General features: G+C 68.6%; 54 protein-coding genes, 1 tRNA gene and 1 other RNA gene (1 of these 56 running past the window's edge). 19 read left to right on the forward strand and 37 right to left on the reverse strand.

The features are described 5' to 3' along the window. From recR to J2852_RS22245, 5 genes are all read right to left on the reverse strand, one after another. A protein-coding gene (gene recR / locus J2852_RS22225; RefSeq protein ID WP_209879890.1) for a recombination mediator RecR crosses the window boundary here: on the reverse strand, positions 1–13 show its start. Its footprint begins 581 nt before the window's first position; only the first 13 of its 594 coding nucleotides appear in the window; its start codon is at positions 11–13; its stop codon lies beyond the left edge, outside the window. Between the two features lie 147 nt (positions 14–160). After that, positions 161–484: a YbaB/EbfC family nucleoid-associated protein gene (locus tag J2852_RS22230; protein WP_209879893.1), complete on the reverse strand. Its 324-nt coding sequence runs from the start codon at positions 482–484 to the stop codon at positions 161–163. A 3-nt stretch (positions 485–487) separates the two neighbouring features. Continuing rightward, the gene (locus tag J2852_RS22235; RefSeq protein ID WP_209879896.1) at positions 488–2,335 is read right to left on the reverse strand and encodes a DNA polymerase III subunit gamma/tau; all 1,848 of its coding nucleotides are present in this window, start codon (positions 2,333–2,335) and stop codon (positions 488–490) included. A 112-nt stretch (positions 2,336–2,447) separates the two neighbouring features. Beyond that, an RNA gene (gene ffs / locus J2852_RS22240) (signal recognition particle sRNA small type) lies at positions 2,448–2,545 on the reverse strand. A 56-nt stretch (positions 2,546–2,601) separates the two neighbouring features. Next, positions 2,602–3,411: an AraC family transcriptional regulator gene (locus J2852_RS22245; RefSeq protein ID WP_209879899.1), complete on the reverse strand. Its 810-nt coding sequence runs from the start codon at positions 3,409–3,411 to the stop codon at positions 2,602–2,604. Positions 3,412–3,512: 101 nt separating this feature from the next. Between J2852_RS22245 and J2852_RS22250 the strand changes: the two genes are divergently transcribed. Further along, on the forward strand, positions 3,513–4,718 hold the full coding sequence (locus J2852_RS22250; RefSeq protein ID WP_209879902.1) for an MFS transporter: 1,206 nt from the start codon (positions 3,513–3,515) through the stop codon (positions 4,716–4,718). Positions 4,719–4,723: 5 nt separating this feature from the next. Here J2852_RS22250 and J2852_RS22255 read toward each other — a convergent pair whose 3' ends face one another. Both J2852_RS22255 and J2852_RS22260 read right to left on the reverse strand, forming a co-directional pair. Continuing rightward, positions 4,724–7,213 (reverse strand): ATP-binding protein, encoded by a 2,490-nt coding sequence (locus J2852_RS22255; protein ID WP_209879905.1) that lies wholly within the window; start codon positions 7,211–7,213, stop codon positions 4,724–4,726. 170 nt (positions 7,214–7,383) lie between these two features. Continuing rightward, the gene (locus J2852_RS22260) at positions 7,384–8,577 is read right to left on the reverse strand and encodes a phosphoglycerate kinase (protein WP_209879908.1); all 1,194 of its coding nucleotides are present in this window, start codon (positions 8,575–8,577) and stop codon (positions 7,384–7,386) included. Positions 8,578–8,722: 145 nt separating this feature from the next. Between J2852_RS22260 and J2852_RS22265 the strand changes: the two genes are divergently transcribed. The 3 genes from J2852_RS22265 to J2852_RS22275 all read left to right on the forward strand — a co-directional run bounded on the left by J2852_RS22265 (position 8,723) and on the right by J2852_RS22275 (position 12,213). Continuing rightward, on the forward strand, positions 8,723–9,859 hold the full coding sequence (locus tag J2852_RS22265) for a class I SAM-dependent methyltransferase (RefSeq protein WP_343206800.1): 1,137 nt from the start codon (positions 8,723–8,725) through the stop codon (positions 9,857–9,859). 114 nt (positions 9,860–9,973) lie between these two features. Continuing rightward, positions 9,974–11,578, forward strand: a complete 1,605-nt coding sequence (locus J2852_RS22270; RefSeq protein WP_209879911.1) for a CYTH and CHAD domain-containing protein — start codon at positions 9,974–9,976, stop codon at positions 11,576–11,578. An 11-nt stretch (positions 11,579–11,589) separates the two neighbouring features. Next, positions 11,590–12,213 carry a ParA family protein gene (locus tag J2852_RS22275; protein ID WP_209879914.1) on the forward strand — a complete coding sequence of 208 codons (624 nt, stop codon included), beginning with the start codon at positions 11,590–11,592 and terminating at the stop codon, positions 12,211–12,213. Positions 12,214–12,263: 50 nt separating this feature from the next. On the opposite strand, the gene J2852_RS22280 is transcribed toward J2852_RS22275, so the two are convergent. From J2852_RS22280 to J2852_RS22300, 5 genes are all read right to left on the reverse strand, one after another. Beyond that, positions 12,264–13,028: a methyltransferase domain-containing protein gene (locus J2852_RS22280; RefSeq protein ID WP_209879917.1), complete on the reverse strand. Its 765-nt coding sequence runs from the start codon at positions 13,026–13,028 to the stop codon at positions 12,264–12,266. A 29-nt stretch (positions 13,029–13,057) separates the two neighbouring features. Then, positions 13,058–13,285 (reverse strand): respiratory nitrate reductase subunit gamma, encoded by a 228-nt coding sequence (locus tag J2852_RS22285; protein WP_246499913.1) that lies wholly within the window; start codon positions 13,283–13,285, stop codon positions 13,058–13,060. Between the two features lie 84 nt (positions 13,286–13,369). Then, a complete protein-coding gene (locus J2852_RS22290) occupies positions 13,370–14,755 on the reverse strand; it encodes a sensor histidine kinase (RefSeq protein ID WP_209879920.1) in 1,386 nt (461 codons plus the stop codon). A gap of 55 nt (positions 14,756–14,810) precedes the next feature. Next, a complete protein-coding gene (locus J2852_RS22295) occupies positions 14,811–16,181 on the reverse strand; it encodes a dihydrolipoyl dehydrogenase family protein (protein ID WP_209879923.1) in 1,371 nt (456 codons plus the stop codon). Further along, a complete protein-coding gene (locus J2852_RS22300) occupies positions 16,178–16,879 on the reverse strand; it encodes a TVP38/TMEM64 family protein (protein ID WP_209879926.1) in 702 nt (233 codons plus the stop codon). The genes J2852_RS22295 and J2852_RS22300 overlap by 4 nt, the downstream gene beginning before the upstream one ends. 141 nt (positions 16,880–17,020) lie before the next feature. On the opposite strand from J2852_RS22300, the gene rfaE1 reads away from it, so the two are divergent. After that, entirely contained in the window at positions 17,021–18,466 is a 1,446-nt protein-coding gene (gene rfaE1 / locus J2852_RS22305; RefSeq protein WP_209879929.1) for a D-glycero-beta-D-manno-heptose-7-phosphate kinase, read from the forward strand. A 66-nt stretch (positions 18,467–18,532) separates the two neighbouring features. Here the strand turns inward: rfaE1 and J2852_RS22310 are convergent, their stop codons facing one another. Further along, a complete protein-coding gene (locus J2852_RS22310; protein ID WP_209879932.1) occupies positions 18,533–18,691 on the reverse strand; it encodes an entericidin A/B family lipoprotein in 159 nt (52 codons plus the stop codon). Between the two features lie 137 nt (positions 18,692–18,828). On the opposite strand from J2852_RS22310, the gene J2852_RS22315 reads away from it, so the two are divergent. Next, positions 18,829–19,707 (forward strand): alpha/beta fold hydrolase, encoded by an 879-nt coding sequence (locus tag J2852_RS22315; protein ID WP_209879935.1) that lies wholly within the window; start codon positions 18,829–18,831, stop codon positions 19,705–19,707. A 175-nt stretch (positions 19,708–19,882) separates the two neighbouring features. Beyond that, on the forward strand, positions 19,883–21,283 hold the full coding sequence (gene lpdA, locus J2852_RS22320; RefSeq protein ID WP_209879938.1) for a dihydrolipoyl dehydrogenase: 1,401 nt from the start codon (positions 19,883–19,885) through the stop codon (positions 21,281–21,283). A gap of 429 nt (positions 21,284–21,712) precedes the next feature. Here the strand turns inward: lpdA and J2852_RS22325 are convergent, their stop codons facing one another. From J2852_RS22325 to fsa, 3 genes are all read right to left on the reverse strand, one after another. After that, positions 21,713–22,672, reverse strand: a complete 960-nt coding sequence (locus J2852_RS22325; protein ID WP_209879942.1) for a tyrosine recombinase XerC — start codon at positions 22,670–22,672, stop codon at positions 21,713–21,715. Positions 22,673–22,682: 10 nt separating this feature from the next. Next, positions 22,683–23,366 (reverse strand): DUF484 family protein, encoded by a 684-nt coding sequence (locus tag J2852_RS22330; RefSeq protein WP_246499914.1) that lies wholly within the window; start codon positions 23,364–23,366, stop codon positions 22,683–22,685. Positions 23,367–23,446: 80 nt separating this feature from the next. Beyond that, entirely contained in the window at positions 23,447–24,103 is a 657-nt protein-coding gene (gene fsa, locus J2852_RS22335; protein ID WP_209879948.1) for a fructose-6-phosphate aldolase, read from the reverse strand. A gap of 103 nt (positions 24,104–24,206) precedes the next feature. Here fsa and J2852_RS22340 point away from each other — a divergent pair, with 103 nt between their 5' ends. After that, positions 24,207–26,432, forward strand: a complete 2,226-nt coding sequence (locus J2852_RS22340; RefSeq protein WP_211112305.1) for a primosomal protein N' — start codon at positions 24,207–24,209, stop codon at positions 26,430–26,432. A 120-nt stretch (positions 26,433–26,552) separates the two neighbouring features. After that, positions 26,553–27,056 (forward strand): cache domain-containing protein, encoded by a 504-nt coding sequence (locus tag J2852_RS22345; protein WP_209879951.1) that lies wholly within the window; start codon positions 26,553–26,555, stop codon positions 27,054–27,056. 55 nt (positions 27,057–27,111) lie between these two features. On the opposite strand, the gene J2852_RS22350 is transcribed toward J2852_RS22345, so the two are convergent. Beyond that, on the reverse strand, positions 27,112–27,435 hold the full coding sequence (locus J2852_RS22350; RefSeq protein ID WP_209879954.1) for a hypothetical protein: 324 nt from the start codon (positions 27,433–27,435) through the stop codon (positions 27,112–27,114). 412 nt (positions 27,436–27,847) lie between these two features. Here J2852_RS22350 and J2852_RS22355 point away from each other — a divergent pair, with 412 nt between their 5' ends. The 6 genes from J2852_RS22355 to J2852_RS22380 all read left to right on the forward strand — a co-directional run bounded on the left by J2852_RS22355 (position 27,848) and on the right by J2852_RS22380 (position 33,953). Further along, positions 27,848–28,417 (forward strand): F0F1 ATP synthase subunit delta, encoded by a 570-nt coding sequence (locus tag J2852_RS22355; protein ID WP_209879957.1) that lies wholly within the window; start codon positions 27,848–27,850, stop codon positions 28,415–28,417. Then, positions 28,417–29,946: a F0F1 ATP synthase subunit alpha gene (gene atpA, locus J2852_RS22360; protein ID WP_209879960.1), complete on the forward strand. Its 1,530-nt coding sequence runs from the start codon at positions 28,417–28,419 to the stop codon at positions 29,944–29,946. The genes J2852_RS22355 and atpA overlap by 1 nt, the downstream gene beginning before the upstream one ends. 72 nt (positions 29,947–30,018) lie before the next feature. Beyond that, a complete protein-coding gene (locus J2852_RS22365) occupies positions 30,019–30,906 on the forward strand; it encodes a F0F1 ATP synthase subunit gamma (protein ID WP_209879963.1) in 888 nt (295 codons plus the stop codon). Positions 30,907–30,979: 73 nt separating this feature from the next. After that, positions 30,980–32,419 carry a F0F1 ATP synthase subunit beta gene (atpD, locus tag J2852_RS22370; RefSeq protein ID WP_209879966.1) on the forward strand — a complete coding sequence of 480 codons (1,440 nt, stop codon included), beginning with the start codon at positions 30,980–30,982 and terminating at the stop codon, positions 32,417–32,419. A gap of 87 nt (positions 32,420–32,506) precedes the next feature. Further along, complete coding sequence (locus J2852_RS22375; protein WP_209879968.1) at positions 32,507–32,926, forward strand: F0F1 ATP synthase subunit epsilon; 420 nt, start codon at positions 32,507–32,509, stop codon at positions 32,924–32,926. Positions 32,927–33,125: 199 nt separating this feature from the next. Then, on the forward strand, positions 33,126–33,953 hold the full coding sequence (locus tag J2852_RS22380) for an acyl-ACP desaturase (RefSeq protein ID WP_209879971.1): 828 nt from the start codon (positions 33,126–33,128) through the stop codon (positions 33,951–33,953). Here the strand turns inward: J2852_RS22380 and J2852_RS22385 are convergent. The 9 genes from J2852_RS22385 to J2852_RS22425 form a co-directional block, all read right to left on the reverse strand. Then, on the reverse strand, positions 33,950–34,444 hold the full coding sequence (locus J2852_RS22385; protein ID WP_209879973.1) for an RNA pyrophosphohydrolase: 495 nt from the start codon (positions 34,442–34,444) through the stop codon (positions 33,950–33,952). The two genes, J2852_RS22380 and J2852_RS22385, sit on opposite strands and share 4 nt — an antisense overlap. Positions 34,445–34,480: 36 nt before the next feature. Next, positions 34,481–35,758, reverse strand: coding sequence for a divergent polysaccharide deacetylase family protein (locus J2852_RS22390; RefSeq protein ID WP_209879975.1), 1,278 nt, complete (start codon positions 35,756–35,758; stop codon positions 34,481–34,483). Between the two features lie 15 nt (positions 35,759–35,773). Then, the gene (locus tag J2852_RS22395) at positions 35,774–37,207 is read right to left on the reverse strand and encodes a S41 family peptidase (RefSeq protein WP_209879977.1); all 1,434 of its coding nucleotides are present in this window, start codon (positions 37,205–37,207) and stop codon (positions 35,774–35,776) included. Further along, complete coding sequence (locus J2852_RS22400) at positions 37,208–38,698, reverse strand: murein hydrolase activator EnvC family protein (RefSeq protein WP_209879979.1); 1,491 nt, start codon at positions 38,696–38,698, stop codon at positions 37,208–37,210. 3 nt (positions 38,699–38,701) lie between these two features. Beyond that, positions 38,702–40,267: a 2,3-bisphosphoglycerate-independent phosphoglycerate mutase gene (gpmI, locus tag J2852_RS22405; RefSeq protein ID WP_209879981.1), complete on the reverse strand. Its 1,566-nt coding sequence runs from the start codon at positions 40,265–40,267 to the stop codon at positions 38,702–38,704. 69 nt (positions 40,268–40,336) lie between these two features. Then, positions 40,337–40,795, reverse strand: a complete 459-nt coding sequence (rlmH, locus tag J2852_RS22410) for a 23S rRNA (pseudouridine(1915)-N(3))-methyltransferase RlmH (protein ID WP_209879983.1) — start codon at positions 40,793–40,795, stop codon at positions 40,337–40,339. 40 nt (positions 40,796–40,835) lie between these two features. Continuing rightward, positions 40,836–41,270 (reverse strand): ribosome silencing factor, encoded by a 435-nt coding sequence (rsfS, locus tag J2852_RS22415; RefSeq protein ID WP_209879986.1) that lies wholly within the window; start codon positions 41,268–41,270, stop codon positions 40,836–40,838. Then, on the reverse strand, positions 41,267–41,884 hold the full coding sequence (locus J2852_RS22420; protein ID WP_209879988.1) for a nicotinate-nucleotide adenylyltransferase: 618 nt from the start codon (positions 41,882–41,884) through the stop codon (positions 41,267–41,269). The genes rsfS and J2852_RS22420 overlap by 4 nt, the downstream gene beginning before the upstream one ends. A gap of 106 nt (positions 41,885–41,990) precedes the next feature. Next, positions 41,991–43,271, reverse strand: a complete 1,281-nt coding sequence (locus tag J2852_RS22425) for a glutamate-5-semialdehyde dehydrogenase (protein ID WP_209879991.1) — start codon at positions 43,269–43,271, stop codon at positions 41,991–41,993. Positions 43,272–43,451: 180 nt separating this feature from the next. On the opposite strand from J2852_RS22425, the gene J2852_RS22430 reads away from it, so the two are divergent. Further along, positions 43,452–44,195 carry a sulfite exporter TauE/SafE family protein gene (locus J2852_RS22430; RefSeq protein WP_209879994.1) on the forward strand — a complete coding sequence of 248 codons (744 nt, stop codon included), beginning with the start codon at positions 43,452–43,454 and terminating at the stop codon, positions 44,193–44,195. 6 nt (positions 44,196–44,201) lie between these two features. Here the strand turns inward: J2852_RS22430 and J2852_RS22435 are convergent, their stop codons facing one another. The 6 genes from J2852_RS22435 to rplU all read right to left on the reverse strand — a co-directional run bounded on the left by J2852_RS22435 (position 44,202) and on the right by rplU (position 49,055). Further along, positions 44,202–45,302, reverse strand: a complete 1,101-nt coding sequence (locus J2852_RS22435) for a GAF domain-containing protein (protein ID WP_209879997.1) — start codon at positions 45,300–45,302, stop codon at positions 44,202–44,204. A 65-nt stretch (positions 45,303–45,367) separates the two neighbouring features. Next, positions 45,368–46,051, reverse strand: a complete 684-nt coding sequence (locus J2852_RS22440; RefSeq protein WP_209880000.1) for an HAD family hydrolase — start codon at positions 46,049–46,051, stop codon at positions 45,368–45,370. Beyond that, entirely contained in the window at positions 46,048–47,208 is a 1,161-nt protein-coding gene (proB, locus tag J2852_RS22445; RefSeq protein WP_209880003.1) for a glutamate 5-kinase, read from the reverse strand. The genes J2852_RS22440 and proB overlap by 4 nt, the downstream gene beginning before the upstream one ends. Then, positions 47,177–48,340: a GTPase ObgE gene (obgE, locus tag J2852_RS22450; protein WP_209880006.1), complete on the reverse strand. Its 1,164-nt coding sequence runs from the start codon at positions 48,338–48,340 to the stop codon at positions 47,177–47,179. Before obgE ends, proB begins: the two co-directional genes overlap by 32 nt. A gap of 78 nt (positions 48,341–48,418) precedes the next feature. After that, positions 48,419–48,703, reverse strand: coding sequence for a 50S ribosomal protein L27 (gene rpmA, locus J2852_RS22455; protein WP_209880008.1), 285 nt, complete (start codon positions 48,701–48,703; stop codon positions 48,419–48,421). Positions 48,704–48,737: 34 nt separating this feature from the next. Continuing rightward, entirely contained in the window at positions 48,738–49,055 is a 318-nt protein-coding gene (gene rplU / locus J2852_RS22460) for a 50S ribosomal protein L21 (protein WP_209880103.1), read from the reverse strand. Between the two features lie 209 nt (positions 49,056–49,264). Between rplU and J2852_RS22465 the strand changes: the two genes are divergently transcribed. Continuing rightward, positions 49,265–49,354, forward strand: a tRNA-Ser gene (locus tag J2852_RS22465). Positions 49,355–49,423: 69 nt separating this feature from the next. Here J2852_RS22465 and J2852_RS22470 read toward each other — a convergent pair. The 5 genes from J2852_RS22470 to J2852_RS22490 all read right to left on the reverse strand — a co-directional run bounded on the left by J2852_RS22470 (position 49,424) and on the right by J2852_RS22490 (position 53,183). Further along, on the reverse strand, positions 49,424–50,266 hold the full coding sequence (locus J2852_RS22470) for an alpha/beta hydrolase (protein WP_209880010.1): 843 nt from the start codon (positions 50,264–50,266) through the stop codon (positions 49,424–49,426). Further along, the gene (locus J2852_RS22475) at positions 50,256–50,957 is read right to left on the reverse strand and encodes an ABC transporter ATP-binding protein (protein WP_209880012.1); all 702 of its coding nucleotides are present in this window, start codon (positions 50,955–50,957) and stop codon (positions 50,256–50,258) included. The genes J2852_RS22470 and J2852_RS22475 overlap by 11 nt, the downstream gene beginning before the upstream one ends. Next, complete coding sequence (locus J2852_RS22480; protein ID WP_209880014.1) at positions 50,957–51,712, reverse strand: ABC transporter ATP-binding protein; 756 nt, start codon at positions 51,710–51,712, stop codon at positions 50,957–50,959. Before J2852_RS22480 ends, J2852_RS22475 begins: the two co-directional genes overlap by 1 nt. Further along, positions 51,709–52,704, reverse strand: a complete 996-nt coding sequence (locus J2852_RS22485; RefSeq protein ID WP_209880016.1) for a branched-chain amino acid ABC transporter permease — start codon at positions 52,702–52,704, stop codon at positions 51,709–51,711. Before J2852_RS22485 ends, J2852_RS22480 begins: the two co-directional genes overlap by 4 nt. A 92-nt stretch (positions 52,705–52,796) precedes the next feature. Then, complete coding sequence (locus J2852_RS22490) at positions 52,797–53,183, reverse strand: GxxExxY protein (RefSeq protein ID WP_209880019.1); 387 nt, start codon at positions 53,181–53,183, stop codon at positions 52,797–52,799. Between the two features lie 77 nt (positions 53,184–53,260). Here J2852_RS22490 and queC point away from each other — a divergent pair, with 77 nt between their 5' ends. Together queC and J2852_RS22500 are read left to right on the forward strand one after the other, a co-directional pair. Beyond that, a complete protein-coding gene (gene queC / locus J2852_RS22495; protein WP_209880022.1) occupies positions 53,261–53,956 on the forward strand; it encodes a 7-cyano-7-deazaguanine synthase QueC in 696 nt (231 codons plus the stop codon). 140 nt (positions 53,957–54,096) lie between these two features. Further along, a complete protein-coding gene (locus J2852_RS22500; RefSeq protein ID WP_209880025.1) occupies positions 54,097–54,708 on the forward strand; it encodes a hypothetical protein in 612 nt (203 codons plus the stop codon). The last annotated feature ends 8 nt before the right edge of the window (positions 54,709–54,716 follow it).

Genomic DNA, 54,716 nt, shown 5'->3' on the forward strand with positions numbered 1-54,716 from the left:
CAGGTCCGATCATGGAAAAACAACGGAGTTCATCGGTGTCTATCTGTGTTCATCTGTGTCTAAATTCCCAATTCACAAGGAGGGATTTGACACAGATGGACACAGATGAACACAGATTGGACCGTCCGCGTTCATCCGTGTCCTGGCGGCTGAGTAAGGATCAGAACGGCAGCTTCATGCCCGGCGGCAGCTTCAGGCCGCCCATCATCTTCTGGGTCTCTTCGGCGACGAGCTGCTCGGCCTTGGTCTTGGCGTCGTTGAAGGCGGCGACGATCAGGTCTTCCAGCATCTCCGTGTCGTTCGGATCGACGATGGACTTGTCGAGCTTGACCTTCTTCATCTCGCTCTTGCCGTTGATGGTGACCTGGACCATGCCGGCGCCCGACTGGCCGGTCACCTCGACCTCGCCCAGGCGGTTCTGCATCTCCGCCATCTTCGTCTGCATCTGCTGGGCCTGCTTCATCATCTGGCCGAGGTTCTTCATGGGTCAGAAATCTCCTTCATCGTCGAGCGGGTAATAAACCCCGTCTTCCTGCTGCATGACCATAAGGTCGGGAGTCTCGCCGTCATCCGCAACCGGGGGCTCGGCTTCAACCGTGGCCGCGAGGTCGCGGACCTCGGCGATCTTGGCGCCGGGAAAGGCGTCCAGAACGGCGCGCACCACCGGGTTGGCCTCCGCCTCCGCGAAGGCGCGCTGAATCGCCGCCTGCTCCTGCTCGGCCAGCGTCGGTTCGCCCGGAGCGTCCGACACGATCACCACCCAGCGATGCCCGGTCCATTCCGTCAACAGTTGGCCGACGCGATTCGGCAGGGTGGGCGGTGCGACCGACTTCAGCCGCAGCTCCAGCCGCCCCGGCTCCATGCGCACGAGGTGCGCGCTACCGGTCAGGTGGCCGTAGAGCGCGCCCTCGCGCTGGTCGGCGAACAGCTGGACGAGGGCCTTGAAGTCGCGCGGCATCGGCAGGCGCTCTTCCGCCGCGACCGCCACGGCCTCCACCGGCTGCGGCGCGGCCTGTGCCTCCACTGGCCGGGCCACGGCGCGCACGCTGGTTCCGGCGACGGCCACCGGCCCGCCACCCGGACCGCGCGGCGCGGGACCGCCGCCGGCACTCCCGTTCCCACCGTTGTTCGCGTTCTGGAATTGGCGGATCAACTCGCCCGGCGTCGGCAGGTCGGCAGCGTAGGACAGCCGCACGATGACCATCTCCAGCGCCTGCTGCGGCACCGGTGCCGCCTGCACCTCGCCCAGCCCCTTCAGAAGCAGCTGCCACGCTCGCGTCAGCGCCGGCATGCCGAGCCGCCCGGACAGCGCCGCGCCGCGCGTCCGCTCCGCCTCGGGCAGCGACAGGTCGTTGGCCGTCTCCGGCACCACCTTCAGGCGGGTCAGGTTGTGCACGAGGTCCAGCAGGTCCTGGAGGATCACCACCGGATCGGCGCCGACGCGGTGCAGGTCGGCCAGGATGTCCATGGCCTCCGCCGGCTTGGCGGTGACGGCGGCCTCGAACAGGTCGATGACCTTCGACCGGTCGGCGAGGCCCAGCATGTCGCGCACCTGCTGCGCGGTCACGGTCCCGGCGGCCAGCGCGATGGCTTGATCCAGCAGCGACAGCCCGTCGCGCACCGACCCGTCGGCGGCGCGCGCGATCAGCGACGCGGCGTCCGGCTCGATGCTGGAACCCTCCAGCCCCGTCACGCGGGTGAAATGCTCCTTCAGCACCTGCGCATCGACGCGCCGCAGGTCGAAGCGCTGGCAGCGCGACAGCACCGTGACCGGAACCTTGCGGATTTCGGTGGTGGCGAAGACGAACTTCACATGGGCCGGCGGTTCCTCCAGCGTCTTCAGGAGCGCGTTGAACGCGCTCTTGGAGAGCATGTGGACCTCGTCGATGATGTACAGCTTGTAGCGCGCCGAGACGGGGGAATAGCGCACGCCCTCGATGATTTCGCGGATGTCGTCCACGCCGGTGTGGCTGGCGGCGTCCATTTCCATCACATCGACGTGCCGGTCCTCCGCGATGGCGCGGCAGTTGTCGCAGACGCCGCAGGGGGTGACCGTCGGCCCGCCGGTGCCGTCCGGGCCGGTGCAGTTCAGCGCGCGGGCGATGATGCGGGCGGTGGTCGTCTTGCCCACGCCGCGCACGCCGGTCAGCATGAAGGCCTGGGCGATGCGGCCGGAGTTGATGGCGTTGGTCAGCGTGCGGACCAGCGCGTCCTGCCCGATCAGCTCGGCGAAGGTCTTCGGCCGGTACTTGCGCGCCAGCACTCGGTAGGCGAGCCCGGTCGCGGGAGTCCCAGCGGTTTCGGCGGAATTTTCGGCAACAGTGGTATCGGTCACGCGGCTGGCCCGGAAATCGGCTTCACGACGGAGCGCAGAATAGCGTCACGGCGCAAGGCTGTCGCCGTTTCAATTCGCTACCACGATGTTGAGGGGGGGTTGAGGGTAGAAGGTGGGAGACTGGACAAACGACCCGAGCCGAAACTCGTTGCGGCTGCTTCCTTCCGGACCTGACCGGGTTGGCGAGGGACTCGTCCGCCGCCAGCCTCCCGCGCCTTATATCGGCGATGGGGCCGTCATATGCAAGGTGATTCCGACATGGTGCGTTACGACACGGCGCGCCCCGGCGACGAGCTCGGCCGCGCAGCCCCCGCGTCGAAATACTGGCTCGGCGTGGCGCCCAGGGCGCGGCGGAACATGGCGGTGAAGGCGCTGGCGCTGCCGTAGCCGGCGGCGCGGGCCACCTCCGCGACCGACCGCCCCAGCGCCAGCCCCGCCATTGCTTCGGCCAGCCGCGCCTGCTGACGCCACGCCCCGAAGGTCAGACCGGTTTCGCGCAGGAACAGCCGGGCCAGGGTGCGGGCGCTGGCCCCGGCGCGCTCCGCCCAGGCCTCCAGCGTGTCGTCCTGGGTGGGATCGTCCAGAAGGGCGCGGCAGAGCGCGGCCAGACGCGGGTCGCGCGGCAGGGGAAGGCGCAGCGGCACCTCGGCGGCGCGTTCCAGCTCGTTCAGGATCAGCCCGCCGATCATCTCCGCCCGCGCGCCGTCCTCCGCCTCCTCCACCGCCGCGAGGATCAGGGCGCGCAGCAGGCCGGACACCTCGATCACCCGGCAGGAGCCGTCCGGCATGAAGGGCGCCGCCGACGGCGTGATGAACAGGGTGCGCATGGACAGGGCGCCGGTCATCTGCAACGCGTGCTCCATCCCCGGCGGAATCCAGACCGCCCGCAGCGGCGGCACGATCCATGCGCTGTCGGCGGTGGTTACCCGCATTGTGCCGGAGGTCGCGAACAGAAGCTGGGCGCGCCCGTGCCGGTGCGGAGCGACTCGGGCACCGTGCGGATACTCCTTCGCCATCGCCAGGATCGGCTGCGGCCGGTGCTCGTGAGCCCAGGGGTTGGTGCAGGGGACGCGCATGCTTGTCCGTTTCGCGACGAAATCTGGCCGGACGCAGTATGGCGGACGCCTTTATCCTCGCCAATGCCCTAATGCAACGGAGAAAGAGGAGTGCCCCCGCCATGCCGCCCCACGCCCGGCGCGTGATCGCGTTCGTCAACGTCGGCCATTTCATGGACCATCTGCTGATGCTGGTCTTCCCGACCGCCGTGCTCGGCATGGGGGAGAGCTTCGGGATGTCCTATGGGGAGCTTCTGCCCCTGTCGCTCGGCGGCTTCATCGCGTTCGGCGCCGGATCGCTTCCGGCGGGCTGGCTCGGCGACACGTGGAGCCGGCGGAACATGATGGCGGTGTTCTTCCTGGGTATGGGGGGCGCCGCCGTCCTCACCGGGCTGGCGTCCACGCCGATGGCGCTGGCGGTGGGGCTGACCGGCATCGGCCTGTTCGGCGCCATCTATCACCCGGTTGGCACGGCGCTGCTGACGGCGCACGCGCAGCGCATGGGCCGCGACATCGGGATCAACGGCGTTTACGGCAACCTCGGCATCGCTTTCGCCGCCCTGGCGACCGGCGGCCTGACGCAGTGGTTCGGCTGGCGGTGGGCCTTCGTCGTGCCGGGCGTTCTGTCGATGCTGGCGGGCGTCGCCCTGCTGGCGATGCTGCCCGACCTGCCCGCCGTCCGGAAGGCGGCGGCGCGGCAGGCGGCCCGGCTGCCGCGCGCCGTGGTCGTCCGCGCCTTCGCGGTGCTGGCGGTGACCACCGTGGCCGGCGGCGTGGTGTTCAACGCGGCGGTCATCGCCATGCCCAAGCTGTTCGACGAGCGGATGGCGGCGCTCGGCGCGACGCCCGTCGGCATCGGCGCCCTGGTGTTCGGCGTCTACGTCATCGGCGCCACGTCGCAGCTGATCGTCGGCCGTCTGGTGGACCGGCACACGCTGCGCCGGATCTTCGTCCCGCTGTCGGTGTTGCAGGCGCCCTGCCTGATGCTGGCCGCGACCTCCTCGGGCTGGACCCTGGTCGCCGTGGCGGTGGTGATGATGTTCGCGATCTTCGGGCAGGTGACCATCAACGACACCATGGTGGCGAAATACACCGACGAGGGATGGCGGGCGCGGGCCTACGCCGTCCGCTATCTGGTCTCCTTCGCGGCGAGCGCGGCGGCGGTGCCGCTGGTCGCGGTCCTGTACGAACGGTCGGGGGGCTTCGACGTCCTGTTCCCCGTGCTGGCGGCGGGCGGCGCGGCGATCTTCCTGTCCGCGCTGTTCTTCCCCGACCGCCCCGGCGAGGTGGAGGCGCGTCCGGCGCCCGCTCCCGCGACGGCCGGGTAAGGCGGCTACACCGCCGTGTCCTCCGTCGGCGCCGTCGCCCGCACGTATCGGGCGACGGTGTCGAGCAGCAGGGCCTTGTCCACCGGCTTGGTGATGGAGCCCTCCATGCCGGCGGCGCGGTAGCCGGCGACCTCGTCGGGCAAGGCGCTGGCGGTCAGCGCCAGGATCGGCGTGCGGGCCGCCGGGCCGGGCAGGGCACGGATGGCACGGGTCGCTTCCAGCCCGTCCATCACCGGCATGTGCACGTCCATCAGCACGAGGTCGAAGCGCTCGCGCCGCATCGCCTCCACCGCCTGGGCGCCGTCCTCCGCGCACACCACCGCGTGCCCGGCCAGGGTGAGCAGGCGGGTCACCAGCTCCCGGTTCATCGCCAGATCCTCGACGACGAGGATGCGTCCCGTTCCGGTGGCCGAAGCCGCGCGGGGCGCCTCGGCGGCCTCGTTCCCGGCTGGCGGTTCGCGCAGCGGCAGCGTGAACCAGAAGGTGCTGCCGACCCCGGTGCGGCTCGTCACGCCGATGCCGCCGCCCATGATCTCCGCCAACTGCCGGCTGATGGCGAGCCCAAGGCCGGTGCCCCCGTGGGAGCGGTCGATCTGCCCGAACTTCTGGAACAGCAGCGGCTGCTTGTCCTCCGGAATGCCGGGGCCGGTGTCGGTCACGGACAGGACGACGCGCGGTTCGGCCCCGCGCTCCGCCTGCCGGGTGACGCGGACGGTGACGCTGCCGGCCTCCGTGAACTTCACCGCGTTGCCCAGCAGATTCAGCAGGATCTGGCGGATGCGGTCGGGGTCGCCCAGCAACCGTTCCGGCACGTCGTCGGCCACGTCCAGATGCAGAGCCAGCCCCTTCTCTTCCGCCGCGAGACGGACGATGGCGCCGCAGCTTTCGACCAGCGGCCGGGGGGCGAAGGGCGCCTCGCGCAACTCCAGCCGTCCGGCCTCCAGCCGCGAGAAGTCCAGGATGTCGTTGATGACGGTCATCAAGGACCGGCCGGCGTCGCGCACGTGGGTGGCGAAGCGCTCCTGCTCCGGCGACAGCGGCGTTTCCAGCAGCAGGTTGGCGAAGCCGACGACGCCGTTCATCGGCGTGCGGATCTCGTGGCTCATGGTCGCCAGGAAGTCCGACTTGACGCGCGCCGCCTGTTCGGCCTGCCGTTTGGCCTCCAGCAGTTCGGTCTCGATGCCTTTGCGCTCGCTGACGTCGCGCAGGGCCGCGATCCATTCCTTCTGGCCGCTGGGCGGATCGACGATCAGGGACACCGCCGTCTCCGTCCAGATGACCCGGCCGTCCTTGCGCACCGCGCGGAAGGGCAGGACCACGCGGCCCGATACGGCAAGGCGGCTGTGCAGGGTGTGGAAGACCTCCTCGCGCTCGTCGGGGTGGATGAATTCGATGCGCGGCGTGCGCATCAGCTCCTCCGGCGTGTAGCCCAGCACCGCCGTCACCGAGGGTGAAACGTAGAGGCGCGTGCCGTCCAGCCGGGTGCGGAAGATGGCGTCCGACGCGTTGTCGGCGATCAGGCGGTAGCGTTCCTCGCTCTCCGCCAGGGCGTGCAGCGCCCGCGCCCGCTCCATCCCGTGCCGCAGCGCCACCGCCGCCAGGGCGCCCAGCCCGGCGACGCACAGCAGCCATACGACCGCCTGCCGGCGCGCGTCGATCCACCAGTCGCCCAGCGTGTCCTGCACCGCCGAGCCGATCACCACGACCAGCGGCAGCCCCTCCACCCGGCGGTAGGAGTAGGTGCGCTCCACCCCGTCCGTGGAGGCGATCTGCCGGAACCGTCCGACCGGCGCCTCGGGCAGATGCTTCCGGAACAGGGGGATGTCCGCGTAGCTGCGGCTCAGCATCTCCTCCTCGAACGGCTCGTTGACGATCAGGGCGCCGTCGAGGCGCAGCAGCGTCACCGCGCCCCGTTCGCCCGGATGCAGCGCCTTGTAGAAGGCGCGGAACCGCTGCGGCTCGACGATGGCGACCAGAACGCCGTCGAAGCGCCCGTCGACGGTGGTCAGACGGCGGCTGGCGCCGATGAACCACGCGCTGTTGTTGCGGCTGATCGCGGGCGCGCCGATGAACAGGCCGGCGTCCTGCTCCACCTGCGCCTTGAAGAAGTCGCGGTCGGCCAGATTGACGGGCGCCGGGTCCGGCCGCCCCGCGTGGTGGCGCACCCTGCCGTCCGGGCCGAGGATGGCCAACTGCCGGGCGTGCGTCATGGTCGCCAGATTGGCCTTCAGGATGCCGTGCGCCAGCGCGTCCGCATCCTGCCCCGTCTCGCGCAGGGAGCGCAGATGCGCGATGGTCGTCCGCAAGGTGCCGTCGATGGCCTGGAAACTGTGTTGGGTGTGCTCCTCCAGCGCGCGGGCCAGCTTGTCCGTCAACTCCTGCGAATCCGCCATGCGCTGCCGATGGCTCTGGTACAGGCCATGGCCGAACATCACCGTCAGCAGGCACAGCGCCGCGAGGCCGAAGACGAGGGACGGTGTGCGAACCGGCTTCATGGAGGCAAGACCCTGGAGGATGTCCTCGATCCTAACCGTGTCGCCGCCGTGCCGCCTGTGAAAAAAGCAAAGTTCCGACCCGTCGAACGCGCGGGGCTGAAAGAAAAACGGCGGAAGAGCCCTTCGACCCTTCCGCCGCGCAACATTCCAACGGACGGTGTGTCCGTTTGTTACTTCTTCAGCGCCGCGACGCCCGGCAGGTCCTTGCCTTCCAGCCATTCCAGGAAGGCGCCGCCGGCGGCGGAGATGTAGGTGAACTTGTCCTCGACCCCGGCGTGGGCCAGCGCCGCGACGGTGTCGCCGCCGCCGGCCACCGACAGCAGGCCGCCCTTTTCGGTGCGCGCTGCCACCAGACCGGCGACCGCGTTGGTGCCCGCGTCGAAGGGCTGGATCTCGAAGGCGCCCAGCGGGCCGTTCCACACGATGGTCTTGGCGCCCTGGAGCTTCAGGCCCAGGAACTCGACCGTCGCCGGGCCGACGTCCAGCGCCATCTCGTCCGCGCCGATGGCGTTCGCCTCGACGACGCGGTTGGCGGCGCCCGCCTTGAACTCCTTGGCGACGACGAAGTCCTTGGGCAGCAGGATTTCGCAGCCCGAGGCCTTGGCCGTCTCCATGATGGCGCGGGCCTGGTCGGCCATGTCCTTCTCGCACAGCGAGGCGCCGACATCGACACCCTGCGCGAACAGGAAGGTGTTGGCCATGCCGCCGCCCAGCGCCAGCATGTCGACCTTGCGGACCATGTTGCCGAGCAGGTCGAGCTTGGTGGAGATCTTGGCGCCGCCGACCACGGCGGCGACCGGACGCTCCGGCTTCTCCAGCGCCAGCGTCAGGGCCTTCAGCTCGGCCTCCATCAGGCGGCCGGCGGCCGACGGCAGCAGGCGGGCGACGCCCTCGGTCGAGGCGTGGGCGCGGTGCGCGGCGGAGAAGGCATCGTTGACGTAGAGGTCGCCCAGCTCGGCGATCTGCTTGGCGAAAGCCGGATCGTTCTTTTCTTCCTCAGCGTGGAAGCGGGTGTTCTCCAGCAGGACGATGGCGCCGGGGTGGACGGCGGCGATGGCGGCCTTGGCCTTCTCGCCGACGCAATCCTCGGCGAAGGCGACCTTCTGGCCGACCGCGCGGCTCAACTCCTCCAGCACCTGACGCAGCGAGTTCTTGGTGTCCGGACCACCCTTCGGCCGGCCGAAGTGCGACAGGACGACGACCTTGGCACCCTTCTGCGACAGCTCGGTCAGGGTCGGCGCCAGACGGTCGATGCGGGTGGTGTCGGAGACCTTGCCGTCCTGCACCGGGACGTTCAGGTCGGCGCGCACCAGCACCGTCTTCCCGTTCACGTCGAGGTCGTCGATGGTGTTGAACTCGGTCATGGCCGCTGTTTCCCCAAGCTGAAAATTTTGGGGCGCACCCAAGCACAGCCCCGCTTTCTTTGCAACGCCCCGCGTGGTCATCCCCCCGTGGCGAAATGGTGTGCGGCGAAAAGGCATGCGGTGAAAAGGCGTGCGGTGAAAAGGCGTGCGGCGAAAGGGGGCGGTGCTGGGCGCCCGCCCGAACCGTTCCATCTTCATTCCCATGAGCACCCAACCGTCTCCCCACACCGGCCCCCGTCCTGGCCCCCAGATCGCCCAGCGCCTCGCCTACGCGGCGAGCCAGTCGGCCCGCGTCGCGTGGTTCTTCGGGCAATACATGCTGGCCGCCCGTTTGAACGGCAGGACGCGCCTCCAGCGCCCGCCCGAAGGGCCGGTTCCCGACACCCGCGCCATTCTTGAGGAACTCCGCGCGCTGCTCGCCCGCGACCTCGCCAACATCGAGGCGGGCTACTACCGGCTGCCCCACGACCTCGTGCCCGATCCGCGCCGGATCCTGGCCGATGCCGCCGCCTTCTTCCGCGACGTGCCGGAGGTGCAGCGCCGCCGCCGCGACCGCATCGCGACGGAGGTGCGCGCCAACCCGCCGCCGGGCTCGGAAAGCCTGCCCGCCTACTACCGCCAGAACTTCCACTTCCAGACCGGCGGCTACCTGACGGAAGAAAGCGCCCGCCTCTACGACCATCAGGTGGAGGTGCTGTTCGGCGGCGGCGCCGACGCCATGCGCCGCCAGACTCTGGTTCCGATCTTCGAGCATCTGAAGACCCGCCGCGTCGCCGACTGCCGCCTGCTGGACGTGGCGGCCGGGACCGGGCGCTACCTGACCTTCGTGAAGGACAACCACCCGCGCCTGCCGGTCACCGCGCTCGACCTCTCCGCCGCCTATCTTCGCGAGGCGCGGCGCAACCTCGCCCCCTGGGCGCGCACGTCCTTCGCGGTCCAGGCGGCGGCGGAGGCCATGCCGCTGGCCGACGATTCACAGGACATCGTCACCTGCATCTACCTGTTCCACGAACTGCCGGCCAAAATCCGCGTCCAGGCCGCCCGCGAGATGGCCCGCGTGCTGAAGCCCGGCGGCATCCTGGTCTTCATGGACAGCCTGCAATACGGCGACAACCCGGCGATGGACGGGTTGCTCGACCTGTTCCCGCAGGCCTTCCACGAACCCTACTACGCCCATTACGCCCGCGACGACCTGGACGCGCTGTTCGCCGATGCGGGCTTCCGACCGCGAACCACATCGCTCGCCTACATGTCGAAGCTGCTGGTTCTGGAGAAGCCGTAACAAAAAGTTCACAAGTTTGGCGTTGCCGCAGCCGCCCGGACCGTATTCGTTCTGTAACTTGACCAGGGCAGTGGCCTGTGCAACACGGGTTTTACGGTCATAGACGGGGTGAATATGGTCGAGGCGGAGTCCAACCGGGAAACGGAACTGAAGCTGGCCGTCCGGCCTGAGGACATGGCGAAGCTCCGTTCGGCCCCGGCCATCGCATCCCGCGCCAGGGGGAAGGCGGCCAGCAAGACGCTGGAAAGTACCTATTTCGACACCGCCGATTTGCGGCTGGCGAGCCGTCTGGTGACGCTGCGCGTGCGCAAGGCGGGCGACCAGTACCTCCAGACCGTCAAGGGCGCCGCCGGCCCGGACGGGCTGGGCCGCGCCGAATGGGAATGCCCGGTTGCCGGTCCGGAGCCCGACCTGTCCCTGATCACCGCGCCGGATGCGCTCGACCTGCTCGGCCCGATCAGCGCGGCGGAACTGCGCCCCCTCTTCACCAGCCACATCCAGCGGACCATCCGCAACGTGACGGTCGGCGAGGGCGAGTCCGCCAGCAGCATCGAGGTGGCCTTCGACAGCGGCGACATCCGTACGCCGGAGGGCGCCTCCGTCGCGGTTTCCGAGGTCGAGCTGGAATTGAAGCAGGGCTCCCCCGCCGCCCTCTACGACCTTGCCCTGGAACTGGCCCAAACGGCCCCCCTGCGCCTCGACACCCGCACCAAGGCCCATCGCGGCTACGCCCTGGCGGAGGGCCGTGGCGACGCGGTGGTCAAGGCCGGCAAGCTGGAACTCACCCCCGACACCACCGTCGAGGGCGCGCTCGCCCGCATCGTGCGCGCTTGCGTCACCCACCTCGCCGCCAACGAGGCCGTGTCGGTCGAGGGCAAGGACCCGGAGGGCATCCACCAGATGCGCGTGGCGCTGCGCCGCCTGCGTTCGGCGCTCGCCCTGTTCCGCCCCTTCGTCCCGGCCGACCAGTACGGCTGGGCGGTGGGGGAGGTGAAGTGGCTGGCCGGCAACCTCGGCCCGGCGCGCGACTGGGACGTCTTCATCACCGAACTGCTGGAGCCGGTGCGCGAGGCCTTCCACCGCGCCGACGGGCACGGCAAGCCCTTGCAGGACGACCTTGACGCGCTGGCCGCCGCCGCCGGGGCCAAGCGCGACCGCGCCTACGACTCGGCCCGCGCCGCCATCCTGTCGGACCGCTACACCACCTTCCTGCTGCGCCTGGGATCCTGGGTGGAGGGGCGCGGCTGGCGCGCCCAGCCGGTCAGCGAGCATTCCGCCCGCCTGTTCGAGCCGGTGGAGGATCTCGCCGACCACCTGCTGTCACGCCGCCACAAGAAATCGCGCCGCGCCGGCCAGGGCTTTGCCGACCTCTCCGTCACCGAACGGCACGAGTTGCGCATCACCCTGAAGAAGCTGCGCTACGCGGCGGAGTTCTTCCGCAGCCTCTACGACGATAAGCCGGCGCGCCGCTATATCCAGCAGCTGTCCGCCTTCCAGGACGCGCTGGGCCACCTGAACGACGTGGCGACGGCGACGCGCCTGCTGCACGAACTGCACGACGACGGCAGCCGCCCCGAACCCGGCGAGCCGCGCGCCGCTGGCATCGTCATCGGCTGGCACGCGCGCGGTGTGATCGACGCCGAATCGACGCTGGTCGGCCTGTGGGAGGGCTTTGCCGGCGCGAAACCCTTCTGGTCAAAGCCCGAACGGTTGGCGTAGACTCGTCCGTCATGCGCACGATCCTGGTTGCCAACATCAAGGGTGGCTGCGGCAAGACCACCATCGCCACCCACCTGGCCGCCGCTTACGCCGGGGCGGGGCACAGCACCGTTCTGGCCGACGTGGACCGCCAGCGCTCCTCCCTCGGCTGGATCGACCGCCGCCCGGCCAGCGCGCCGACGCTGCTCGGCCTCGACTGGGCCAAGGACTTCACCGACACCCCGAAGGGCACCCGGCGCCTCGTCATCGACGCACCAGCCGCGCTGAAGACCAAGCAAATCGAGGAGCTGGTGAAGATGGCCGACCTCGTCGTCCTGCCGGTCCTCCCCGGCGCCTTCGACGAACAGGCGACCCAGCGCTTCCTCGACAAGCTCGACGAGCTGAAGTCCATCGCCCGGAACAAGAAGTCGGTCGCGGTGGTCGGCAACCGTCTGCGCGCCCGCACCAAGGCCGCCGACCGCCTGGACCAGTTTCTTGGCGGAGTGGGCCATCGCGTGGTGGCCCGTCTGCGCGACAGCCAGATCTACGCGGACGCCGCCGCGTCGGGCCTCAGCCTCTTCGACCTGACGGGGAAGCGGGCTGCGGACCACCGCGCCGATTGGGACCCGCTGCTGGCCTACATCGACGAAGCGTAAAGCGAAGGGCTCACATCCAACCGGCCTTCGCCGATGATCGGCCGGGCGGATTACACCCGCGCCACGATGAACAGCCGCTTGAAGGGGAACAGCGTGTTGCCGTCCGGGTGCTGCGGGTAGGCGGCCTCCAGTTTCCCCCGGTACGCGGCGAGGAAGGCGTCCAGTTCCTCGCCGGCCAGGGTCTCCAGCACCGGGACCAGCGTCGTGCCGCGCGTCCATTGCAGGACCGGCACGTCGCCGTTCAGCACTTGCAGATACTCGGTTTCCCAGATGTCCACGCGCTTGGCCAGCGGGCTCAGCCAGTCATAATAGTCCTGCGGCGCGTGCACCGGCTTGTGGCGCAGCGCCTTGTCCAGCTTTGCCGCCCACGGCCCCTCCGCCGCCGTCTCGTACAGCAGCGTGTGCGACGGCGCGTCGAAGTTGCGGGGCATCTGCACGGCCAGCACGCCGCCGGGGGCCAGCGTCTCCAGCAGTTCGGGGAACAGCCGCTCGTGGTCGTCCAGCCAGTGCAGGGCGGCGTTGGAGATCAGCAGGTCCACCGGCCAGTGCGGGCGCCACGTGCGCAGGTCGGCGCGCTGCCAACGCACACGGGATGCCGTTCCCTCCGCCCATTTCAGCATGGCGGGGGAGTTGTCCACGCCCAGCACGTCGGCGTTCGGCCAGCGCTCGGCCAGCAGGCGGGCGAGGTGCCCGCCGCCGCAGCCGAGGTCCACCACCGTTTTAGGATCCAGGGAGGGCAGCGCCGCCGCGAGGTCGTGGGCCGGGCGGCGGCGCCAGACGTCGAACAGCTCGTATTGTTCGGGATCCCATGGCATGTCCGACCCTCCCCCTTCCGATCAGGCGATCAGTGCACCCGGTGCCCGTCGGCGTGGCCGCGCCGGCGCGCGATCTCCGCGTCCATCCGGTCGTAATGCTTGGTCACCATGGTGAAGATCGCCACCACGCAGCCGACGGCCAGGATGATGCCGCCCCAGTAGAACGCCTCGTCCGCCGCGCGCGACGACGCCAGCAGCCCGATGAAAGCCATCAGGCCCAGGGCGCCCCCGGTGATCCACTTGCCCGTACCTTCCACGTCCCGTCCCTCTTCTTGGTTCGTTGCCTGTGGGCCGAATTCTGGGCAACCCCCGTCCGGAAATCAATGCGGCATGGATAAACCTCAGCCGGGAATCTCCAGCGCGAAGCGCGTCCCCTCGGCCGTGCTCTCCACCAGCCGCAGGTCGCCGCCGTGCGCCCGCAGCACTTCGCGCGCGATGGCGAGGCCGAGGCCGATCCCGCCCGCCCTTGCCGAGCCGGCGAAGGGCTGGAACAGGTTGTCCCGCGCCCGTGGCGGCAGGCCGGGCCCGTCGTCCGCCACCGTCACGACCACGGCATCCCCCCGCCGTTCCGCCGTGACGGTCACCGCGTCGGCGCCGGCCTGGACGGCGTTGCGCCCCAGATTGACCAGCGCCCGCGCCAGCTGCGCCGCGTCCGCCCGCACGGTCAGCCCCTCCGGCACCCGGTTGTCCCACCGCGCCTCCACCCGCGAACCATCTGGGCGCAGGCCTGCCAGAACCGCCGCCCCGGCCTCTTCGACGAGAGCTTGCAAATCCACCTCCGTCCGCTCCAGCGCCAGCACGCCGTCGCGGGTGTAGGCCAGGGTCTGGCCGCACAGCTCCACCGCCCGGTCGATGGAGGCCAGCAGCCGGGGCGTCACCCGCCGCGCCTCCGGATCGGCGCTTTCGCCCAGCCGCTCTGACAGCAGCGCGGCGGTGGACAGGATGGCGCGCAGGTCGTGGTTGATCTTGGCGACGGCGGTGCCCAGTGCGGCCAGCCGCTCCCGCTGGCGCAGCGCGGTGCGCACGGTGTCCTGCATGTCGGCCAGTTCGCGTTCCGCGATGCCGATCTCGTCGTTGCGGCGGCTCGGCTCGATGGGCGGCGTGGTGTCGGGGGCGCGGCGGAAGGCCACCATGCTCGCGGTCAGCCGCCGCATCGGCCGCACCAGCAGCCCGGTCAGCGCCAGGAACACGAGCCCCGCCGTGATGAAGGAAATCACGATGGACAGCGCCAGGATGCGGCCGGAGAAGTCCACCATCGCCAGGACCATCGGCCGCTCGTCCATCACCAGCTCGACCCGGTAGGCGGGGTCCTTGGGCGAATGGCCGATCACTTTGATGACGCGCCGGCCGCCCGCCGCCAGGGCGTCGAACGCGTCGATAATCAGCGTCATCGCGGTCGCGTCGCGCAGGTCGAAGGTGGCGTCCACCTCCGGCGGCATGGAGCGCGCCAGCATGTAGACGCGCGTGTCCGGCTGGACCAAATCGACGATGTGCGCGCCGACCAGGGCCAGCAGCTTTTCCTGAAGCTCCATCGCCACCCTAAGGTCTGGCGTCGCCTCCACCGAGAGTGCCGCGAGGTGGGCGGCGGCCAGCCGTTCCTCCAGATAGGTCAGGCGGAACCGTGCGACCGAGGGCGTGTAGATCAGCACCTCGGCCAGCATGACGAACAGCACCGTCAGCACCAGCAGCTTGGCCGACAGGCTTCTCGTCACGGGCGGGAGCGGCATTGCGGGAAACATCCAGAGAAAGGCCCGCGTATGCTAGGCCAAGTTCGTGCTGCCGTCACCCGAACCAGCGCAGGAACCGCACCAGCCGCCGCGTCCGTTCCCCAAACAAGGTCGGCGTGTAGAAGCTTCCCGCCGCGCGCTTGCCGGCCTCGGACAGGGTGGGGTAGGGCAGGGGCAGTCCCGCCACGTCCCCGACCGACATCCGCTTCGCCACCACGAGGCACCACAGCGCGATCTGCTCGCCCGCGTTCGCGCCGACGATCCCCGCCCCCAGCACCCGCCCGCGCCGCCCGACGACCAGCTTCACCAGCCCCTCGGTCTCGCCCTCCGTCCGGGCCCGGTCGTTTTCGGCGAAGGGCGCGCGCAGCACGCGCACCGCATCTCCGAACCGCTCCCGCGCCGCCGCCTCCGTCATCCCGACCTGCGCCAGTTCCGGGTCGGTGTAGGTCACCCAGGGCAAGGCGCCGTAATCCACTTTGGCCGGCAGCCGGAACAGCGCGTTCCGGATGACCACCGAGGCGTGCTGCCCCGCCACATGGGTGAAGGCCGGCCCGCCCGTCACGTCGCCCACGGCGAAGACGCGCCGGTTCGTGGTGCGCAGCCGCGCGTCCACCTCCACGCCCCGGTTTCCGAAGGCGATCCCCGCCGCCTCCAGCCCCATCCCCTCGACGTTCGGCACCCGCCCCGCCGCGACCAGCAGGTCGGAGCCCTCGACCCGCCGCCCGTCCTCCACCGCCACCGCCACGCCATCCCCGGCCCGCTCCACCCGAGCGACGCCCACCCCCTCGACGATGTCCACCCCCTCGGCCTCCAGCCGCCGCCGCACGACCTCGACCAGTTCCGGGTCGTCCTTGGGCAGCAGAGCGGCCTTCTCCACCACCGTCACCCGTGCCCCCAGCCGCCGGAACGCCTGCGCCATCTCCACCCCGATGGGGCCGCCGCCCAGCACCAGCAGATGCGCCGGCAACGCCGTCTGTTCGAACAGAGTCTCGTTGGTCAGGAACGGCACCGCGTCCAACCCCGGCACCGGCGGCACGGCGGCTCGCGATCCGGTCGCCAGCACGAAGCGCCGCGCCCGCACCAACACCCCCCCGGCCTCCACCGCATCCGGCCCGACGAAGCGCGCATTCTCCCGAAGGACCCTGGCGCCCAGCCCCTCGAACCGCTCCTGGCTGTCGTGCGGGGCAATGGCCGCGATGACCCCATGCACCCGCGCGTGCACCTCGGCAAAGTCCGACACCGGCCCGCGCTTCGCCGCTGCCAGCAACGTCTTCGACGGCACGCAGCCGGTGTTCAGGCAGTCGCCGCCCATGGCCCCTCGCTCGATCAGCACGGTGTCGGCGCCCATCTGCGCGGCCCCTGCCGCAACGGACAGACCGCCCGACCCGGCCCCGATCACGCACAGATCGCAGCGGATCTCCCTCATCGTTCCCGCCCATGATTTTTAAAGCGCCGAACGACCACTGGCAGCAGCGCCAGCACGCCCAGCCCCACCAGCGGCAGAAGCACCTCCGGCGCGAAGATCAGCCCCAGATCGGGCCGTCCCCCCGTGTCCAGCACCGCGCCCAGCCCGTTCCCCACCGACGCGTAGACCAGCGCCCCCGGCACGATGCCGATGAGGGTCGCCAGCGCATACACCCCCAGCGGCACGCCCAGCACCGCCGGCACCAGATTGACCAGCCAGAACGGGAACAGCGGCACCAGCCGCAGGAACAGCGTGTAGCTGAAGGCGTGCTCCCGGAACCCGCCCTCCAGCTTCGCGACCCACGGCCCGGCCTTGTCCCGCAGCACGCCCCCCAGGGCCGACCGCGCCGCCAGGAACACCGCGACCGCCCCCGCCGTCGCGCCGACGACCGCATAGCCCGCCGCCGCCAGCGTCCCGAACAGGAACCCCCCGGCCAGCGTCAACACCGTGGCGCCCGGTACGGAAAAGGCCACGGTCAGGGCGTACACTCCCACATAGGCGGCCACCGCCAGCGGCCCCTGCTCCTCCACGAAGCGCGCCAGACTCTCCCGATGCGCGGCCAGGGCATCGAGCGTCAGCTGCCGGTGCAGCCCGAGCGCCAGCGCCACCCCCAGCCCCACCACCAGCAGCCCAAGCGGCAGCCACCTGCGCACGTCCATGCCCTCCGTCCCGCGATCACCCCCATCCCACCTAACACCGCTCCCTACCCTCGGCCATTCACGCCCCCGTGAGCCCCTTCACGATTTCGTCACCGGTAACGGCTCTGGAGTCCGTCGCGCAAGATTGGTAAGACGTGCGGCATGAGCGACCTTGCCCGTCACATCGAAAGCCTGTCCCGCGCCCGTGTTCTGTGCGTCGGCGACGTTATGCTCGACCGCTTCATCTACGGCTCGGTCGACCGCGTCTCTCCCGAAGCGCCCATCCCGGTCCTGCGGATCGAGCGCGAGGCGTCCATGCTCGGCGGCGCCGGCAACGTGGCGGCCAACCTTATGGCGCTCGGCTCCGCCTGCCGCTTCGTCTCGGTGGTCGGCGAGGATCCGGCGGGTTTGGAGATCGTCCGCCTCGTCGCCAGGGAGACGGGCGACGGCGGCGGCCTCGTGTCCGAGCCCGGCCGCCAGACCACGGTCAAGACGCGCTTCATCGGCAACCGTCAGCAGCTTCTGCGCGCCGATGCCGAAACCGTCGCCGCCATCGACTCCGCCGAGGAGGTGATGGTCGCCGCCCGCACCGGCATGCTGACGGTGGGCGCTGTGATCCTGTCCGACTATGGCAAGGGCGTGCTGACCACCGACCTCGCCATGCAGTTGATCCACGCGGCGCGCGAGGCCGGCCTGCCCGTGGTCGTGGACCCCAAGGGCGACGACTACAGCCACTATCGCGGTGCCAGCGTCGTGACGCCCAACCGAAAGGAGCTGATGCAGGCCACCGGCATGCCCGCCGACACCGACGCCGAGGTCGAGGCCGCTTGCCGCTTCCTGATCGACGCCTGCGGGATCGAGGCCATCGTCGCGACGCGCAGCGAGCGCGGCATGTCCGTGGTCACCCGCGACCGCGCCACCCACCTGCCGGCCGAAGCGCGCGAGGTGTTCGACGTGTCGGGCGCCGGCGACACGGTGGTCGCCACCCTCACGGCCGCCCTGTCGGTGGGCATCGACCTGACCGACGCGGCCCGTCTCGCCAACCTCGCCGCCGGTATCGTCGTCGGAAAGGTCGGCACGGCGGTGGTGCGCGCGCCGGAACTCCTTTCCACGCTGCACCAGCAGGAATGGCGTCACGGCGAGGAAAAGGTCGCCACGCTGGCCCAGGCCGTGGAGCAGGCGGAGCGCTGGCGCCAGCGCGGCAAGCGCGTCGGCTTCACCAACGGCTGCTTCGACCTGCTGCACCCCGGCCATATTTCGTTGCTGAATCAGGCGAAGGCCGCCTGCGACGTTCTGATCGTCGGGCTGAACAGCGACGCCTCGGTCAAGCGCCTGAAGGGCGAGACCCGCCCCATCCAGAGCGAGACCGCCCGCGCCACCGTTCTCGCGTCGCTCGCCTGCGTCGATCGGGTGGTGATTTTCGGCGAGGACACGCCGGAAACGCTGATCCGCGCCCTGCGCCCCGACGTTCTGGTGAAAGGGGCGGACTACACCATCGCCACGGTGGTGGGATCCGATTTCGTGCAGAGCTACGGCGGTTCGGTAGTGCTGGCCCAACTGGTCGAGGGCCAGAGCACCACCAACACCATCAAGCGCATGGCGCGCTGATCCGAACTCCCTCCCGATCCTCCCCCATCCGTGACGGGGGAGGATCGCAGAGGAAGGCAACCGACCTTACATCTTCTTCTGGACGCTGTCCGCCGACCGCTCCATGGCGCGGCCACCGGCCTGCACGTCCTCGCCCGCGCCGGCGACGGTGTTGCAGGCGGCGAGGCTGGAACCCAGGGCGGCGCCGAGCACGGCGAACATCACGAACTTCTTCAGAGTACGCATGGTTGTCTCCCGGTTGCAGTGACGTGCAATCGCCGGAAAAACGCGGAAAAGGGGCAAAGGGTTTCCGATCCGCCGCGGAACAGAGGGGCAGATCCCCCGTTCAAAAGGATTAGGGAACCCGGAAGAGGAGGGTGCGCATGTTCGAGGGATTCGCTCGCCGTCGTGTCGCCACCAGCGGGGCGGAGATCAACGCGCTGGTTGGGGGCGAAGGCCCTCCGCTCCTGCTTTTGCACGGGTTTCCGCAGTCCCAAGTCATGTGGCATCGGGTCGCACCGATGCTGGCCGAACGCTTCACCGTGGTGGCCGCCGACCTGCGGGGGTACGGCGATTCGTCGAAGCCGCCGGGTGATCCGGCGCATGAGACGTACTCCAAACGCGCCGTCGCCAAGGATCAGGTCGAGATGATGGCGGCGCTGGGCTTCGACCGCTTCCGCTTGGCCGGCCATGACCGGGGCGCACGGGTGGCGCACCGCCTGACGCTCGACCACCCCAGCCGGGTGGAGCGCGTGGCCTTCCTCGACATCATCCCGACCGTCGAGGTGTTCGAGCGCGTCGATCAGGCCATGGGCATGGCCTATTACCACTGGTTCTTCCTGATCCAGCCCGACGGCCTGCCGGAGCACATGATCGGGCTGGATCCCGAATTCTACCTGCGCCGCGTGCTGGGCTCCATCAGCGGGACCGGCGACGTCTTCGACCCGGAGGCCGTGGCCGCCTACCTCCGCGCCTTCCGCGATCCCGCCACCGTCCACGCCATGTGCGAGGACTACCGGGCCGGCGCCAGCATCGACCTCGTCCACGACCGCGAGGACCGCGCCGCCGGCCGCAAGATCACCGGCCCGACGCTGGCCTTGTGGGGCAGCAACAGCACGGTCGGCCGCCTCTACGCCGACCCGCTGTCCATCTGGCGTCCGTACGCTCCGGCGATCCAGGGCCAGGCGCTGCCGGCCGGCCATTTCCTCCCGGAGGAAGCCCCGGAGGAGACGGTGCGGGCGCTGGTGGACTTCTTCGGGTAGCCATACCCCCTGAAACCCGCCCCAGCCAGGGCGCGACGTACTGCCCGACCCGCCCCCTCGGACGAACTGTCCCGTTGCCAGTTGCGGTTCGCGCGGGCATAAATCGGCGCGCGGCCCTCCCCGCTGGATGGGACGGCTTTTGGCGAAGACAAGAATGGCGGAAGGAAAGCCCCCTATGGCTGAAAGCACTTACGACGTCGTCGTTGTCGGCGGCGGTCCCGGCGGTTACGTGTGCGCGATCCGTGCGGCGCAGCTCGGTTTCAAGGTCGCGTGCGTGGAGAAGCGGTCCGCTCTCGGCGGCACCTGCCTGAACGTCGGCTGCATCCCGTCGAAGGCGCTGCTCTCGGCGTCGGAGAAGTATGAGGAAGCCAAGCACGGCCTCGCCAAGTTCGGCATCAAGGTCGGCGACGTGCAGCTCGACCTGCCGGGCATGCTGGCCCACAAGGACAAGGTCGTCAAAGAGAACACCGGCGGCATCGAGTTCCTGTTCAAGAAGAACAAGATCGCCTGGCTGAAGGGCGCCGGCCGCATCACCGCCCCGAACACGGTCGAGGTCGAGGGCGTCGGCACCGTCACCGCCAACAAGGCCATCGTGATCGCCACCGGCTCCGAGGTCACCCCGCTGCCGGGCATCGAGATCGACGAGCAGAAGATCGTCTCCTCCACCGGCGCCCTTGAGCTGCCGGAGGTGCCGAAGCGCCTCGTCGTCATCGGCGGCGGCGTGATCGGTCTGGAGCTGGGCTCGGTCTGGGGCCGCCTCGGCTCGCAGGTCACCGTCGTGGAGTTCCTCGACCGCGTGCTGCCGACCATGGACGGCGAAGTGTCCAAGCAGATGCAGCGCATCCTCGGCAAGCAGGGCATGACCTTCAAGCTGGGCGCCAAGGTCACCGGCGCCAAGGTCACCAACACCGGCGTCACCCTGTCGGTCGAGCCCGCTGCCGGCGGCACCGCTGAGGAGATCGAGGCCGACGTGGTCCTGGTCGCCATCGGCCGCCGCCCGTACATCAACGGCCTGGGTCTCGACTCGGTCGGCGTGGAGTTGGACAACCGTGGCCGCGTGAAGATCGGCAAGCATTTCGAGACCAACGTGCCGGGCATCTACGCCATCGGCGACGTGGTCGAAGGCCCGATGCTGGCCCACAAGGCGGAAGAGGAGGGCGTTGCGCTCGCCGAGCTGCTGGCCGGTCAGGCGGGCCACGTCAACCACGACCTCGTCCCCGGTGTCGTCTACACGTGGCCGGAAGTGGCCGCCGTGGGCAAGACCGAGGAGGAGCTGAAGGCCGCCGGCATCCAGTACAAGGCCGGCAAGTTCCCCTTCACCGCCAACGGCCGCGCCCGCGCGATGGCCGCCACGGACGGCTTTGTGAAGATCCTGGCCGATGCCCGCACCGACAAGGTTCTGGGCGTCCACATGGTCGGCCCGAACGTGTCGGAGATGGTCGCCGAGCTGGCTCTCGCCATGGAGTTTAGCGCGTCGGCCGAGGACATCGCCCGCACCTGCCACGCTCACCCGACCCTGTCGGAAGTGACCAAGGAAGCGGCCCTGGCCGTGGACGGCCGTCCGCTGCACATGTAAGTCGCCTTGGCTCCCTCCCCTGCAAGAGCGGGGGAGGGAAACCCCTGTTCGTCATCCCCGCGAAGGCGCACGGCTGTCCGGTGAAACATTTCCGCTTGGAGCGTTCTGTTTCTTCACCGTCATCCCCGCGCAGGCGGGGATCCAGAAGTTTCCCACCTAAGCACTTGTTCGGCCTGGATTGCCGCCTTCGCGGGAATGACGAATTGGGGGCGAGCAGGCTCTGTGAAACACTGGTGTCAATCCGGAAGACTCGCGCAAAAACAATCCAGCCCCTTCAAGCCCTTAACCCCGTTCCCCGGACAGCCGTGCGCGAAGGCGGGGATCCAGAAAGCTCCGCACAGACCTGCTGATCCGGTCTGGATTCCCGCCTTCGCGGGAATGACGGTGGAGAGGTGGATCAGCGCCCGTGAGGGGTAGGGTGGGGTGGATTTACTCTTTTGTCTTCGCCCGTGGATGCGCGGCGCGATAGACCGCCATCAACTGCTCCGTCTCCACGTCCGTGTAGCGTTGCGTCGTGGACAGGGACGCGTGCCCCAGCAAGTCCTGGATCGCTCGCAGATCCCCACCGTCCGCCAGCAGATGCGTGGCGAAGCTGTGCCGCAGCGCGTGCGGCGTGGCCGTCTCCGGCAGTCCCATCAGCCGCCGCAGGTGTTGCATCTGCCGCTGCGCGATGGCCGGGTTCAGCGGCCCACCCCGCACTCCCACGAACAGCGGCGCGTCCGGCCCCTGGTTAAACGGGCAGGCGTCCATGTAGGCCCGCACCGCCTCGGTCACCGCCGGTAGGACTGGAACGATCCGCTCCTTGCGCCCCTTGCCGGTCACCCGCAGCACGTCGCCGAGCGGCGCGTCCTTCCGCGCCAGCCCCAACGCCTCCGAGATGCGCAGGCCGCAGCCGTACAGCAGCGTGAACAAAGCGCGGTCCCGCTTGCCGATCCAAGGCTCGTCGGGGTCTGTCTCCGCCGTCTCCAGCAGCCGGTCGGCGTCCACTTCGGTCAGGGGGCGGGGCACCGGCCGCTTCACCTTCGGGGTGGACAGCGTCCCGATGGCCGCGTTGTGGAGCCGCCCGCTGCGGTCCATCCAGCGGAAGAGGTTCCGCACGGCGGCCAGCGCCCGCGCTCGGCTTGCGTTGATCAGTCCGTCGCCGGCCAGCCGCGACAGCCAAGCCCGGAAGTCGGCCGGCTTCAGCGAGCCCAGATCGTTCATGGACGGCGGACGGCCTTGGTAACCGGTCAGGAACTCCAGGAAGCCGGCCACGTCGCCGATGTAGGCGGTCAGGGTGTGGGGGGAAACGTTGCGCTCGCTCTCCAGCCAGCGCCGCCAGTGGGCCAGCGCGTCCTGCACGTCCGGCTGGGCCGAGAAGCCGAGAACGGCTTCCTGCTTTTTGGTCATGCCGCCCCGATTATGCCGGCAGTTCGAGCCAGCCGCGGATCACCCGCTCCACCACGCGAGCGAGGAAGCCGACCAACTCCGTGCCCTGTCCGGTGTGGAAGGTGTCCGGCTCCCGGCTGCCGAAGGCCAGCATGCCCTCGGGCGTTTCGCTGGAGACCTGAAGGCGGATCAGCGCCTCCGACCGGACCAGCCCGGCGCCGGGGCCGTAGATCTCCGGATCACCCTGGATGTCGGCGTTCAGCGCCACGTCAGCCTTGCCGAGGTAACGGTCGACCGTCCCCGGCTCGACCACCCGGACGCCGCTGGTCTGAACGTGCGGGGTGTCGTACCCGTTCGACTCGACGACGAGGCAGGCGACGTCCAGGTCCAGCAGGACGGCCAAGTCGGTCGTGATGGTCTGGATCAGCTGCTCGAAACTCTGCGCGTCCAGCAGGAACAGCACGGCCGCGTGGATGCGGTTCTGGCTGTTCAGGTTGGCGCGCGAGGTGCCGATCAGCTCGCGCTGCTGGTCCTTCAGGTGGCGCACCTCGCCGCGCAAGCGCTCCACCATGAAGGCCTGGAGGTCCACCACCCCACGGCCGCGATCGAGCGACGGCGGCGTCAGGTGGTGGACCAGATCGGCATGCTGGACCAGGAAATCGGGATGTTCCCGCAGGTAGGCGCACACGTCCTCAGGGGTCAGTGCGTCTTTCATGCGGTGGGTGTGTCCCGGCTCGCGGCCCATGGTATCCGTCCAACCCTTATTACAGGATCGACCCTTACAGGATCGGCCCGTTAAAGAATCGACTGGCCGGTCTTCTTCCAGTCCTCGACGAACTGGGCGAGGCCCTTGTCGGTCAACGGGTGGTTGAACAGCTGCTTCAGCACGCTGGCCGGGGCGGTCACCACATGGGCGCCCAGGCGGGCGGCCTTGACGATGTGCATCGGGTTGCGGATCGAGGCGACCAGCACTTCGGTCTTGAAGTGGTCGTAGTTGCGGTAAATCTCGCAAATGTCGGTGATGATGCCCATACCGTCCTGGCCGATGTCGTCCAGGCGGCCGACGAACGGCGACACGAAGGAGGCGCCGGCCTTGGCGGCCAGGATCGCCTGCGCCGGCGAGAAGCACAGCGTGACGTTGACCATCGTCCCTTCGGAGGACAGAATCTTGCAGACCTTGAGACCCGCCGGCGTCAGCGGCACCTTGACCGCGACGCGGTGGGAGATCTTGGCGATCTTGTGCGCTTCGGCGAGCATGGTTTCGAAGTCGGTGGAGGCCACCTCGGCGCTCACCGGGCCGTTCACCACCTCGCAGATCTCCGACACGAGGTCGAGGAACTTGCGACCGGTCTTGGCGACCAGGGAGGGGTTGGTGGTAACACCGTCCAGCAGGCCGCTGTCGGCCAGATCGCGGATCTCGGCGATGTCGGCGGTGTCGACGAAGAACTTCATGACGACGAATCCATACTTGCTGATGAAGACCGGGCCCCGCCGCGCGGGATATGCCTCCAGGCGCTATCCCCATTGGCGCTTCGGCCAGGGGGCACTTTAGCCCATGCGCGGCGCTTCCGCCAGTTCCGGCCAGCCCCTCCAGGCCGATCTTCTGGGGCCAGAGGTGCGCGTCCGCGTGCTTTTGCCCCTGCCGCTGCGCGAGCCGTACGACTACCGCGTGCCCGCCGGGATGACTCTCAACCCCGGCGACTTCGTGGAGGTTCCGCTCGGCCCCCGCCGCGTCATCGGCGTGGTCTGGGGCGACGGTGCCGGCGCCGTCGAATCCGCGCGGCTGAAGGCCGTGGTCCGCCGCTTCGACGTGCCGCCCATGCCGGAGGTGGGGCGCCGCTTCGTCGAATGGGTGGCCGCCTACACCATGACCATGCCGGGGCAGGTGCTGCGCATGGCGGTCAGCGTCCCGGCGGCGCTGGAACCGCCCAAGCCGACGCTGGCCTATCTGCGCAAGCACGACGCCGAGCCGCCGCCCGGCTTCAAGATGACCGACCCGCGCAAGCGCGTGCTGGCGCTCCTTGACGACGGCCCGCCGCGCACCCCCGCCGAACTGGCGGAGGAGGCGGGGTGCGGGGTCGCCGTCGTGCGCGGGCTGGCCGAGGCCGGGCTGCTTGAACCCGTGCTGCTCCAGCCGACCAAACTCGGCAAGCCGGACTGGACGCGCGAGGGGCCGACCCTGTCCGGCGACCAGGAGGCCGCCGCCGAGGAACTGCGCCAGCGCGTCGCCTCCGGCGCCTACTCCACCGTGCTGCTGGACGGCGTCACCGGCTCCGGCAAGACGGAGGTCTATTACGAGGCGATCGCCGCCGCCCTGAAGCAGGGCAAGCAGGCGCTCGTCCTGCTGCCGGAAATCGCGCTGTCGGCGCAGTGGCTCGACCGCTTCGCCCGCCGCTTCGGCGCGCCGCCGGCCGAATGGCATTCGGAGCTGACCGGCGCCCAGCGCCGCGACACTTGGCGCGCCGTTGCCAACGGGGAGGTTCCGGTGGTGGTCGGTGCCCGCTCCGCCCTGTTCCTGCCCTACAAGGATCTCGGCGTCATCGTCATCGACGAGGAACACGACGCCGCCTACAAGCAGGAAGAGGGCGCCATCTACCACGCCCGTGACATGGCCGTGGCGCGCGCCCATCTCGGCGGCATCCCCATTGTGCTGGTGTCGGCGACCCCGTCGCTGGAGACCAAGGTCAACGCCGACAGCAACCGCTACGCCCGCATCCACCTGCCGGGCCGCCACGGCGGCGCCGTGCTGCCCGACGTCGAACTGATCGACCTGCGCAAGGACCGCCCGCCGGCCCGCCACTGGCTGGCGCCGACGCTGAAGAAGGCTCTGGAGGAGACGTTGGCGGAGGGCGAGCAGGCGATGCTCTTCCTGAACCGCCGTGGCTATGCCCCGCTGACCCTCTGCCGGGCCTGCGGCCACCGCCTGCAATGCCCGAACTGCACGGCGTGGCTGGTCGAGCATCGGCTCGCCCGCAAGCTCCAATGCCACCACTGCGGCCTGTCCCAGCCGCTCGCCCACAGCTGCCCCGAATGCGGGGAGGAGGGCACGCTGGCCGCCTGCGGTCCCGGCGTGGAGCGCATCTTTGAGGAGGTGGCCGAACTCTTCCCCGACGCCCGCTCCGCCATCATGGCGTCCGACACGCTGTTCGGCCCGCGCGCCATTCAGGAGATGGTCCGCAAGATCACCGACCACGAGCTGGACATCCTGATCGGCACCCAGGTCATGGCGAAGGGCCACCATTTCCCCATGCTGACCCTGGTCGGCGTGGTGGACGCCGACCTCGGCCTTGCCGGCGGCGATCTGCGGGCGGGGGAGCGGACCTACCAGCTGCTCCATCAGGTGGCCGGTCGCGCCGGCCGAGGCCAACGGCCCGGCCGCGTCATGCTGCAAACCTACATGCCGGAGCATCCGGTCATGCAGGCGTTGGCCGCCGGCGACCGCGACGGCTTCTACCAGCTGGAGGCGGAGATGCGGCTGGAGGCCGGCATGCCGCCCTTCGGCCGGCTCGCCGCCCTGATCGTTTCGGGAGAGGACTCGGTGGCGGTGGAGCGCGTCGCCATGGCGCTCGGTCGGGCGGCGCCGCGCAGCGAAACCGTCCATGTGCTGGGACCGGCGCCAGCACCGTTGGCCCTGCTGCGCGGCCGTCATCGGCGCCGCCTGCTGCTGAAGGCGCCCCGTACGACTCAGGTGCAGCCGCTGATCGCGCGCTGGCTGGAAGACGTGGAGGTTCCGCCCAACGTGCGCGTGCAAGTTGACGTGGATCCCTACAGCTTCTTGTAAAGGGGGCTTGCGACTTATTGTCTCTGCGCTCGTCGCAAGGCACCTGTGACGATTGGTCCGTTGCAGAAACGAACTCTTGGTATTACCAGACTAGGGACAGTCTTTTCCCAGAGCGTTTCCATGCCCAGGCTTAACCGCCGTTTCCACATCCAGCACCTGCTGACGGTGCTGCCCGTCCTCTTCCTGCTCGCCGTTATCGCGCTGGCGGCGGGCGTGCCCGCGCAGACGCGCGGCAGCGAGGCGGAGGCGAACGCGCTGCTCGACAAGGCGACGAGCTTTCTGCGTCAACATGGGGTCGCGGCCGCGCCGGACGCCTTCGCGCGCCGCGACGGCACCTTCATCGACCGTGACCTTTACCCGACCTTGATCGACGACGACGGGGTGATGATCGCGCACGGCTGGACGCCGGGCCTCAACGGCACGGACCTGTCCGAACTGAAGGATGTGGACGGCAAGCCCTTCATCCGCGACGCGCTCGACCTCATCGCGGAAAAGGGCGTCGGCGCGGTGAGCTACAAGTGGACCGATCCCCTATCGGGGCAGATCGCGCCCAAGACCATGCATGTCCGGCGCGTCGTTCTGAACGGTGCGCCCTACATGCTGTCGGTGGGCGTCTACCGATAAGGCGACTTGGCCGTTAAAGCGACTCGGCGGGAATTTTATAGAGATCCGGCGGATTTCAGAGGACGGAGAAGGCTCGTTCCTGGCGCGGGCGGGGGCGCCAGATCGATAGGCACTCGGTGGCGGTGGAACCGGACCCGATGCCGTACCAGCCGGAACGATCGTTGAAGGAGAGGCTGTAGCGACCCTGACCGTCGCGTTCGAAACGGAACACCGGACGGTCGACGCCGGGCAGCAGGACCAGCAGGCGGTCGTACTCCCGCCCCGTCTCGCGGATCACCCCGGCCCAGTGGCCGAGACGCAGCTTCGGTTCCGCGACCGTTTCGAATTCGGTGAGGTCGGCGGGCGTGAAGCGGGCGCGGGAGAAGGCGACGACAGTCATGGCAGGCCTTTGGTCGTTTCCGTCCGGAGAGCCTTCCAGGGGTCGGCCACCGGTTGCATTCGATGGCCCGACCGTGCGCGTGAATGGTTAAGCGGATGTTAAGCGGCCCGGAAGGTCACAGTCTCGTCTCCTCCATGGCCCTTTCCGGCATGCGATGAAGCGGACGGTCCACGGGGACCGGCAAGGCGGGCGGCAGAAAACACCTGTTTGGCGCGTACATTCGCGGCAGGACATTTCCGAGCAGGACAGGCGCAAAACGCCGCACGCAAATTGTCCAGACCCCGTTGCGCATAGGCTAATCCTGTGATATTGGACCGCTCGCTTTCGCGGACCGGGTCGCCGCGATGTGGGTTTTCCCGCCCTTAAGGCCCTGAAAATTCATCGTCTACCGACACTCAATTCGAGGGATCAGGTGGCATCCGAAGGTACAGGCGTTTCCGAACTCGCTACGCGCTACTCCATCGCGCTGTTCGAGCTTGCGGATGAGAACAAGGCGTTGGATCAGGTCGCGAGCGATCTGGTTGCGCTGAAGCAAATCCTGGCCGAGAGCGCCGACCTTCGCCGCCTCGTCCAGAGCCCCGTGATCAGTCGCGACGACCAGGGCCGGGCCATTGCCGCGGTTCTGGATCGTGCTGGGGCCTCCGATCTGACCAAGCGCTTCATCGGGCTGGTGGCCAAGAACCGCCGCCTGTTCGCGCTGGACGGCATGATCGCAGGCTTCCTGGCCGAGCTGGCCCGCCGCCGAGGCGAGGTCACGGCGCAGGTCACGTCCGCCAAGCCGCTGAGCGACGCTCAGCTCCAGGCGGTCACGGACGCGCTGAAGGCGTCGGTTGGATCGAAGGTGTTGGTCAACGCCTCCGTCGATCCCGCGCTGATCGGTGGGATGATCGTTAAGTTCGGCTCGCGCATGGTCGACACCTCGGTGCGCACGAAGCTGGACAAATTGCAACTAGCCATGAAGGCCTCAGGGGGATCAGTCTGATGGATATCCGCGCCGCAGAAATCTCTGCGATCCTCAAGCAGCAGATCGCGAATTTCGGCACCGAGGCGGACGTCGCCGAGGTCGGCCAGGTGCTGTCGGTGGGTGACGGCGTCGCCCGCGTGCACGGTCTGGACAACGTCCGCGCCGGCGAGATGGTCGAGTTCCCCGGTGGCATCAAGGGCATGGCGCTGAACCTCGAGACCGACAACGTCGGTATCGTGATTTTCGGCGGCGACCGCGACATCAAGGAAGGCGACACCGTCAAGCGCACGGGCACCATCGTGGACGTGCCGGTCGGCCGTGGCCTGCTGGGCCGCGTCGTGGACGGTCTCGGCAACCCGATCGACGGCAAGGGTCCGCTGGTCGATGTCGAGCGCAAGCGCGTCGAAGTGAAGGCCCCCGGCATTATCCCGCGCAAGTCGGTGCACGAGCCGATGCAGACCGGCCTGAAGGCCGTTGACTCGCTGGTTCCGATCGGCCGCGGCCAGCGCGAGCTGATCATCGGTGACCGTCAGACTGGCAAGACCGCCGTCGTCATCGACACCTTCCTGAACCAGAAGCCGATCAACCAGGGCGACGACGAGAGCAAGAAGCTCTACTGCATCTACGTCGCCGTCGGTCAGAAGCGCTCCACCGTCGCCCAGATCGTCAAGACCCTGGAAGACGCCGGCGCTCTGGAATACTCCATCGTCGTCGCCGCCACGGCTTCCGAGCCGGCTCCGCTCCAGTTCCTGGCGCCGTACACCGGCTGCACGATGGGCGAGTACTTCCGCGACAACGGCATGCACGCCCTGATCGTGTACGATGACCTGTCCAAGCAGGCCGTCGCCTACCGTCAGATGTCCCTGCTGCTCCGCCGTCCGCCGGGCCGCGAAGCCTACCCCGGCGACGTGTTCTACCTCCACTCCCGCCTGCTTGAGCGCGCGGCGAAGATGGGCGACAAGCACGGCGCCGGTTCGCTGACCGCCCTGCCGGTCATCGAGACGCAGGCCGGCGACGTGTCGGCCTACATCCCGACGAACGTGATTTCAATCACCGACGGCCAGATCTTCCTGGAGACGGGCCTGTTCTATAAGGGCATCCGCCCCGCCATCAACGTCGGTCTGTCGGTGTCGCGCGTCGGCTCGGCCGCCCAGATCAAGGCGATGAAGCAGGTCGCCGGCACCATCAAGATGGAGCTGGCCCAGTACCGCGAGATGGCCGCCTTCGCGCAGTTCGCCTCGGACCTCGACGCCGCTACCCAGCGCCTGCTGGCCCGTGGCGCCCGTCTGACCGAGCTGCTGAAGCAGCCGCAGTTCCAGCCGTTGCCGGTGGAAGAGCAGGTCGTCTCGATCTTCTCGGGCGTGAAGGGCTACCTCGACAAGATCAAGGTCGAGGATGTCAACCGCTTCGAGGCCAAGTTCCTCGCTGAGATCCGTTCCAAGGGTGCCGACATCCTGGCGACGATCCGCAACGAGAAGCAGATCTCGGCGGCGACCGAGGAGCGCCTGAAGGCCTTCCTCGACAACTTCTCCAAGGTGTTCGTCTGATCGATGGCGGGGGCGCGGTGATCGCGCCCCTTCCGTCCAACCGAACGACCCCGAGCGGAATGAAGGGCCGGCATGCCTAGCCTTAAGGACCTTAAGAACCGGATCAGCAGCGTCCAGTCGACGCGCAAGATCACTTCGGCGATGAAGATGGTCGCCGCTTCCAAGCTCCGCCGCGCGCAGGAGCAGGCGGAAGCCGGTCGTCCCTACGCCGAGCGCATGGGCCGCATGCTGGCCTCTCTCGCGGCCAACGTGCAGGACAGCGGCAACGGGCCGAAGCTGATGACGGGCACGGGCGCCGACCAGGTGCACCTCCTGATCATCATCAGCTCCGACCGTGGCCTGTGCGGCGCCTTCAACGGCTCCATCGTCCGCGAGTCCCGTCGCCAGATTCTCCGCCTCCAGTCGGAAGGCAAGACGGTCAAGCTGCTCACCGTCGGCCGCAAGGCCCGCGACCAGCTGCGCCGTGAATTCGGCTCGCTGATCGTCGAGACCTACGAGGACGTGGGCCGGCGCAAGCTGTCCTTCGCCGACGCCGACATGGTCGCCCAGAAGGTGCTGTCGCTGTTCGACGCCGGCGAGTTCGACGTCTGCTCGGTGATCTTCAACAAGTTCAAGTCGGCGATTTCGCAGATCGTCACCGTCCAGCAGCTGATCCCCTTCGCCGTCGAGGCGCAGGCGGAGGAAGTTGCCAGCGACGAGCTGAAGCCGGTCTACGAGTTCGAGCCGGACGAAGAGCAGATCCTCGCCGAGCTGCTGCCGCGCAACCTGTCGATCCAGGTCTACCGCGCTCTCTTGGAGAGTGCCGCGTCCGAACAGGGCGCGCGCATGACCGCGATGGACAACGCCACGCGCAACGCCGGCGACATGATCAACAAGCTGACGATCACCTACAACCGCACGCGCCAGGCCTACATCACCAAGGAGCTGATCGAGATCATCTCCGGCGCCGAGGCGGTCTAACCCAGTTCACCTCTGGGCGGTCGATACGACGGCTATTCCGACAATTATTCGAGTTCCGAGGGAGCTTTACTCCATGGCCACCAACACCCAGGCGACGAACGCCGTCGGCAAGATCACGCAGGTTACGGGCGCCGTTGTCGACGTCCAGTTCGAAGGTGATCTGCCGGCCATTCTGAACGCGCTGCACACCCAGAACGACGGCAAGACCCTCGTGCTCGAGGTTGCGCAGCACCTCGGCGAGAGCACGGTCCGCGCCATCGCCATGGACAGCACCGACGGTCTCGTCCGCGGCGCCGAGGTGGTGGACACCGGCGGCCCGATCGCGGTGCCGGTCGGCCCGGCCACCCTCGGCCGCATCATCAACGTGATCGGCGAGCCGATCGACGAGCGCGGCGACGTCGGCGCCGAGCGCGCCTTCCCGATCCACCGCTCCGCTCCGGAGTTCGTCGAGCAGTCGACGGAAGCCGAAGTGCTGGTCACGGGCATCAAGGTCATCGACCTGCTGGCCCCGTACGCCAAGGGCGGCAAGATCGGCCTGTTCGGCGGCGCCGGCGTGGGCAAGACCGTGACCATCATGGAGCTGATCAACAACGTCGCGAAGGCGCACGGCGGTGTGTCGGTGTTCGCGGGCGTTGGTGAGCGTACCCGTGAGGGCAACGACCTCTACCACGAGATGATCGAGTCGGGCGTCATCAAGCTCGACGGTCCGGGCTCCAAGGTGGCGCTCGTGTACGGTCAGATGAACGAGCCGCCGGGTGCCCGCGCCCGCGTCGCCCTGACCGGCCTGACCCTCGCGGAATACTTCCGCGACGAGGAAGGCCAGGACGTGCTGTTCTTCGTGGACAACATCTTCCGCTTCACGCAGGCGGGCTCCGAGGTGTCGGCGCTTCTCGGCCGTATCCCGTCGGCGGTGGGTTACCAGCCGACGCTGGCCACCGACATGGGCGCCCTGCAGGAGCGCATCACCTCGACGAAGAAGGGCTCGATCACCTCGGTGCAGGCCATTTACGTGCCCGCCGACGACCTGACCGACCCGGCCCCGGCCACCTCCTTCGCCCACCTGGACGCCACCACGGTGCTGTCGCGTTCGATCGCCGAAATGGCGATCTTCCCGGCGGTGGACCCGCTGGACTCGACCAGCCGCATTCTCGACCCGCGCGTCGTGGGTGACGAGCACTACGCGGTGGCCCGTTCGGTGCAGCGCGTTCTGCAGACCTACAAGTCGCTGCAGGACATCATCGCGATCCTGGGCATGGACGAGCTGTCGGAAGAGGATAAGCTGGTCGTGGCCCGCGCCCGCAAGATCCAGCGCTTCCTGTCCCAGCCGTTCCACGTCGCCGAGGTGTTTACCGGCACCCCGGGCGTGCTCGTCCCGCTGGAGGAGACGATCCGCGGCTTCAAGGGCATCGTGAACGGCGACTACGACCACCTGCCGGAGGCCGCCTTCTACATGGTCGGCACCATCGACGAGGCGATCGCCAAGGCGAAGAAGCTGGCCGCCGAAGCCGCCTGATAAAGGCAGCGTGAGGCAAACGAACGAGGCTCCCCTCTCCCCCGGCTCCGGGGGAGGGGGTTCTTATGAAGAGGCACCAGGAAACCCATGGCCGATAAAGTCGAATTCGAGCTGGTCTCTCCGGAGAAGCTGCTGACCTCGCAGCCCGTCGACATGGTCGTGGTGCCGGGTTCGGAAGGTGATTTCGGTGTCCTCGCCGGCCACTCCCCGATGATCTCGACCGTCCGTCCGGGCGTGATCGACGTCTACGAGGGCGACCGCATCGTGGACCGCGTGTTCGTTGCCGGCGGCTTCGCCGAGGTGACCGAGACCCGCTGCACCGTGCTGGCCGAAGAGGCCGTTCCGGTGGCCGAGATCGACCGCGCCAAGGTCGAGCAGGCGATCCGCGACCTCGGCGAGGATCTGGAAGACGCCAAGGCCGACGACGAGCGCGCCCGGGTGGAGGCGAAGCTCGCCATCGCCCGCGCCAAGCTCGATGCGGCCGGCGCGTCCGTGACCGCGCACTGACATCGGCGACGGCCCGGCCGCCAAGCGTGGACCGGGCCGTTTCCTTTGGCGATCCCGTTGCAACGCAGCGGAGCCAGCATACATACTGCCCCCAAGGGGATCCGCGCCTCCCGGTCCGTCCGTCGAGGCGTTTTGTTTTTTCCGTTCAGCCTTTCAAGAACAAGCCGGCCGAAGCGCCGGCACAGGAGCGGGACAGGACATGGCGACGATGCATTGGCGCTACGAGGAGCTTCCCTGGGATCAGCTCGACCGCTCCAAGGTCGATTCCGATCTGGTGCCTCTGATCAAGGCGGCGGCGCTGGTCGAGTTCAACGCCGACGACTACACCGCCTACCTCTGCAACGTCTTCCACGACGATCCGGAGTTCCAGGAGGTTGCCAAGGGCTGGGCGGTCGAGGAGGTCCAGCACGGCCGGGCGCTCGGCAAATGGGCCGAACTGGTCGATCCGACCTTCAACTTCGACAAGGCGGTGGAGCGCTTCCGCGCCGGCTACCGCGTCCCCATCGACCTGAACGCCTCCGTGCGCGGGTCGCGCACCGGCGAGATGATCGCCCGCTGCATGGTCGAGACGGGCACCAGTTCCTACTACGCGGCCATCGGCGACTCGACGGAGGAGCCGGTGCTGAAGCTGATCTGCCGCAACATCGCGGCGGACGAACTGCGCCACTACAAGACCTTCTACACCTACACGAAGAAGTATCTGGAGCTGGAGCAGCTGACCAAGTTCCAGCGTCTGAAGGTCGCCCTGTCGCGCATCGGCGAGTCCGAGGACGACGAGCTGGCCTACGCCTACTTCGCCGCCAACGCGGCGGACGGCGAGACCTACGACCACAAGACCTATAATCAGGCCTACATGCGCCGCGCCTACGGGCGTTACCGGCCCAAGCACGTGGATCGTGCGGTGGCGATGGTCTTCAAGGCCTGCGGGCTGAAGCCGCACACGCGCTTCTACAGTCTGGCGGCGCGCGGGGCTTGGTGGCTGATCGACAGCCGGGCGAAGAAGCTCGCGAAGGCGGCGGCGGCTTAACGCCGCCGCAGGTTCTCGATCACCGTTTCGAACTCCTTCAGGACGGCCTCATAGACCGGGCGCTTGAAGGGAACGATCAGGTCGGGCAGGTCGTCCGCATCGACCCACTTCCAGGCGTCGAACTCCGGATGCTCGGTGGCGAGGTCGATGTCGGCGTCGGTGCCGGTGAAGCGGGCGGCGATCCACACCTGCTCCTGCCCGCGCCAGCGCCCCTTCCACACCTTGCCCAGCAGGTGGTCGGGCAGGTCATAGCGCAGCTTCTCGGTCGTCTCGGCCAGGACCTCGGCCTTGCCCGTGCCGATTTCCTCTTCCAACTCGCGCAGAGCCGCCTCGCGGACGCTCTCGCCCTCGTCGATGCCACCCTGCGGCATCTGCCAGGAATCCTTGCTGTCGCAGCGTTTGGCGACGAAGACCTGCCCGCGGTCGTTCAGCAGCATCACCCCCACGCAGGGACGGTAGGGGAGGGACTCGCGGTCGATGGTCTTGCCCATGGTTCCTGTTGCTTCCGCCGTTATTGTTTTTGGCCGTTATTGCTTTTGAATGTTGACCACCGCCGACACCGGCGCCAGCACGAAGCCACGGTCGGCGAGGCTGGTGAGCCACAGGTTGATGCGCTCGATGGTGCTGGGGTAGGGCGACCCTATGCCGACCGCCGCACCATTGGCTTTGGCCAGCGTCTCCAACTCCTTCAGCTGGTCGTCGATGGCGCCGCGCGACAGGTCGCGGTCGATAACGCGGTCGCCGAAGGCGCGCGGCACGCCGGCCTGAGACGCCAGCGGCCCGCCGGCGCTCTTCGGGTTGGCACGGGCGTCGAGGAACAGCAGCCCGCGAGCCTTCAGCACGTCGATGACCGGCTTCATGGCGTCGGCGTTGCCGGTGAACTTGCTGCCCGTCGTGCTGGTGATGCCGACATAGCCCACGGCGCGGCCCAGCGACCATTCCAGCCGCTCCAGGTTCCGGTCGGGCGCCAGCATGGTCAGCAGCGCGTTCGGGCCGGGATCGTCGCGGGGATAGTTCTGTGGCTCCATGGGCACGGACAGCATGACCTCGTGCCCCTTGGTGCGCGCCCGCTCCACCCAGTTGTCCAGCCGCTCGGCGTAGGGCACGAAGGCCAGCGTCACGGTCGGTGGCAGTTTCTGCAGGGCGTTGCCGGTGGTCACGCCGGACAGCCCCATGTCAGCCATCACGATGGCGATGCGCGGGCGCTTGTCGGCGGCCGGGAATGGTCGGGCGTAGACCTGCCAGGGCTTGCGCCCGTCGTCGGCGATGCGGGGCAGGGGGCCGTTGCGCGAGTCCTCCACCAAGCCCGGTACCGGTGCTGGGGCCAGCGTGATGGGTCCCTCCGCCACGCCGGGCAAGGGCAGCGGAGCCGGCGCGGTGACCGGCGCTGGAGCGGCGGGTGCGGGGGCGGCCGGAGCGGGCGTTGGGGGCGGCGGGGGAGGGGCGACCACCGCCGGGGCCGGCGGCGGCGCCACGGCCACCTGGGGCGTGGGAGCGGGAGCGACGGGCTGCGCGCCCTTGATCGGCACCTGCACCTTGGGGATGCCCGCCTCCCAAGCGAAGGTGGTGTCCTCCGCGTGCAGGGCGAGCCAGCCGATCAGCCCCGCGAACCCCAGCGCCACGGCGGCAGACACGCCGATCAGCGCCTTGGACAGCGGGTGTTTCGTTTCCCTAGGCGGGGGTTCCGTGTTCCGGGGAAAGTCATCGCCGCGCCGGGCGCGCTTGAAGCGCGACAGCCAGCCGAATCCGGGGCGCAAGCCCCGGACATCGACTTTCAAACGGCCCAGCATGGCGGTGGCGTTCACGGAAGGTTGGCTCCCTTAGTGCGTGTTGCGCGCCTGGAACAGGGCGACGCCCCGCAGCAGGTCGAGCGCACGCGCCAGCTGATAGTCGAACGGCGGCTGCTGGCCGTTGGCCGCAGCCTCACCACCCTCGCCGGCCGGAGGCGTCGCGGCCGGTGCGGCGTTGCCGTTGGCCGGGGCGGGCGTGCTGGGCGCCGGTGCGTTGGGGGCGGGCGCGTTGCTGGCCCCCGGCCCCGGAGCGGGCTGGTTCGGCTTGGTGGTCGCCGGCTTCGGCGCGCGGTTGGCCGCGTCCGGGTTGCTCAGCGCGCCGCGCAGGTCGCTTTCGCGGCGGCGGATAAGGCCCTGGTCGGTCTCCTCGACCTTGGCCGGATGCACCTCGATGTCCGGGGTGACGCCCAGCGCCTGGATCGACCGGCCGCTCGGGGTGTAGTAGCGCGCGGTGGTCAGGCGCATGGCGCCGTGGCCCGGCAGCGGGATGATGGTCTGGACCGAGCCCTTGCCGAAGGTCTGGGTGCCCAGAACGATGGCCCGCTTGTGGTCCTGCAGGGCGCCCGCGACGATTTCCGACGCCGACGCCGAACCGCCGTTGATCAGCACGACCATCGGCAGGCCCTTGATCATGTCGCCGGGCTTGGCGTTGTAGCGGGTGCCTTCCTCCGCCTTGCGGCCACGGGTGGAGACGATCTCGCCCTTGTCGAGGAAGGTGTCCGACACCGACACCGCCTGATCGAGCAGGCCGCCGGGGTTGTTGCGCAGGTCGAGCACGAAGCCCTTCAGCTTGTCGCCCAGCTGCTGCTGGATCGAGGTGATGGCCTTCTCCAGCCCCTGCTGGGTCTGCTCGTTGAAGCTGGTGACGCGGACGTAGCCGATGTCGCCCTCGGTGCGGTAGCGGACCGACTGCACCTTGATGACGGCGCGGGTCAGCGTGACCTCGAACGGTTCGCCGGCCTCGCCGCGCCGGACGGTCACCTTGATGTCGCTGCCCACCGGGCCGCGCATCTTTTCCACCGCCTCGTTCAGGCTCAGGCCCATGACCGCCTCGCCGTTCAGCTGGACGATCAGGTCGCCCGGCTGCAGGCCGGCGCGGAAGGCGGGCGTGTCGTCGATGGGGGACACGACCTTGATCAGGCCGTTCTCCATCGTGACCTCGATGCCCAGCCCGCCGAACTCGCCACGGGTCTGCACCTGCATGTCCTGGAAGCTTTTCCGGTTCAGGTAGCTGGAATGCGGGTCGAGCGAGGTCAGCATGCCGTTGATGGCCGCCTCGATCAGCTGCTCATCGGTGGTCTGCTCCACGTACTCGGCGCGCACGCGCTCGAACACGTCGCCGAACAGGTTCAGCTGCCGGTAGGTTTCGGAGCTGTTGTTGTTCGACTGCGCGGTGACGGTGGCAACGCCGGCGCCCAGAAACACCAAGGCGGCTGCCGTGGCGGCACGCTTGACTATCCTCATCTACCCTTGTCCTTTCCCCTCCGGGGCGCCGAATCCGCGTTGCGGGTTGATCGGCTGTCCGTGTCTTCGCAGCTCGAAGTAAAGATCTGGGTTGCCGTCGGTCGGCATCAAACCAATGGGTTCACCCGTGGCCACGCGCTTTCCGACGGCCGTGTCGATGCGGCCAAATCCAGCAATGAGGCTATGATATCCATTGGCGTGTTCCACGATCAAGATTTGGCCGTAGCCGCGAAAAGGTCCAGCGAAGACGATGGTGCCGGCCTGCGGCGCGACGACCGAGGCGCCCGGCCGGGCCTGGATCGTGACCCCCCGGCTGGCGGCGCCGAACCGGTCGGCCTCGCCGTAGCGCGTGGCGACCCGCCCGCCCACCGGCAGCCGCGTTCCCCCGGCGCCGGCCGGCGCGTTGGGCGCCCGTTGCGCGGCGGCCAGTTCGGCCTCGGCCTTGGCTTTTTGTTCGGCGGCTTTCTGTTCGGCAGCCTTTTGTTCAGCCGCCTTCTGTTCCGCTGCCCGCAGTTCGGCCAGCTTGCGCTCGGCCTCCTTGCGCTCCGCTTCCTTCTGGGCGGCGAGCTTGCGTTCCGCTTCGCGCTGTTCGGCAAGACGCCGTTCGGCCTCCCGGCGCTCCGCCTCCAGCCGTTCGGCCTCGCGCTTGGCGGCGGCTTCGGCGGCGGCCCTTCGTTCCGCCTCGATGCGCTCCATCAGCTGGCGCAGGTCGGCGGCCTGTCCGGCCAGCCGCGCGCTGTGCTGGGCAACCTGAAGCCGCTCCTCTTCGGTCTGGCGTGACAGCTCCTCGCGCCGGGCGACGAGGCGGGCCATTTCCTTCTGCCGCTCGGCCAAGGCCACGCGGGCGGCCAGCGTGCGGGTGCGCTGCCCTTCCAGCTTCTCGCGCGTCTCGGCCAGCTTCGACAGGGCGGCGGCCAGCGCGTCGGCGCGGGCGCGCAGGGTCGGAACCGTGTCGCGCAGCAGCAGGGCGGAGCGCAACGTGTCCACCGGCCCTTCCGGCCGGGCCAGCGCCGCTTCCGGCGGAATGCGCGCCAGCCGTTGCAGGGCCGCCAGCAGCGCGGCGATCTGCTGCCGTTCGCTCTCCAGCCGCCCGGCTTGGTCGTGTTCTTCCGCTTCCAGGGCGGTCAGCGTCTCTTCCAGCTGGTCGAGTTCACTTTCCTGCGCCCGTTCCTCTTCGGCCAGACCGACCAGCCGGCCGCGCAGTTCGTCCAGTTCCTTCTGGATCGTCTGCGACTGGCGCTCCAGCTGCTTCTGGCGCGCCTTGTCGGCCTGGATCTCCTGTTCGACCCTTTTGAGTGCCTGATTGGGCGACTCGGTCTGGGCGAGGGCGTGGGTAGCGATACACAGGGAAAAAGCCGCAGCGACGGGCCCCCACCCAACCTTCCCCCACCTTCGGCGGGGGAGGGCCTCACAACCTTCTCCCGCCGCAGGGGGGAGAAGGAGAGGCCCGCGCCGAAGGCGTGGGAGGAAGGGGGCCCGCCCTGCGCCCATGCCCTATTCCGCAGCGGCGCGCGCAGCGGCGCGGTCGATCAGGCTGTTGCCGGTCATCTCCACTGGCTTCGGCAGGCCCATCAGGTCAAGCAGCGTCGGCGCGATGTCGGCCAGACGGCCGCTGCGGATCGCCGTCACTCCGGCGGGCGCGTTCACCAGCACCAGCGGCACCTTGTCCAGCGTGTGGGCGGTGTGCGGGCCGTTGTTGTCCGGGTCCTTCATCATCTCGCAGTTGCCGTGGTCGGCGGTGACCAGCATCACGCCGCCCTGGCGGCGCACCGCCGCTTCCAGCCGGCCGACGCTGGTGTCCACCGCGTGGACCGCCTTCATGGCGGCATCGAGGAAGCCGGTGTGGCCGACCATGTCCGGGTTGGCGTAGTTGATGACGATGAGGTCGTACTTGCCGCTGTCCACCGCCTCCACGACCTTGTCGGTCACCTCGGCGGCCGACATCTCCGGCTGGAGATCGTAGGTGGCGACCTTCGGCGACGGCACCAGGATGCGGTCCTCGCCCGGATACACCCGCTCCTCGCCACCGTTGAAGAAGAAGGTGACGTGCGGATACTTCTCCGTCTCGGCGATGCGCAACTGGGTCAAACCGGCCTCGCTGACCACTTCGCCCAGCACCTTGGTCAGGGATTTCGGCGGAAAGATGGTCGTCATCAGCTTGGCGAGGCCGGACGAATATTCGACCATGCCGACGGCGGCGGCCAGCTTCGGCGCGTTGCCCCGGTCGAACCCGTCGAAGGCCGGATCCACGAAGGCGGCCAGGATCTCGCGGGCGCGGTCGGCGCGGAAATTCGCCATCAGGATGGCGTCGCCGTCCTTCATGCCCTCATAGCCGTCGATGACCGTGGGCAGGATGAATTCGTCGTGCTTGCCGGTGGCGTAGCTCTGCTCGATCGCCTGGATCGGGTCGGCGGCCTTCTCGCCCTCGGCGCGGACCAGGGCGGCGAAGGCCTTCTCCACGCGGTCCCAGCGCTTGTCGCGGTCCATGGCGTAATAGCGGCCCGTCACCGTGGCGACGTTGACGCCGGGCAACTCATACACGTCCGCCATGAACTCGGCGACCTGATCCTTGGCGCTCTGCGGCGGCACGTCGCGCCCGTCGGTGAAGGCGTGGATGTCGACCGGCACGCCCTCGCGCGACAGCACGGCGGCCAGCGCGGCGATGTGGTCCTGGTGGGAATGCACGCCGCCCGGCGACATCAGGCCCATGATGTGGCAACGCCCGCCGGTCTTGTGCAGAGCCTTGACCAGATCCGAAATGGCTTGGTTGCGCTCGAACTCGCCCTCGACGATGGCGTGGTCGATCATGACGAGGTCCTGCATGACCACGCGCCCGGCGCCGAGGTTCATGTGACCGACTTCCGAGTTGCCCATCTGGCCCTTGGGCAGGCCGACCTCTTCCTCGCTGGCCTCAAGGAACGCCTTCGGCTCCGACGACCACAGCCGGTCCCAGTTGGGGGTGTCGCCCAACGCGATGGCGTTGTCCTCGCGCTCCTCGCGATAGCCCCAGCCATCCAGGATGCACAGCACAACAGGACGGGGACGTTTGGTCTCGGTCATCGCGTTCCTCTTACGCCAGTCGTGATTGATCGCCAATGAGTCGGGCCGGCACGCCCATCGCGCCGGGGGCTACGCCCGGTGATATGGGTGTCCGGCCAGGATTTGCTGAGCCCGGTAGATCTGCTCTGTCAGCATGCCACGCACCAACATATGCGGCCATGTCATGGGTCCCAAGGCCAAAAGAAGGTCGGCGCGGGCGCGCACGGCGTCGCCATGCCCGTCGGCCCCGCCGATCAGGAAGGCGATGTCGGCCACTCCCTGGTCCCGCCACGCGCCCATTTTGGCCGCGAAGGCTTCGCTGGACAGCGCCTTTCCGCGCTCGTCCAGCGCCACGACGACGGATCCCTGTGGAATGGCGGCCAGCAGCAATTCGGCTTCCTGCCGCTTCATTTCGTCGGGCGGCAGGCGCTTCTTGACTTCCACTTCGCGGAGCGTCAGCGGCCAGCTCAGCCGGCCGGCGTACTCCTCGAAGAGGTCGCGTGCCGGACCGACCCGCGCCCGCCCAACGGCGGCGAGCCACAGACGCATCGATCCGGCTCCTCTCTATCGTCCCGTCAGGATCGTCCCGTCAGGCGCTCATGCGTTCCGCGGACGGCCGGGGCGTGTCGAGACCCCACATCTTCTCGATGTTGTAGAAGGTCCGGACCTCGGGACGGAACAGGTGCACGATGACGTCGCCGGCATCGACCAGCACCCAGTCGCACTGGGGCAGGCCCTCCACCTCGATGCCACGGAGTCCGGCCGACTTCAGCCGATCGGCAAGCTTCATGGCCATGGCGGCGATGTGCCGCGTGTTGCGGCCCGACGCCACGATCATGTAGTCCGCGATGCTGGTTTTGCCGGCAAGATCGATGACGATGACGTCATCCGCCTGATCGTCGTCCAGGGACTTCTCGATAAGCGCCTTGAGTTCCTGCGGCTGGGGAACGGGCGCGGGCCGCACAACGGGCGCGGCCGGTTCGATGAACGTGTTGATGGTACCCACCTCGTGATACAGGGTCACGACCCGCGGGCACGCGCCCGACGGATCGCCGTCGCCGAAGCCGGATGCAGCGGGTTGCGCAGGAAAATCCAGGCCGGCGTTTTCCGGCTGGCCAGTCCCTTGGCCCGATGCTCCTTCACCCGGCGGCGGGCATAGCGCTGAGCGGCTATGCCACCAAGCGCGCTTATAGAATAAGTTGGACGGGCCAGAACTGCAACCGGCACCAGCCGGAAGATTCGCGTCCAATGCCGCCAACGGGGTATTTGGCGAAGATTGTCCGCGCCCATCAGCCAGACAAAGCGCGTTCTTGGAAAGCGACGCTTCAGCTCTTGCAACGTATCGACGGTGTAGCGGGTGCCAAGCTCGCGCTCGATGTCGGTGACCTGGATGCGCGGATGCCGCGCCACCCGCCGGGCCTCCGCCATCCGTTCCGGCAGGGCGCCCATGTCGGCGGTGGACTTCAGCGGATTCTGCGGGCTGACCAGCCACCAGACCCGGTCGAGGCCCAGCGTCTTCAGCGCGTACAGGCTGATGTGCCGGTGCCCCGCATGCGCCGGATTGAACGACCCGCCGAGCAGCCCGACGCGAAGGTTGGCGTAATGGGGGCCGGAGTAGGGGTGGGGGAGTGGTCTCATCGGGCCCCCACCCTGACCCTCCCCCACCGTTGGCGGGGGAGGGGAAAAAGCTCCTTCCCCCGCCGAAGGTGGGGGAAGGTTGGGATGGGGACCCCTTGCAACAACGTCACGGCCGGGTCTGGCCGTCGCCGCGCACGACGTACTTGTAGCTGGTCAGCTGCTCCGCGCCGACAGGGCCGCGCGCGTGGAACTTGTCGGTGGAAATGCCGATCTCCGCGCCCATACCGAACTCGCCGCCGTCCGCGAACTGGGTGCTGGCGTTCCACAGAACGATGCCGCTGTCGATGCGCTGGAGGAAGCGCTCGGCCGCCGCCGCATCCTCCGTCACGATCGCGTCCGTGTGGTGGGAACCGTACTGGTTGACGTGCGCGATGGCGCCGTCCACCCCGTCCACCACGCCGCAGGCGATGATGGCGTCCAGATACTCGGTGGCCCAATCTTCGGTCGAGACCGGAGTCACGCGGGGATCGGCCGCCTGGGCCGCCGCGTCGCCGCGCACCGCGCAGCCGGCGTCCAGCAGGTCCTTCACCAGCACCGGCAGCACCTTGTCCGCGACGGCCCGGTCGACCAGCAGCGTTTCCGCGGCACCGCAGATGGAGGTCCGGCGCATCTTGGCGTTCATCACCACCTTGCGCGCCTTCTCCAGATCGGCGCCGGCGTCCACATAGACGTGGTTGTTGCCGTCCAGATGCTTGATGACGGGGATGCGGCTCTCGTCGGAGATCCGCTGGATCAGCGACTTGCCGCCGCGCGGCACGATCACGTCGATGAAGTCGCGCATGGTCAGCATGTGGCCGACCGCCGCCCGGTCCGTCGTGGGGACGAGCTGGATCGCCGCTTCCGGCAGCCCGGCGGAGCGCAGCCCCTTGGCCAGGCAGTCGGCGATGGCGCGCGAGGAGCGGTGGCTCTCCGACCCGCCGCGCAGGATGGCGGCGTTGCCGGACTTCAGGCACAGGCCGCCAGCATCGGCCGTCACGTTGGGGCGGCTCTCGTAGATGATGCCGATGACGCCCAGGGGCACGCGCACGCGCTGGATGTTCAGCCCATTGGGCCGGGTCCATTCGGCGATGACGCCGCCGATGGGATCGGGGAAGTCGGCGATGTCCTCCAGACCCTTGGCCATGGCCTCGATGCGCGCGTCGTTCAGCATCAGACGCTCGATCATGGGACCGGCGAGGCCGCGTTCCTTCGCGGCCGCCACGTCCTGGTCGTTGGCCGCCTGGATCTCGGCCTTGTGGGCGCGGATCGCGGATGCGGCTGCCCGCAAGGCCTGATCCTTCACCGGGCTCGGCACGACCGCCAGTTCCGCAGCGGCGGCGCGGGCGGCGCGGCCGAGGGCGAGCATCTGGTCGTGCAGGGCGTCGGTGGTCTCAAGCAGGGCGGACATGGAACTCACTCCAGTAAAAAGGGCGGGAACTGTATCCCATCCCGCGACCTTGGGAAAGCGCGCGTCCCCGCCCATGGCGCATGCCCATGATGCGGTGCAAAAACGCAGTACAAGTCCGCGCCTGGGCAGGGCATAGTCCCCCGGTCCCGCCCTTTCGCCATTCGTTCGGATTACCGCCTGATGCTGACGCTGCTGTTGATCGTCTCCGCTTTCTTCGCGGGCGTGCTGAACGCCGTGGCTGGGGGCGGCAGCTTCCTGACCTTTCCGGCCCTGGTGATGGCGGGCGTGCCGCCGCTGAACGCCAACGCGACGAGCACGGTGGCGGTCTCCCCCGGCGCGCTGGCCAGCGCCTATGGCTATCGGCGGGAACTGGGGCGCATCCGGGAGATCAACCTTCCCATCTTCCTGGGCGTTAGCCTCGTCGGCGGCCTTGTCGGCGCGCTGCTGCTGCTGTGGACGCCGCAGCGCACCTTCGAGGTCATCGTGCCGTGGCTGCTGCTGTTCGCGACGGTTCTCTTCGCCTTCGGGCCGAAGGTGTCGGCCTATGTGCGCCGGAACTTCCACGTCGGGCACGGCACGGTGCTGTTCATCCAGTTCTTCATTGCGGTCTACGGCGGCTATTTCGGCGGCGGCATCGGCATCCTGATCCTTGCGACGCTCGGCGTCTTCGGCCTGACTGACCTGCACGCGATGAATGGCCTGAAGGCGCTGGTGTCCGGCTGCCTGAACGCGGTCGCGGTGGTCGCCTTCGTGTTCGGCGGGGCCGTTTATTGGCACGAGGCCATCATCATGACCTTCGCCGCCGTGGCCGGCGGCTATGCCGGGGCGTCGGTCGCCCGCCACATCCCGCCGCCGATCCTGCGCAAGTTCGTGATCGTCGTCGGCGTGGCGATGACCGCCTACTTCTTCATCACCAAAGGCTGATCCGTCTCAGAGCGTGACCGTCACGCTGACGCGCGGACCGCCGTCCGCCTTCAGCGTTCCCCGCGCCAGTTCGACCAGCCGGCGGATGTCCGCCAAACCTTCCGGATCGAAGCCGGCGGGGGAGTCCACCGCGACCTCGGCCTGTTGGTTGCCGACGCGCCGCAGGCGCATGGCGATGGTCCCGCCGCTCCCAACGCCAACCGTCCGACGCACGGCGGCGGAGAGAAGCGCTTCCACCGTCGCCCCCAGCGTCAGAACGCGGTCGGCCGCCAGCGTGACCGTTTGCACGTCGCATTCCATCGTGATGTGATGCGCGTCCGTCCGCTCGATCTCTGCGATGGAGCGGCAGATCAGCGCGAGATGGTCGCCAAGCGCCGTCGTCCCGTCCGGCTCCAGCGCCAGCAGCCGGTCGAGATGGGCCGCCAGCGTCGTCGCATCGACCACCGCCGCGTCGTCGCGCATGCGCTGCCGCACCCGTTGCAGCAGAAGCCGCTGCCGCTCCGCTGTGGCCTCGCGCCGGCAGCGGACCACCGCGTCGCCCAGCGTGTTGGCGAAGGCGGTCAGGAAATTCACGTCGGCGATGGTGAAAGCGCGCTCCTCGTCCGTGTCGACCTCCAGCACGCCGAATGCTCCCCGGTCGGTCATGATCAGGACGTTGACGGTCGAACGGATGCCGTACTCCCGATAAATCGACGGCAAATGGTAGATGGGATTGTCCTGCACATGGATATCCACCAGCGGCCGTTCCTCCAACAGCACCTTGCCGCAGGGGTTTGTCTCGTCGGCGGGCGCGCGCACGCGGCCGACCACGCCCGGTTGCCAGCCATGGCCGGCGCGCACCACCAGCTCCTTCCCGTCGGGCAGGAGTTCCAGGATCTTCGTGTAGGGGACTTGCGTGCCCTCCGCGCACAGGCGCGCGGCGTCGCTCAGGATACGGTCCAGGGAAGTTTCCACCAAAGCCCGCCGCCCGAAATCGGTCAGCACCGACTGTTGGTGGAGCAGCTGTTCGGGGGAGGGCGCCGCGTCCAGCGGCTGATCGGCGGTGATCGTCGTCCGCCAAGGATGCCCTTTGGGGGCCTCGCGGGTGACCGATTCGGTGTGCGGCATGAAGGGGCATCGACGGTTGTGTGTGTTCTCCCCGTCAACACGCCGCCGCCCCAAGCGTCACACGCTCAGTCCGCCGCCATCCGCTCGGCCAGCCCGCACAGAGCGTCCCAATCGAGCGCCGCCGGGTCCTCGACCACATGGTCGGCGGCCTCGAACAGCAGGTGCGGGGGCTGCGGCCAGGCGATGGTCAGCATGCCGGCGGCCTTGCCGGCGCGGGCGCCCGTGGGGCTGTCCTCGATCACCGCGCAGGCTTCCGGCGGCACGCCCAGCCGCTCGGCGGCCAGCAGATACGGCTCGGGATCGGGCTTGCCGTTGGTCACGTCGTCCCGGCTGATGCCGAAGGCGAAATGCGGGATGCCCATGCGGCGCAGGTTGGCCTCGACCACCCGCCGGCCGCTGTTCGACACGCAGGCCTGCCGCAGCCCGCGTGACGCGAAGGCCTCCACCAGAGCGAAGGCCCCGGCGCGCGCCTCGACCTCGGCGATCCGTTCCAGATAGATGTCGGTGATCGCGTCGGCCCATTCCCGGAAGGTCAGGACCATGGGCCGGGCGGCGTGCAGTCGCGCGTACAGCTCCGGGAAGGCGATCCCCAGCGTGTTCGCGTAGTCCGCGTCGCTCATCTCGTGCCCGAGTCGCCGGCACACGGCGATGGTGGAGTGCTGGTGCCACGGCTCGCTGTCCAGCAGCGTGCCGTCGATGTCCCAGAGGATCGCCTGGATGGGGATCGCCTTGATAGGAGAAAGACTCAACGCACCACCAGATCGTCACGGTGGATCATCTCGTCCCGTCCGCGATAGCCCAGGACCTCTTCGATCTCCTGGCTCTTGCGGCCGATGATGCGGCGGGCGTCGTCGGAGGCGTAGGCGGTCAGGCCGCGCGCCACCTCGCGCCCGTCCGGCGCCTTCACCACCACCACGTCGCCGCGCTCGAACGTGCCCTCGACCGCGCGCACGCCGGCCGGCAGCAGGCTCGCCCCGTTCGCCAGCGCCTTCAAGGCGCCCGCGTCGACGGTCAACGCCCCGGCGGCGTTCAGGTTGCCGCCGATCCACGCCTTGCGGGCGCTCGACGGTTCGGCCGCCGGCAGGAACCAGGTGCACAGCGCGCCGCCCTTCTCCGGCCGCGCTTCCAGCGCCGCCAGCGGGTTCATGCGCTTGCCCTTGGCGATGACCATGCGGCAGCCGGCCGACAGGGCCACGCGCGCCGCGACGATCTTCGTCACCATGCCGCCGGAGCTGTAGCCGGGCGGCGGCTCGCCCGCCATGTTCTCGATGTCGGAGGTCAGCTCCTGCACCACGGGGATGTGCCGGGCGTCCGGATCCTTGCGGGGGTCGGCGGTGTAGAGCCCGTCGATGTCCGACAGCAGGACCAGCGTGTCGGCGGAGATCATCTGCGCCACGCGGGCGGCCAGACGGTCGTTGTCGCCGAATCGGATTTCCGCCGTCGCCACCGTGTCGTTCTCGTTGATGACCGGGACGGCGCCCAGCTTCAGCAGCGTGTCGATGGTGGCGCGGGCGTTCAGGTGGCGCCGCCGCTCCTCGGTGTCTTCCAGCGTTACCAGCACCTGGGCGACGGTCACGTCGTGCCGCGCCAGAGTTTCCTGATAGGCGTGGGCCAGACGAATCTGCCCGGTCGCCGCCGCCGCCTGCTTTTCCTCAAGCCGCAGCGGACGGCCGACGAGGCCCAGATGCTCGCGCCCGCAGGCCACGGCGCCGGAGGTGACGATCACCACCTCCTGTCCGCGCTTGCGGCAGGCGGCCACGTCGTCGGCCAGCGCGTCCAGCCATTCCCTGCGGATCTGCCCGGTCTCGCCGTCCACCAGCAGCGCCGAGCCGATCTTCACGACCAGCCGGCGCGCGTCGAGCAGGGTGGGGAGATCAGCCCTTAGCGTCGTTGCCGTCGTCGTCATCGTCCGAGTCGCCGTCATCGAGGTCATCGTACTCGCCCGTTTCTTCGTTCCAGCCCGCATACTCGTCGTCCATCCGCTGGCCGACCGGCGGTCGCGGGATGGAGCGGGTGGCGGGAGCGTGGATGACGTCGGGCTCCTCTTCCTTGGACTGTTTGATGGCGGTGAGCAAGCGGTAAAGAACCGGCTGGACGCCTTGGCTGGTGGCGCCGGACAGCACCATCACCTCCGCCCCGGACGCCTCTTCCAGCGCCGCCTTCTTCTCCTCGATCTCCTCGTCCAGCAGGGCGTCGGCCTTGTTCAGCCCGATCACCTCCAGCTTGCCGGCGAGGTTGCCGCCATAGGCCTCCAGCTCGTGCCGGATGATCTGGTAGCTGTGGACCACGTCGTCGGCCGTGCCGTCGATCAGGTGCAGCAGCACGCGCGTGCGCTCCACATGGCCCAGGAAGCGGTCACCCAGCCCATGCCCCTCGTGCGCGCCCTCGATCAGGCCGGGGATGTCGGCGATGACGAATTCCTCGTCGCCCGCGCGCACCACGCCCAGATTGGGGGCCAGAGTCGTGAAGGGATAGTCGGCGATCTTCGGCTTGGCCGCCGTGGTCGCCGCCAGGAAGGTGGACTTGCCGGCGTTCGGCAGGCCCAGCAGGCCGGCGTCGGCGATCAGCTTCAGCCGCAGCCACACCCAGCGTTCGTCGCCCGGCCAGCCGGGGTGGAACTTGCGCGGGGCGCGGTTGGTGGAGGTCTTGAAGGCGGCGTTGCCGAAGCCGCCGTCGCCGCCCTTCAGGAAGACGACGCGTTGGCCGGGCTCGGTCAGGTCGAGCAGCACGGTCTCCTGATCCTCGTCCAGGATCTGGGTGCCGACCGGGACGCGCAGCACCACGTCGTTGCCCTTGGCCCCGTTGCGGTTGCTGCCCATGCCGTGGTTGCCGCGCTGGGCCTTGAAATGCTGCTTGTAGCGGTAGTCGATCAGCGTGTTCAGGCCGTCCACGGCCTCGATGACGACGTCTCCGCCGCGTCCGCCGTTGCCCCCGTCGGGGCCGCCGAACTCGATGAACTTCTCGCGACGGAACGCGACGGCGCCGGGGCCTCCGTCACCGCTCTTCAGGAACACTTTGGCTTGATCGAGGAATTTCATAGCGACTCAACAAACGAAAATCGGGGGCCGGTTGCCCGGTCCCCCGATTCTTAGACTTCCGTACGGGCCGGACGAGTGTTACTCGGCCGCGACCGCCGGGACCGCGTCATTGGCCGCCTCGATGGCGACGTAGGTGCGGCCCTTGGCGCTGTGCTTGAAGGCCACCTTGCCGTCCACCAGGGCGAACAGGGTGTGGTCCTTGCCGATGCCGACGTTCTCACCCGGGTGGAACTTCGTGCCGCGCTGGCGGACGATGATGTTGCCGGCGATGACGGCTTCGCCGCCAAAGCGCTTCACGCCAAGACGACGGCCAGCGGAGTCGCGACCGTTGCGCGAGGAGCCGCCTGCTTTTTTATGAGCCATGGGGGGTTACTCCTGTGAACTGATCGGCGGCCGCTCAGGCGGCGCCGTTGATCCCGGTGATGCGCAGGACGGTCAGGTCCTGGCGGTGGCCGTTCTTACGGCGATAGTTCTGACGGCGCTTCTTCTTGAAGACGATGATCTTCGGGCCGCGATCCTGGGCGACCACCTCGGCCACCACAGCCGCGCCGGCCACCGTCGGGGTGCCCACGGTGGTGTTGCCGCCGTCGCTCACCATCAGCACGTCGTTGAGCGTGATGGAAGCGCCAGCCTCGGCCTCGAGCTTCTCAACGCGGATCACGTCGCCATTGGCGACCTTGTACTGCTTGCCGCCGGTGCGGATCACTGCAAACATCGTCGTCACTGCCTATTTCAAAACAAACGGCGGGCCGCTCGCCCACCATTTGAGGTGCAAGCCCGTTCGTGAGAGCGAGGAGTTATACGCAGGAGGCATCGTGAGTCAACAGTCATGGTGACAGAATGATGTGCATTTTCCTGCAAACGAGTGCTTGCATCCCCAAAAGCTTTTGGGTAGGTTCCGCGCCACCCCGGAAACGGGGCAGCGGATGGGTGGCAGAGCGGTTGAATGCACCGCACTCGAAATGCGGCATACCCGCAAGGGTATCGGGAGTTCGAATCTCCCCCCATCCGCCAGTTTTCCTGAAAAACGCACGGTCGAGCCTGCCCCTCGCGGGGTCATGACGCTCCCGTGCGTTTTTCGTTTCAGGCTCCCTCGATCAGGTCCATCGCCGCGCCGAACAGGTCCCCCTGCGGGTCGGCGAAGCGGTCGACCACGGTGAAGTGGTTGGCGCCCGGTTCGACCATCTCGCGGATGGCGTTGCCCTCCGCCGCCCAGGTGCGGGCATAATCGGCCTGCTGGCGGTGCATCTCGTCGGTCTCCTCCGCTCCCAGCGCGAGAACCAGCGTGGGGGCGGGGGCCTTCACCGCGTGGATCGGGCTCAGCCGCCGCGCCGATTCGGCGTCGAGCCGCAGTTGCTCGTTCACCTCGAAATGCAGCAGCGGTTCCAAGTCGTAGATGCCGCTCAGCGCGAAGGCGCCCTTCACCAGTTCCGGTTCCTCCGAGGCGAGCGTCGCCGCCAGATGCCCGCCCGCCGAATGGCCGGCAACGACCAGCCGTTCCGAATCGGCTCCAAACTCCCCCGCATGCTCTGCCACCCAGGCCAACCCGTGCCGCGCGTGGCCGACCAGCGTGTCCAGCGTCACGTCGGGGCACAGCCCGTAGCCGATCAGCGCGACCGCCACACCCTTCGCAACGAACGGCTCGGCGACGAACGAGAACATGTCCTTGGACAGCCCCCGCCAATAGCCGCCATGGATGAAGACCAGCAGCGGCGCGCCGTCGCCGGCCGGGAAGGCGTCCACGCGCTGGCGCGGGTGTGGCCCCACCGGAATGTCGAATCGGCCGGGCAGCCGCCCGCGCACCTCGGCGCTCTGCGCTTCCCAGCGGGCAAAAATGTCGACGTGCTCCGGCACCAGCTTGCGGAAATTATACTGGCGGTCGATCTCGGCGGCGTCCATGCCGCGATGGAGGGGCTCAGACGCCAAGATAGCGCTCCTTCAGGCCGGGATCGGCCAGCAGGTCGGCGGAGGTCCCCGCCCAGACCAGCCGGCCCTTCTCGATGACATGGTGACGGTCGGCCAGCTTCGCCAAAGCGGCGACGTTCTTGTCCACCACCAGAATCGCCTGCCCCTCGGTCTTCAGGCGGGCGAGGCAGTCCCAGATCTCCTGCCGGACCAGCGGGGCCAGCCCCTCCGTCGCCTCGTCCAGGATCAGCAGCTTCGGGTTGGTCATCAGCGCCCGCCCGATGGCGAGCATCTGCTGCTCGCCCCCCGACAGGTTGCGGGCCAGATTGCCGGCGCGCTCGGCCAGCCGGGGGAACAGCGCGTGCACGCGCTCCACCGTCCAGGCGTCGGCCCGGCCGAACCGATTCGCCGCCGTCGCGATCAGGTTCTCGTGCACGGTCAAGGTGGGGAAGACCTGCCGCCCCTCCGGCACCAGAGCGATGCCGGACCGCGCGATCCGGTGCGGCGGCATGCCGACCAACTCCACCCCTTCGAACGCGATCGACCCGCCTGCCGCCGCGACCAGCCCCAGGATGGACTTGATGGTGGTCGTCTTGCCCATGCCGTTGCGGCCCATCAGCGTGGCGACCTCGCCGGCCCCCACCGACAGCTCCATGCCGAACAGCACCTGGCTCGACCCGTAAGAGGCGGTCAGTCCCGAGACGCGCAGCATCACACCGCCTCCAACTCGTCACCCAGATAGGCCTCGCGCACCGCCGGGTCGTTGCGGATCTCGGCCGGCGTCCCGCTGGCGAGGTCCTTGCCGCGCACCAGCACGGTGATCCGGTCGGCCAGCGCGAAGACCGCGTCCATGTCGTGCTCGACCAGCAGGATGGTGACCGTCCCCTTCAGCTCCTTCAGCAGATCCACCATGCGCGCCGATTCCTCCGGCCCCATGCCGGCCATCGGCTCGTCGAGCAGCAGCAGCCGGGGGCCGGTGGCGAGCGCCATTGCCAGCTCCAGCTGCCGCTTCTCGCCATGGGCCAGCGCCTCGGCCGGGGTGTTCGCCCGCGCGCCGAGGCCGACTCGCTCCAGCACGGCGCGCGCCGGATCCACCAGACGGCGGTCGCGCCCGGCGTCCCGCCAGAAACGGAAGCTGTGCCCGGCGTGCGCCTGCACCGCCAGCGCCACGTTGTCCAGCGCCGAGAAGCTCGGGAAGATCGAGGTGATCTGGAAGCTGCGGGCGAGGCCGCGTTGCGCCCGCTTGTGCACGGGCATCCGCGTCACGTCGCGCCCGTCGAACAGGATGCGCCCCTCGTCGGGCGTCAGCTCCCCCGCCAGCTGGCCGATCAAAGTCGTCTTGCCGGCCCCGTTCGGGCCGATCAGCGCGTGCAACTCGCCCTCCGCCACGGCCAGCGACAGCCCGTCCGTCGCCGCCAAGCCGCCGAAACGCTTCACCAGGGATTCGGTGCGCAGCAGGGCGGTCATCGCCGCGCCCCCGCGATCACGCCCCAGATCCCCTTGCGCGCGAACAGCACCAGCCCCAGCAGCACCGGACCCAGCACGATCTTCCAATGCTCGCCCGTGCCGGCGTGAACCATGTCCATCAACTCCGGCACGAACTCCTCCAGCAGCAGCAGCGAGGCGGCGCCCAGCACCGGGCCGATCAGCGTGCCGATGCCGCCCAGCACGACCATCACGATCAGGTCGCCCGACCGGCTCCAATGCAGATATTGCGGGCCGACGAACATCGTGGCGTTGGCCAGCAGCGCCCCCGCCAGCCCGGCCAACCCGCCGGCGATGACGAAGGCCGCCAGCTTGTAGCGGGTGACCGGGTAGCCCAGCGCCTTCATGCGCCGCTCGTTGTCCTTGGCGCCCCGGATGACCCGCCCGAACCGCGAATTCACCAGCCGCCAGCCCAGCACCAGAACGGCGACCAGCAGCCCCAGCGTCACGTAATAGAAAGTCGTGTGGTCGGCGATGTTCAGCGCGCCGGGGAAGCTCGACCGGCTCCACAGGGCGATACCGTCGTCGCCGCCGTACGCCTTGAGGCCCGTCATCAGGTAGAAGAGCATCTGCGCGAAGGCCAGCGTGATCATGATGAAGGGCACGCCGCTGGTGCGCAGCGAGATCGCCCCGATGGGCAGCGCCGCCAGCGCCCCGGCCAGGAAGGCCAGCGGCCAGACGATAAAGCCGTTCACCGTCCCCGGAAAGCCGAACAGGGTTGAGCCGTCCGCCTGATGGGCGAACAAGATGCCGACCACATAGCCGCCGATGCCCACGAAGGCCGCGTGCCCGAAGCTGACCATCCCCCCGAATCCGAGGATCAGGTCCAGGCTGACAGCGGCCAGCGCGAACACCAGGATGCGCGCGCCGAGGCGCACATAGAACGGTTCGTCAATCCAGACGGCGACGCTCGGCAGGGCAAGCGCTGCGGCGAACAGGATCAGGAGGGCGATGCGGGGGCGGGTGAGGGGCATGTGACTGGTCGGAAAGGGCGTGCCTCGGTTCGGTGTCGGGGGTTTTGACACAGATGGACACAGATGAACACAGATGAGCGTCGGCTCCGCCGCTACAGCGCCACTCGTTTGAACCCGAGCCTCGGCGTGCCGAAGTTCAGGACAAGCCCCGTCCGTAAACCGCTGGCCTTCAGGTAATTGAGCGTCTGTCCGATGTGTGCCGAGACAATTCCTTCGACGGCCTTGATCTCAACGACAGCCGTATGGGCCACGATCATGTCCGCCACATAGCGCCCGACGGGTGCCCCTTTATAGGCGATCTTGAACTCGACCTCCTCCCGCACCGGAAGCCCTCGCAAAGCAAGTTCATAGGCCAAGGCCTTGCGATAGACGACTTCCAAGAACCCATTGCCCATGACATTCGCGACTTCGACGGCGGCTCCGATGATGGCCTGGGTCAATGGGTCTTTCCCGTCCGGCGACGACTGATCCGTGTTCATCTGTGTTTATCTGTGTCCATCTGTGTCAAAACACCCGAAGTATGGCGGATCGACCAGTGGTACGAAAGGGCAGGGGTATGACGGGCAAGAACGCGGTCGTCCTGGTCAGCGGCGGGCTCGATTCCACCACGGTCCTCGCCATCGCCAAGGCAGAGGGCTACCGCGTCAACGCGCTCAGCTTCCGCTACGGCCAGCGCCACGCCGTCGAACTGGAGGCGGCCAAGCGCGTCGCCTCGGCCATGACGGTGGACCGCCACGTCATCGCCGACATCGACCTGCGCGCCTTCGGCGGCTCGGCGCTCACCGACGCCATCGACGTGCCCAAGCACGCCAGCGCCGCCGACTTGGGGGAGGGCATTCCCGTCACCTACGTTCCGGCGCGCAACACCATCTTCCTGTCCTTCGCGCTGGCCTGGGCGGAGACTCTCAATGCGTCGGACATCTTCATCGGCGTGAACGCGCTGGACTACTCGGGCTATCCCGACTGCCGGCCGGAATACATCGCGGCTTTCGAGACCATGGCGAACCTCGCCACCAAGGCGGGCGTGGAGGGCACCAGCCGCTTCAAAATCCACGCGCCTCTGATGACGCTGGACAAGGCCGGCATCATCCGGCGCGGGCTGGAATTGGGCGTGGACTACACCCTGACCCACTCCTGCTACGATCCCACACCCACCGGCGAGGCCTGCGGCACCTGCGACAGTTGCCTGCTGCGCCTGAAGGGCTTTCAGGAGGCCGGGCTTACCGATCCGGTGCGCTACCGGGCTCTGTAAGCCCCCAATTCTTTGGAAGTGCGGACCCACATCCGGCGGGGCGAGCGAATTAGGCCCGAAGAGGCAAGCCCTCCGGACCGGCGCGGTGCGACAATTCCTTCCATCGCCCTTGCGGCGTCTTGCAGAGGGAGGAATGCATCATGCGGCAGTCCCGTATGGCTCTTTCTCTGTCTCTGGCCATGACGGTCGCTGTTCCCGCGCTGGCTCTCGCCGACACCACCAGCGCCCAGCACACGCCACCCAGGACCGACCAAGAGATGATCACGAACGCCATGTCCGCCGCCCCGCGGGCCGTGGCCGAAACGGCGACCATCATCGCCATGAACGAGAAAGGAGAGGCGCGCACGCTGCGCCAGGGCACCGGCGCCGGCAACTTCACCTGCATGCCCGACAACCCGATGACGCCGGGCAACGACCCCATGTGCCTGGACAAGAACGGAATGGCCTGGGCGCAGGCCTGGATGGAGCACAAGGACCCGCCGAAGGGCAAGGTCGGCTTCGGCTACATGCTGGCCGGCGGATCGGACGCCAGCAACGACGATCCCTACGCGACCGCTCCGGCCACCGGGCATGCCTGGGTGGACACCGGGCCGCACGTCATGATCCTGAACGCGACGGACATGATGGACGGCTATCCGAGGACGGCCGCCGATCCGAAGGCGCCCTACGTGATGTGGGGCAACACCCCCTACGCCCACCTGATGATCCCCGTGCGCGACACGGCCGGCGAGGTCGCCGAAGCGCCCAAGTGATCCGCCCA

The sequence above is a fragment of the Azospirillum soli genome (genome assembly GCF_017876165.1).
In the GTDB taxonomy this organism is placed as follows: domain Bacteria; phylum Pseudomonadota; class Alphaproteobacteria; order Azospirillales; family Azospirillaceae; genus Azospirillum; species Azospirillum soli.

What these genes read in the sequence shown, in the direction of transcription:
- J2852_RS22230 (WP_209879893.1), bottom strand. Translation starts at nt 484, where the DNA reads ATGAAGAACCTCGGCCAGATGATGAAGCAGGCCCAGCAGATGCAGACG.
- J2852_RS22245 (WP_209879899.1), bottom strand. Translation starts at nt 3,411, where the DNA reads ATGCGCGTCCCCTGCACCAACCCCTGGGCTCACGAGCACCGGCCGCAG.
- J2852_RS22250 (WP_209879902.1), top strand. Translation starts at nt 3,513, where the DNA reads ATGCCGCCCCACGCCCGGCGCGTGATCGCGTTCGTCAACGTCGGCCAT.
- J2852_RS22255 (WP_209879905.1), bottom strand. Translation starts at nt 7,213, where the DNA reads ATGAAGCCGGTTCGCACACCGTCCCTCGTCTTCGGCCTCGCGGCGCTG.
- J2852_RS22260 (WP_209879908.1), bottom strand. Translation starts at nt 8,577, where the DNA reads ATGACCGAGTTCAACACCATCGACGACCTCGACGTGAACGGGAAGACG.
- J2852_RS22270 (WP_209879911.1), top strand. Translation starts at nt 9,974, where the DNA reads ATGGTCGAGGCGGAGTCCAACCGGGAAACGGAACTGAAGCTGGCCGTC.
- J2852_RS22275 (WP_209879914.1), top strand. Translation starts at nt 11,590, where the DNA reads ATGCGCACGATCCTGGTTGCCAACATCAAGGGTGGCTGCGGCAAGACC.
- J2852_RS22280 (WP_209879917.1), bottom strand. Translation starts at nt 13,028, where the DNA reads ATGCCATGGGATCCCGAACAATACGAGCTGTTCGACGTCTGGCGCCGC.
- J2852_RS22290 (WP_209879920.1), bottom strand. Translation starts at nt 14,755, where the DNA reads ATGCCGCTCCCGCCCGTGACGAGAAGCCTGTCGGCCAAGCTGCTGGTG.
- J2852_RS22295 (WP_209879923.1), bottom strand. Translation starts at nt 16,181, where the DNA reads ATGAGGGAGATCCGCTGCGATCTGTGCGTGATCGGGGCCGGGTCGGGC.
- J2852_RS22300 (WP_209879926.1), bottom strand. Translation starts at nt 16,879, where the DNA reads ATGGACGTGCGCAGGTGGCTGCCGCTTGGGCTGCTGGTGGTGGGGCTG.
- rfaE1 (WP_209879929.1), top strand. Translation starts at nt 17,021, where the DNA reads ATGAGCGACCTTGCCCGTCACATCGAAAGCCTGTCCCGCGCCCGTGTT.
- J2852_RS22310 (WP_209879932.1), bottom strand. Translation starts at nt 18,691, where the DNA reads ATGCGTACTCTGAAGAAGTTCGTGATGTTCGCCGTGCTCGGCGCCGCC.
- J2852_RS22315 (WP_209879935.1), top strand. Translation starts at nt 18,829, where the DNA reads ATGTTCGAGGGATTCGCTCGCCGTCGTGTCGCCACCAGCGGGGCGGAG.
- lpdA (WP_209879938.1), top strand. Translation starts at nt 19,883, where the DNA reads ATGGCTGAAAGCACTTACGACGTCGTCGTTGTCGGCGGCGGTCCCGGC.
- J2852_RS22325 (WP_209879942.1), bottom strand. Translation starts at nt 22,672, where the DNA reads ATGACCAAAAAGCAGGAAGCCGTTCTCGGCTTCTCGGCCCAGCCGGAC.
- J2852_RS22330 (WP_246499914.1), bottom strand. Translation starts at nt 23,366, where the DNA reads ATGAAAGACGCACTGACCCCTGAGGACGTGTGCGCCTACCTGCGGGAA.
- fsa (WP_209879948.1), bottom strand. Translation starts at nt 24,103, where the DNA reads ATGAAGTTCTTCGTCGACACCGCCGACATCGCCGAGATCCGCGATCTG.
- J2852_RS22340 (WP_211112305.1), top strand. Translation starts at nt 24,207, where the DNA reads ATGCGCGGCGCTTCCGCCAGTTCCGGCCAGCCCCTCCAGGCCGATCTT.
- J2852_RS22345 (WP_209879951.1), top strand. Translation starts at nt 26,553, where the DNA reads ATGCCCAGGCTTAACCGCCGTTTCCACATCCAGCACCTGCTGACGGTG.
- J2852_RS22350 (WP_209879954.1), bottom strand. Translation starts at nt 27,435, where the DNA reads ATGACTGTCGTCGCCTTCTCCCGCGCCCGCTTCACGCCCGCCGACCTC.
- atpA (WP_209879960.1), top strand. Translation starts at nt 28,417, where the DNA reads ATGGATATCCGCGCCGCAGAAATCTCTGCGATCCTCAAGCAGCAGATC.
- J2852_RS22365 (WP_209879963.1), top strand. Translation starts at nt 30,019, where the DNA reads ATGCCTAGCCTTAAGGACCTTAAGAACCGGATCAGCAGCGTCCAGTCG.
- atpD (WP_209879966.1), top strand. Translation starts at nt 30,980, where the DNA reads ATGGCCACCAACACCCAGGCGACGAACGCCGTCGGCAAGATCACGCAG.
- J2852_RS22375 (WP_209879968.1), top strand. Translation starts at nt 32,507, where the DNA reads ATGGCCGATAAAGTCGAATTCGAGCTGGTCTCTCCGGAGAAGCTGCTG.
- J2852_RS22380 (WP_209879971.1), top strand. Translation starts at nt 33,126, where the DNA reads ATGGCGACGATGCATTGGCGCTACGAGGAGCTTCCCTGGGATCAGCTC.
- J2852_RS22385 (WP_209879973.1), bottom strand. Translation starts at nt 34,444, where the DNA reads ATGGGCAAGACCATCGACCGCGAGTCCCTCCCCTACCGTCCCTGCGTG.
- J2852_RS22395 (WP_209879977.1), bottom strand. Translation starts at nt 37,207, where the DNA reads ATGAGGATAGTCAAGCGTGCCGCCACGGCAGCCGCCTTGGTGTTTCTG.
- J2852_RS22400 (WP_209879979.1), bottom strand. Translation starts at nt 38,698, where the DNA reads ATGGGCGCAGGGCGGGCCCCCTTCCTCCCACGCCTTCGGCGCGGGCCT.
- gpmI (WP_209879981.1), bottom strand. Translation starts at nt 40,267, where the DNA reads ATGACCGAGACCAAACGTCCCCGTCCTGTTGTGCTGTGCATCCTGGAT.
- rlmH (WP_209879983.1), bottom strand. Translation starts at nt 40,795, where the DNA reads ATGCGTCTGTGGCTCGCCGCCGTTGGGCGGGCGCGGGTCGGTCCGGCA.
- J2852_RS22420 (WP_209879988.1), bottom strand. Translation starts at nt 41,884, where the DNA reads ATGAGACCACTCCCCCACCCCTACTCCGGCCCCCATTACGCCAACCTT.
- J2852_RS22425 (WP_209879991.1), bottom strand. Translation starts at nt 43,271, where the DNA reads ATGTCCGCCCTGCTTGAGACCACCGACGCCCTGCACGACCAGATGCTC.
- J2852_RS22430 (WP_209879994.1), top strand. Translation starts at nt 43,452, where the DNA reads ATGCTGACGCTGCTGTTGATCGTCTCCGCTTTCTTCGCGGGCGTGCTG.
- J2852_RS22435 (WP_209879997.1), bottom strand. Translation starts at nt 45,302, where the DNA reads ATGCCGCACACCGAATCGGTCACCCGCGAGGCCCCCAAAGGGCATCCT.
- proB (WP_209880003.1), bottom strand. Translation starts at nt 47,208, where the DNA reads ATGACGACGACGGCAACGACGCTAAGGGCTGATCTCCCCACCCTGCTC.
- obgE (WP_209880006.1), bottom strand. Translation starts at nt 48,340, where the DNA reads ATGAAATTCCTCGATCAAGCCAAAGTGTTCCTGAAGAGCGGTGACGGA.
- rpmA (WP_209880008.1), bottom strand. Translation starts at nt 48,703, where the DNA reads ATGGCTCATAAAAAAGCAGGCGGCTCCTCGCGCAACGGTCGCGACTCC.
- rplU (WP_209880103.1), bottom strand. Translation starts at nt 49,055, where the DNA reads ATGTTTGCAGTGATCCGCACCGGCGGCAAGCAGTACAAGGTCGCCAAT.
- J2852_RS22475 (WP_209880012.1), bottom strand. Translation starts at nt 50,957, where the DNA reads ATGCTGCGCGTCTCGGGACTGACCGCCTCTTACGGGTCGAGCCAGGTG.
- J2852_RS22480 (WP_209880014.1), bottom strand. Translation starts at nt 51,712, where the DNA reads ATGACCGCCCTGCTGCGCACCGAATCCCTGGTGAAGCGTTTCGGCGGC.
- J2852_RS22485 (WP_209880016.1), bottom strand. Translation starts at nt 52,704, where the DNA reads ATGCCCCTCACCCGCCCCCGCATCGCCCTCCTGATCCTGTTCGCCGCA.
- J2852_RS22490 (WP_209880019.1), bottom strand. Translation starts at nt 53,183, where the DNA reads ATGAACACGGATCAGTCGTCGCCGGACGGGAAAGACCCATTGACCCAG.
- queC (WP_209880022.1), top strand. Translation starts at nt 53,261, where the DNA reads ATGACGGGCAAGAACGCGGTCGTCCTGGTCAGCGGCGGGCTCGATTCC.
- J2852_RS22500 (WP_209880025.1), top strand. Translation starts at nt 54,097, where the DNA reads ATGCGGCAGTCCCGTATGGCTCTTTCTCTGTCTCTGGCCATGACGGTC.